Consider the following 56,557-nt stretch of genomic DNA (forward strand, 5'->3'; position numbering starts at 1 on the left):
GACCTGGTACGCCAGTCCGGCACCACCCAACTGCCGAAGGGGAAGTGGAACCTGTCGGCGGTCTACGCGGGTGACGGCGGCACCGCCGACTACACCCGGCTCGACGCCCGGGGCAAGGTCGTCGTCGTACGCCAGAACGACAACGTGAGCGGCACCGACCAGGCCGCCGCCGCGACCGCGGCCGGGGCGAAACTGATGCTGGTGGTGAACGACCACCCGTGGCGGGAGGTCCGTGACTACTCGGTGGACTTCTTCACCCCCACCCCGATCGAGGTGGCCCAGCTCAGCATGGACGAGGGGCAGGCGCTGATCGACCAGATCCGGCGCGGGACGACGAAACTCAGCGTCGCCTCCCAACCGGCCGCCGACTACGTCTACGACCTGGTCCAGATCCACCACAACACGATTCCGAGCGAGCTGACCCGGCGGGAAACCGACCGGACCCTCGCCCGGATCGACGTCGGCTTCCCCTTCCCGGCCGGCGCCACCCGGGGCGGCGAGTTCCGGTTCGACTGGCCGGCCTACTCCGACTGGGGCATCGGGGTGACGAGCAACCGGCCGCTGGCCCCGGTACGGACCGACTGGGTCTCCACCGAGGGGCCGTACCAGTGGGGGCAGGAGGCGTACGTCGAATCCGGCACGTACCAGATCGACACCCGGGACAGCTACAAGCCCGGCAGCTCCAGTGACGAACGGTTCTTCACCCCGATCGAACGCCCGTACCTGAACAACAACTTCAGGCCGCCGTTCCGCAGTGGAGACACCTTCAACCTGGACATCCCCGGTGCCGGTGGAGACGACCACGTCGGCATGACGATGAACGCCTCCACCCAGACGAACACCCTCTACCAGGGCAGCACCCAGATCGGGCAGGGCAGCGGAACGCGGGTCACCGGCATCGCGCCGAGCCCGAAGTCGCTGCCGTACCGGCTCAACGTACGGACCAGCCAGGATCCGACCGCGGGCCCGTACTCGACGACCACCGAAACCGACTGGACCTTCCGCTCCAAGGCCCCAGCCGGTGAGGAACAGGTGGTGCTGCCGCTGCTCCAGCTCCGCTACTCGGTCGACACCGACACCGCCGGGGTGGCGAAGGCGAAGACCGACCTGACCGTGGCGGCAGAGCACCTGCCGGGCGCCGCCGAGTGCGGCAAAATCGAATCGGTCAGCCTGGAGGTGTCGTACGACGACGGCGCCCACTGGCAGCGTCAGTCCCTGGACCGGTCGAGGGACGGTCAGTGGAAGGCGAGCCTGCGGGCACCGAAGGGCGCCCACTTCGCCTCGATCCGAGCCACCGCCCGCGACACCGCCGACAACTCCATCACCCAGACCGTCATCCGCGCCTTCGCCCTCCGCTGAGTTAGGAAGGGCCCCTTGTTATCGTTTTCCGTTGTACAAGGGGCCCTTCCTAACGGCTTGTCGCGTGCCTGGTGACGCCGCGAGCAGGATGTGGATGATGAAGCTTTCGTACCGTGGTACCTGGCTGCTGACCGTCCTGCGCAAGATCTCCGACTGGCCTCAGCGGATCGTCATCGAGGGCTCGACCAGTCTGGTCATCGTCGCCCAGCCGGGCACCTCGCAGTTGATCAGCGGCGACGAATGGCAGCTCCGGATCGAGCACCACGTCTCCGGGGCTTGGCGCCCGAACGCCTCCCTGATCCAGGGAACGACCACGGAGCAGGGCGGTCAGAGCTGCCACCGGGTGATGACCAAGGACCACTACTGGCAGGGTGACGCCACACCGAACGACCTGGTGGTCGAGCTGCGCAGCGTGGGTGCGGGCGTGACCGTGGTCGGGCACCTCGCGGTCGACCGTGACCTGCGACCGTACGACGGCGGCCTGCGCGGTACCACGCCGTACTTCCTCGGGGTCGACATCCGCAACACCGGGCACCGCCCGCTCGGTTACGACTCCACGCTGGAGATCACCGCCAACGGGCGGCGCAGTCTCGCCGAGTACGGCGTGCACGTGATCGACGACTGGACCGACCGGGACCTGCGTACGGTCGAACAGGAGGTCTACGGGACGGCGGTGAGTCTCCCGCCGATCCGGGCCGGGCAGCAGACCGCCGCCTACTTCCGGGTCGACGCCAGCCGGTCGACCCAGGGGTATCCGGAGGTGGAGTTCGCCCTGTCGAGCGCCGACGAGGACGGTTACTCGCCTGTCGCACGTGCCGTGTCGCACCCGATCGTGATCGGCGACGCCACGCAGCCGCAGGCAACGCCGACAGCGACTGCGACAGCGGCCGTGGACGCGGCGGCTCGGCACGAGGTACGACCGATAGCGGTGCGGCCGTACCCGGAATGGTGACCTGCGCGCAGTGCGGCGCCCCGGGGTCGGAGGCGTACTGCGACGAGCTGTTCCAGCGGCTGCTGGCGCTGGACCACTCCCGGCAACCACCGTGGGGACCGTTGCACGGTGTCGCTGTCGCCTGCTTCTTCCTCCAGCACCCGGATCACCGGCTCGCCCCTGCCGACACCGACGGTGCCCGGGAGCTGGTGCACGCGTACCTCGACGGCGGGCAGCGCGCCGTCGACGCCTTCGTCGAGCGGGCCCGGCGACGCAACTCGCACCGGGGTCAACATCGTCAGGGTGGTGACCAGCGACCGAGGCCCGTGACGGCGCCGTCGATCCTCCCCGATGCGGCACCCCGGGCCTTCGCCACCACCATCGTGGATGTCTCCGCCGGCGGTGATTTTCCGGCCCGGACGTACGAGAAGTTGGTTCTGTCCTGGGCCGAGGCGACCGTCGCGGCGAGACCCCGGACCGCGAACCGCGATCCGGGGCCCCAGCAGGTTGGCGACTAGTTGCCCAGGCCGCAGTCCTTGCCCGCGATGGGCAGCGGCGTGCAGGGCAGCTTCTTGTAGTCGGCCGGCGCGGCGCCCTCGACCTTGGCGAGGTTCTCCGGCGTACGCGGCAGCCACTCGAAGTTGATCTCGTCGGACGCCTTCGGGCCGGCGGAGGTCTTCCGAACCGGCAGGTACGTGTCGGCGTCGACCCAGATGTCCGTGGTCGAGCCCGGCACCGGAACCCACCGCAGGTGCACGGTCGCCCTGCCGTCCAGCGACTCCTCACCGACGAGCGTCAGCGTGCCGCCAGCGAGCGCGTCCTGGAGTTCCTTGGGGTCGATCAGCGGGCCGACGGCCTTTTTGCCGGTCGGCGTCTCGATCCGTTCCCCGTTCGGTCCCGTGGTGACGGTCACCTCGACGCCGGCGGGTAGCGCCGCGATCTGGTCGTTCCACCACTTCTTCTTCTGGTGGTCGATGACGATCGCGTCGTTACCGTTTCCCGTCTTGAAGACGGTGGTCCTGCTGTTGCTCGCGAGTTCCGTCTCGTCGGTACGCTCGCGCCCGGTCTTGGTGTCGACCCAGCTCTCGTTGGTCATCGTGGCCTTGCCCTTGCCGTCCTTGAAGTCGGATCGGGTGTGCCGGACGAAGTCGGAGAGGTTGCCGAGCGCGGTGGTGGTGCGCTCGCTGACAAGGTTGACGGTCAGCGTCTCGGGGGCGGTGTCACCGCCGGCGTTCGGAGTCGACTCGGTGCCCGGGGAGAGGCTCAGCGACGCGGCCAGGGCCACGGCGGCGACCACCGGCACGGCGCCGGCGATCCGAAGACCCCAGGTCCGGCGGTTGTTGCGGCGGTGCAGAGTCTCGGTGAGGCCAGATGGTGCGCTCATTCCGTGCGTCTCCTCGTGTAGCCGGTTGCTCAGCAGTTGACCCAGCTGTTCGTCATCGAGAGCTGTCATTGGAAAACCCTCATCTCGTTGGTTTCGTGAAAGTCCCCGAGCAGTTCGCGAAGTCGCGACAGGGCGCGGGAGGTGTACGACTTGACCGTTCCGGTTGAGCAGCCGACGAGTTCGGCGGTCTGCTCGACGGAGAGGTCCTCGAAGTAGCGGAGCACGATCACCTGTCGTTGCCGGATCGGCAGCTTCGCCACCGCGTCGGTGACCATCCGTCGGTCTCCGATCCCGTCCAATGCGGGATCGTTGGAGCGGAAGGCGTTCGTGTCCTCCGGCATGGCCGTTTCGCGTGGGCGGCGCAGCAGCCCCCTGATCCGGTCCCGGGACAGGTTGACCAGGACATGCCGGACGTACGACTCGGGTGCGTCGCGGGCTTTGGACCAGCGGCGCATCGTACGGAGCAGGGCGGTCTGCAGCAGGTCCTCGGCGTGCCCGCGGTCCCCGGTGAGCAGGTACGCGAGGCGCAGGAGCGCTGCCGACCTCTGCTCGACGAACGTGTCGAAGCTCGGATCAACTCTCACGCAGCTAAGAACTCCACCGGTCCGGGGAGGGTTGCCACGTACGACCGGTCGTCACAGTGGCCGTCACCGGAGCTGAACACGCTCCGCATCGGGGCTTCACAGAGTCGCCCTACGTCATCATCTAATTCCGCTGGGTGCCCAGTGGGGCCGGGTGGTCGAGAGCGAGTGCCCAATCCGGCCCTGTCGGCCAGATGGAGTCGTCCCAGGAGGCGAACCTCGCCCCCTGTCCACCCAGGTTCGGTTGGGCTGTGGCGTTCTACTGCCCCTCTAGGGGTAGCAACTCGACACAGCCCGCCTGGTAAATGGAGCACTGCTGGTCGCGGCTCGACTGCGTCTCATTCGGTCGAGCCGCAGAACTGGCAGGTCGGCGCGACAGGGCGGCCCGGGCGTGGGGGACTTTGAATTCCTGACGCCGCCACCTGGCAAGGAACTTCTAAGAGGGATTGAGGCTTCGGTGTGACCCAGACAGATTTTGTTGACTTGCGTCGATTACTTGTGGCTGCCGGCGGAGGAGGGAGTTGGTTGGTTGGCAAAGATCCGAGATCTTGGAATTCCGACGACGCGGGAACGGCGTCCTACTTCCAAGATCTCGAATCTTGGTCGGGAGGGCCGCTGCCAAGGCGATATCCATCCCGGCGGCGGCATCCACTACTTGCCCGAGTGGTCGGCGACGTACGTGCCTCGGCCGGCTCGCGCTCCGGGTCACCGTCAAGGACCTGACGGCCAACGCCGCTGACCTGTCCCGGGTGCAGGGAACGTTCTGGGAGGTGACCGCCGTCGACCCCTCGGACACCGGCAAACCGATTTTCCCGCCGTTGCACCAGAGCCTGCCCGAAGCGGTCGAGCACTGCCTGCGTCACCTGGGCTCGGCCCTGCGTGCGGGCGTACCCGCCGACCCGACCCAGCCGCTGCGAATCCCGCAGCAGCCGGCACCGGTGGACGAGCCGACGGATCCGGAACCGTCGTTGCGTCGGCTCGCCCGGAACCATCCGGGCGAGCCGATCACCATCCGGTTGTAGCTGGCCGCCGTGCTTCCAAAGGAGTACGCCGCCTGGGCGATGCGTGAGTGGCCCTGGTTCTTTACTTCGATGTCACCAATCGATCTCACAGGTGACGTGTCGGTGTCTGCCCGTAGGAGTTGGCTGTCAGATCGTCGCACTTGTTTTGACAGGAGCTGATCTACGTGACTTCCTCTCGTCGTACCTTCCTCGCCGGCGGCGCCGCCGCCGGCGTGGGTCTTGCCGTTGCCGGTGGCCTGCCGTCCCTGGCTCAGGCCCACCCGGGCCAGCCCCATTCGCCGGTCAAGGGCGGCCACGTGCCCTTCCCGCCGCTCGTGGACGACCCCGACGGCATCCTGGCCCTGCCCGAGGGCTTCAGCTACACCGTGGTCACCCGGACCGGCGTCACCCGCCTCGACCGTGGCCAGGGTTCGACCCCGGCCGACCATGACGGCATGGCGGTCTACGACGCCGGCCACGGCCGCTACAACCTGATCCAGAACCACGAGATCGACCCGGGCGCCGAGTTCGGCGTACCGCACGTCAAGGGCACTGTCTACGATCCCGGCGCGGTTGACGCCGGTGGCTGCACCGTGATCCGGACCGACCGCGCGGGTCGCAACCTGGGTGAGTTCGTCGCCCTCTCCGGCACCGTCAGCAACTGCGCGGGCGGGCCCACCCCGTGGGGGACGTGGCTGACCTGCGAGGAGACCGAGGACCGGGCCGGGGACGACTGGGAGGAGGACGGCCGGTCCGGCGTTTTCCAGAAGGATCACGGCTACGTCTTCGAGGTCTGGGCCGACGGCAGCGCGGACCCGAAGCCGATCAAGTGCCTGGGCCGCTACTCCCACGAGGCCCTGGCGGTCGACAAGGACCGCACCGCGGTCTACCTCTCCGAGGACGCTGACGGACCCAACGGCCTCTTCTACCGCTGGAGCGCGCCTCGCGGCGTCAAGCTGGGCCCGGGTGTGCTCACCCGCCTCGCCCCGAACGCCGGTGTCCTCGCGGCGATGCAGATCATCATGGACGACGGATCGGTGCTGCCGGACGTCGCCTACCTGACCTCCGCCCAGCTGGGACGGCCCTTCCCCGTACGGTGGATCGAGGTGCCTGACCGCGACGCGCGGAACAAGCCCGTACGCGAGCAGTTCACCGATGCCCAGGTCACCCGTGGACGCAAGTTCGAGGGCGTGTGGGGCACCGACGAGGGCGTGTACGTGGTCAACTCCTACGCCTGGGACGAGGGTGACCTGCCGGCGGACGCGGCCCCGCACGACGGCATGGTCTGGTTCTACAACTACAAGGCCCAGACCATCCAGCTGGTGACGTACTTCCCGCACCAGACCGCCTCGGAGGAGGGGACGCCGGTCAAGTACAACGACCTCACCTTCGACGGCCCGGACAACGTGACCGTCACCCCGTGGGGAAGCCTCGTGCTCGCCGAGGACGGCTCGGGCGCCTCCCACGTGCTCAGCACGATCCCGGGCGGCCCGACGTACGCGATCGCCCGCAACCAGCTCAACGACTCGGAGTTCTGCGGGCCGGTCTTCACCGCTGACGGCAAGGTGCTCTTCGTCAACATGCAGGACCCCGGCCTGACCCTGGCCATCACCGGCCCGTGGGAGAAGTACCTGGGCTGACCCAGCGCCAGACGGACCTGTGGGGGGTCAGGCGATCCGCCTGACCCCCCACAGCATCTGCGGGCCCCGCAGCTGGCTGGTCGTCAGCGGCGGTAGCGGTCGGCCGGGACGTTGCGGGAGAGGATGGGCGCCAGGACTCCGCGCGCCTTCTCGTACTCCTCCCAGTTGGTGGTGTCCACCAGCGAGGGGATCGTGATCGCCTCACCGGCGTCGAGTCCGGCGAGTGCGGCGTCCACGGCCACCTCGGCGGCCATGACGTTCTCGTCGGGGAATGCGGCCAGCGGGATGCCGGATCCGTCCCAGAACCTGGTGGGCATGGCGCCGGGAACAACCCCGTGCACGGTGACACCGGTGCCGGCCAGCTCCTGCTGAAGTGCCTGGGTGAAGGTCAACACGTAGCTCTTGCTGGCGCTGTAGACGGAGCTGACCGGCTGCACCCAGAACGCCATCGCGGAAGAGACGTTCACGATCGTGCCGCGAGCGCGCTGGACCAGCCCGGGGAGCACGGCCGTGGTGAGCCTGGTGGGCGCGGTGATGTTGAGCGTGATCATCTGTTCGGTGGCGGCTGGGTCGAAGCCGGGGCTCGGTGCGAAGGTGGCCGCGCCGGCCGCGTTGACGAGCACCTCGACGGACTCGTCCGTACGCAGCCGCTCCGCGACCTTCTCCAACTGCTCGGCCGCGTTCAGGTCCGCGACCAGGATCTCGGCGGTGACGCCGGTCTGCTTCGTGATGTCCTCGGCGACATCGTTGAGGCGGGTCTCGTCGCGGCCGACGAGGACCGGGGTGTATCCGCGCTCGGCGAACCTGCGGGCGTAGGCGGCGCCGAACGGGGAGGAGGCTCCGGTGATGACGGCCGTCTTCGGTGCGTTCGTGGTCATGATGTCGATTCCCATTTCGCGGTATGGATACGTACCCGAATGTGGTTTGGTTTCCAAACCATCCCTGGTGTCGGCGACGCTAGCACGGGGTGGTCTGGTTTCCAAACCGGTTCGGCGTACGCTGGGCTTATGCACCCGACACAGATCGATCCGATCACCTTGCCCGGCCGCCCCTGCGGGCTCGCCGCTGCACTGGAACTCGTCGGCGACCGCTGGGCTTTGGTCGCGCTGCGCGAGGTGTTCTTTGGCAACCACCAGTTCAGCCAGATCGCCCGCAACACCGGCGCCCCACGGGACCGCCTCGCCGCACGCCTGAAAGACCTGGTCAACGCCGGAATACTCGAACAGCGCCCGGGTGTCGACGGCTCCCGCTACCGGGGCTACCACCTCACCGAAGCCGGTCGCGACCTCGGCCCGGCCGTGCTCTCCCTGATGACCTGGGGCGACAAGTGGGCTGTCACCGAACCCACCATGCGTCAGACCCACCGCGACCACCCGCTGGTGCTCACGCCGATCTGCCAGACCTGCGGCGAGCCGGCTGACGAGAGTGAGGTCACCCGCGAGATGACCGTGCCCGACTGGGACCTGACCGGACGTCAGACCTCCGGCGCGTGACCGGGCGCCGGGCCCGGTGGGACCAGTGCCCGTAGTCCGAGTCGGAGCGCGACCTCTCCCGCCAGCCAGCTCATCCCGAAGTTGTCGGCTGCCAGTCCGGCACGGGCGACCTCGGACCAGTCGTCCCGGTCGAGCAGAGACAGATAGCCGTCGCGGATCCGTTCCCGGTCGCCGGGTGGCCAGGTGAGTTCCTCCCCGGCCCGATCCAGGTAGTCGGCGAGCCGGGCGTTGACGAAGTAACGCTCCACCGTCGCCGCCAGCGGGCGGGCATGGCCGAGGTGCGCTTCGAGTACGACCCGAGCGGGCGGATAGTGCGCGAGGGTGAGCCCCATGCCGTCGCTTTCCGCCATGGTCGCCAGCAGTCTGCCGGTGTGGTCGACCAGTTCGCTGTCGGTGTCGACCCTGGTGATCGCCTCGTGCAGGTGTGCGACCGTGGCGACCTTGCCCGCGAAGTAGCGGTTGAGGAAGTCGCCGTCGCAGGCCCGCCGCAGCAACCAGTCTCGGGCGAACGTGCCGCTGCGCGCGCAGAGGGAATCGACCACGTACACCCGGCCCCAGCCGGTGACCCGCTCGGCCAGCCACAGCAGCGCCTCGGTAGAGCCGGGCCGTCGTTCGAGCGCATGGACGGCGAGCGGCGCGAAGCCTCTCGACAACAATCCGATCGTCTGGATCAGCGGGATGTCGTCGTCTTCCCAGACGGACGCGAGCAGCGCCAGGCCGATGCTCGCCGCGTCCGGGTTGGCGGCGTGTCGGACCAGCCAGCGCCCGGTCTGCCGGACCCGCTGATGGTCGACCCGGCGGGCGACAGCGGAGATGTGGTCGTTGGGGCGGCTCGGCACGTGGACGTGGTGGAAGGCGTCGACCAGGTCGGCCGGACGTGCGGACGCGCGGGCGAAGTGCGCGTCCAGGATGGCGGCGGCTCGCGCACCCTTGCGGCGCTCGTCGGTCGACCACTCGGGATCGTCCTGCCAAAGACGGCGTCTGTCGCCCGGGTACGGTTCCCCGTTGCGGGGCAGTGGCCCGTCAGGGTGCGCGCGGTGCAGGCGCAGGGCGTGCTCGTACAGGGTGGTGGGGGGTCCGAGCTGCTCGGGCTCGGGCGTCGCGCTCACCGGCGGACGGAGGACTCGATTCTTCCGGTCATGCGCTGGATCATGGCACAGTGTCGAACGGCGCGGGGCGCCCGATGCGTGGAGTTCGTACGCGGAAATCGGGTGGCTACATGGTTTTCCATGTAGGAACTCGACGACTTGTATGGCCGCGACGGTGAAGGGTCCCGCGTCGGCTGTCTGGCCAGGCCACCCAACCACTGTTACTTATGTGTTTCGCCCACATAGCCCGTGGGTGACGTCACTCCTAGCGTGAGCCGACAAACAAGTTTCCCACTACTCCCTCACGTGGAGCCATACATGACGGTCCGGACCACCCGGCGGGCGCTTGTCGCCGCCGCGAGTTTGATGGCCGTGGCGCTCGCCGCCGCGGCATGTGGCAGCCCGCAGGAGACCGCCACCGGTGGCGGCGACTCCAACACCACCCCGGTCAAGGTCGGCCTGGTCTACTCCCAGTCCGGAGCGCTCGCCAGCTACGGCAAGCAGTACAAGGAAGGCTTCGAGGCCGGCCTCAAGTACGCGACCAAGGGCACCAACAAGATCGGCGACCGGCCGGTCGAGGTGACCGAGGTCGACGACGCCGGTGACCCGGCCAAGGCCGTCTCGGCGGCCAAGGACCTGATCGGCAAGGGCGTCAAGATCCTGGCCGGCTCGACCGCCTCCGGCGTGGCCCTCCAGGTCGCCCCGATCGCCGCCCAGAACAAGACCCTCTTCATCTCCGGCCCGGCCGCCACCGACGCGGTCACCGGAGTCAACAAGTACACGTTCCGCTCCGGGCGGCAGTCGTACCAGGACGTCGTCACCGCCAAGTCGTTCATCGGCGACGCGGCCGGCAAGAAGGTCGTCGTCTTCGCCCAGGACAGCGCGTTCGGCAAGAGCAACGAGACGGCCGTACAGGCGGTCATCGGCGGCGCCGGAGCCACCGTGAGCAGCGTGCTCGCGCCGGCCAGCGCCACCGAGTTCACCCCGTTCGCCAGCCAGATCAGCTCCGCCAAGCCCGACCTGCTCTTCGTCGCCTGGGCCGGCACCACCGCCCCGGCCATGTGGCAGACCCTCGACCAGCAGGGCGTACTCGCCTCCACCACGGTCGTCACCGGGCTCGACATCCGCGCCTCCTGGCCCACCTTCGGCGCCGCCGGCACCAAGATCTCGTTCCTGTCGCACTTCTTCGACGGTGCGGTCGACAACGACGCCACCAAGGCGCTCAAGGCCGGTGTTCCCGGCGGCGTCCTCGACCTCTTCCACCCAGACGGCTTCACCGCCGCCCAGATGGTGGTCCGGGCCGCGACCGAGGGCGGCGACGACGTCGACAAGATGGTCACCGCCCTGGAGGGGTGGAGCTTCGACGGGGTCAAGGGCAAGAACACCGTCCGCGCCGCCGACCACGCCCTGCTCCAGCCGATGTTCCAGGCCAAGCTGACCGGCACCGGTGACCAACTCAAGGCCGAACTTCAGAAGGCCCTGACCAGCGACGAGACGGCGCCGCCCGCGGTAGCCATGAAGGGCTGAGTGAAGTAGTGCTGGCCACCCGAGGCCTCAGTTGGCGAATCGGCGAAGTCGCCATCGTCGACAGCGTCACCTTCGACCTCGCGCCGGGAGAGTTCCTCGGCGTGATCGGACCGAACGGCGCGGGCAAGACGTCCCTGTTCAACCTGATTTCCGGCCTGCGGCGCCCGACCGAGGGCCAGGTGCTGCTGCACGGGCAGGACATCAGCGGGCTACCGCCACACCGGCGGGCCGGCCTCGGGCTCGGCCGTACCTTCCAGTCGTCCTCCGTCTTCGGGTCGCTGACCGTACGCGAGAACGTGCGTCTCGCCGTACAGGCGCATCGTGGCGGGTCGATGAAGCTGTGGCGGCGGGCGGCGGCCGACCGGGACGTGGCCGCCGCCGCCGACACGGCGCTCGACCGGGTCGGCCTCAGCCACCGGGGTACGGCACTCGCCGGCAACCTCGCCCACGGTGAGAAACGGAAACTCGAAATCGCGCTCCTGCTCGCCGGGGAACCGAAGGTCATGCTCCTCGACGAGCCGATGGCCGGGGTCAGCGCGGAGGACGTACCGGAACTCGTCGCGGTGATCCGGTCGCTGACCGGGGACAGCGGCCGATCGGTGCTGATGGTCGAGCACCACATGGACGTGATCCTGGAGCTCGCCGACCGGATCGCGGTCATGCACCACGGCGCGCTGCTCGCCATCGACACCCCGGACACCGTGATGGCGAACGCCACCGTGCAAGAGGCGTACCTGGGGGAGTCCCTGTGAGTACAGAACCGATTCTGACCGTCGAGGACCTGTCGGTGCGGATCGCCGGGCTGCACATCCTCCAGGGCGTCTCCTTCACCGTCGCGCCGACCGGGGTCACCGTGCTGCTCGGACGCAACGGCGTCGGCAAGACCACCACCCTGCGCGCCATCATCGGCCTCACCCCGCGCAACGGCGAGGTACGCGGCGCCATCCGTACCGGCGGGCGCAGCCTCACCGGACAGCCGACACACAAGCTGGTCCGGGGCGGGCTCGGATACGTACCCGAGGACCGGTGCGTCTTCGCCGGCCTCACCGTCGCCGAGAACCTGCGCCTCGCCGAACAGCGCGGCACCGCCCCGGCGTACGACAAGGTCTACGAACTCTTCCCGGAGCTGGACCGGCGCGGACGCCAACGGGCCGGCTCACTCTCCGGTGGCCAGCAGCAGATGCTCGCCATCGGCCGGGTCCTGCTCAACGACAACCGGCTGCTGCTGGTCGACGAGCCGACCAAGGGACTCGCCCCGAAGGTCGTCACCGAGGTCGCCGAGGTGCTCGAACGGGTCGCGGTCACCGTGCCGGTGCTGCTCGTCGAGCAGAACCTCGCCGTCGTACGCCGACTCGCCCAGGCCGCGATCGTGCTCGACGCCGGACGGGTCGCCTGGACCGGCGACGCCCGGCAACTACTGGAGGAGCCGGCGCTGACGAAGTCCCTGCTCGGAGTCGGATCGTCGGGGGTGCACGCCTGATGGGCACGATCGTGCTGTTGACGCTGACCGGGCTCGGCCTGGCCGCGTTGTACTTCCTCGTCGCCGCCGGGCTCTCCCTGGTGTTCGGCCTCGCCGACGTACTCAACTTCGCCCACGGGCTCTTCCTCTCCGTCGGCGCGTACGGCACCTGGTGGGCGGCGAACAACCTGCCCGGTGCCGGGCCGGGCGGATTCGGCTTCGTGCTCGCGGTCGCCTTCGGAGTGGCCGCCGGGGCCCTGGTCGGGGCCCTGGTCGAACTCGTGATGATCCGGCCGCTCTACTCCCGCAACATCGAACAGGTGCTGGTCACCGTCGGCCTCTCGCTCGCCGGGGTGGCCCTGCTCCAGGCATCCTGGGGAGCGGACCCGCGCGACTTTCCCCGTCCGGAGTGGAGCCGGCAGGTGAGTGTCGTGCTCGGCGCGAAGGTGCCGAACTCGATCCTGCTGCTGATCGTCGCCGCCGTCGTGGTCCTCGCCCTGCTCCTCGGTTTCCTCCGCTACACCCGCTACGGCCTGATCATCCGGGCCGGGGTGGAGAACCGGGAGATGGTCACCGCGCTCGGCATCGACGTACGCAAGGCGTTCACCCTGGTCTTCGTCATAGGTGGGGCGGTCGCCGCGCTCGCCGGGGGACTCGGCGGCGTCTACTACGGCTCGGTCTCCCCCAGCCAGGGCGGTTCGCTGCTCATCTTCGCCTTCATCGTCGTGGTGATCGGCGGAATGGGTTCGGTGGTCGGCTCCGCGTACGCGGCGGTCGTCGTCGGGCTGTTGCAGCAGTTCGTCAACTACTACGGCACCTCGGGCGCCGGTGACCTCTGCGTCGTCGCCCTGCTCGCGGCGGTGCTGCTGCTCCGCCCACAGGGCATCGCCGGAAAGGCGGTAACGGCATGACCGAGCGCAGCGAGGTCATCAACTGGCTCAGTCCCGTAAGGCATGCCGGTGACGAGCGAAGCGAGGAGACGGCATGACCGAGCTGAAGACTCCTCCAGCCGAGGCGAAAGCCGCCGACGTGCCGGCGCAGCCGGGGCGCCGGAGCTGGTACGCCGTGATCCGGCCCTGGTTGCCGCTGGTGGCGCTGCTGATCTTCGCCATCCTGCCGTACTCGACGGTGTCGCTGCCGGGGATCTTCGACGGGCCGCTCAACTCGCCCGGCACCCTGCAACTGCTCGCCATCTGCCTCGTCTTCGGCGGGCTCGCCGCCGGCTACGACCTGCTCTTCGGGCGTACCGGCATGCTCTCCTTCGGGCACGCGCTCTACTTCGCCGCCGGGGTGTACGGCACCGACATCCTGGTCACCAAGGGCGGCCTGCCACTCTGGCAGGCGGCGCTGCTGACCCTCGTCGGCGGCGCCATCCTGGCCGCCCTGCTCGGCGCGGTCGCGCTGCGTACGGCCGGGATCGCCTTCGCCATGGTGACGCTCGCCTTCGCCCAGGTCGGCGCGACCCTGGTGGCGCTGGACTTCCAGGGCCTGACCGGTGGCGAGGAAGGACTGCCGCTGGACGTGTCCGGGCTGCCGGAGAGCCTGGTCGGGGTGGCGAACACGGTCAACCTCTACTGGTTGGCGCTCGCGTACCTGGCCCTGGTCGTCTTCGTGGTCGCCCGGGTCGCCGCCTCGCCGACCGGGCGGGTGCTCGCCGGGCTCCGCGACGACGAGCGGCGGATCGGGGTGCTCGGGCTGGACCCGTACCGGTTCAAGCTGGTCGCGTTCACCCTCTCCGGCAGCCTCGCCACCGCCGGTGGGGTGATCTACTGCCTGCTCGTCGGTGGCGCGTCGCCGCACATCACCTCCTCCGAGCTGACCTTGTCGCTGCTGGTCATGGTGGTGCTCGGCGGACCCGGTACGCGGTGGGGACCGGTCCTCGGCGGCATCCTCTACATGTACCTCGACCACCGGCTCACCGACTTCGGCTCCTCGGCGGCGGTGGACTCGCTTCCCGGTGTGCTGAGTGGGCCGCTCTCCCAGCCGCTCTTCGTCCTCGGCACCGTCTTCATCCTCGCGGTCTACTTCTTCCCCGGTGGCCTGGCCAGCCTCAGCAGCCGGATCGCCCCGATCCGGCGTCTCTTCCCGGCCCGTCCGCCCAGGTGACCGGTGTGGCGGTGACGGACCCCCGTGCGTCCGTCACCGCCACACCGACCCGCCGGGATCAGCCGTTGAGGATCTCGTACGCCGCCGCCGGTGCGGAGACCGTGTCAGCCGGAACGGCCACCGCCGGCGCCTTGCCGTAGTCGCGGATGGTGACGCTGTAGTCGTACGCCTTCGTCTTGCCCACGGTGGGCACGTGGACGACAAACGAGGTGAGTCGCCTCTCCGCGTCGACGGTCGCCTCGAACGGCAGCTTCTTCGCCGCGTCCCCGATCCCGGCGATGGTCTCCTCGCTGAGTACGTCAGTCGCCGCCGGGCCGCTCAGGTCGATGGTCCCGCTGTACTTTCCGGAGCCGCCCTGCGTGATGGTCGTGTTCGCCACCACCGGCTTCAGCCCGGCCACGTCGGCGCTCTCGTACGTGGTCGGCAGGCTGTCGTCGCCGGTCAGCTTCGCCGGATCCAGCTTCATCCACTTGGTCGGCAGCTTCGGCAGGCCGGTCAGCCCCTTGGTCTCGGTGAAGGTGATCTTCGTCCAGGTCTGCTGGTCGACGGTCAGGTACGCCATGTGCATGGTGAACCCCAGCTCGGGCTCCTTGTACGACAACCGCAGGTGTACGCCCTTGGACTTCGGCGCCACCTCACCGGTGATCGTCGTCTCCCAGTCCTTGATGGTGTAACTGAAGCCGGGCCGGGTCTCGTTCGGCAGCGCCGCGAGCAGTGTCTCCTTGGGGTTCGGCGCCGCCGACGTCGCCGCGGGCGCCGCCCACTGCGCCGAGCCGGCGGTGTCCTGCCCGCAGCCGGCCAGCGTGCCGGTGATGGCGGCGAGTGCGGCAGCGGTGACGGTCGCTCGCCGGAAGGTATTGATCGTGGTGGTGCGTCGCCGCATGTCCATCTTTTCTGAAGTAGGGGTGAGAGATCGTTGTCAAACGGGAACTGCCCGATCCTTAGTGTTGATCATGAAGATACCGACGCAATCCGTCGACTGTGGATGCACCAAGTTCATGATCGACCGATGGGTCCGGGGGATCAGGGTTGGAGGCGGGGGTAGAGCTCGGCCGGGGCGGGGAGCGAGTCGGCCTGGTCCGGCACCACCACCGTCGGCGCGGTTGGCGTCAGCGGGTCTGAGATCGTCGTCACATCCTGCCGGATCACCGTTCGGTGGACGGTCGGCTCCTTCGGTCGGCCACCCATGTGGTCGGCGCGTCGGTGACGTTCCGGCGGCGGCTGGCGGCGGGATTGCCGGAAACGTCCGTCGGCGCTGGTAGAAATGCCGGGTGACGGACGATCGGATGGCGGTACGGGAACGGGCCGAGGCGGTGCTGCGCCGGCTCGCCGGTGAGCACGCCCGGCTGCGCGAGGACCAGTGGCGGGCGATCGAGGCGCTGGTGGTCGACCAGCGCCGGGTGCTCTGTGTGCAGCGCACCGGGTGGGGCAAGTCCGCGGTCTACTTCGTCGCCACCGCGCTGCTCCGCGCCGGTGGCACGGTGGAGGGCGGCGGCACGGTGGAGGGTGGCGGGGCGGGGCCGACCGTGATCGTGTCGCCGCTGTTGGCGTTGATGCGCAACCAGGTGGAAGCGGCGGCCCGGGCGGGCATCCAGGCCCGTACGATCAACTCCGCGAACCTGGACGAATGGGATGAGATTGCCGCCGAGATCCAGGCCGGTACGGTCGACGTCCTGCTGATCAGCCCGGAACGCCTGAACAACCCCGACTTCCGGGACAGCGTCCTGCCCCGGCTCGCCGCCACCACCGGGCTGCTCGTGGTCGACGAGGCGCACTGCGTCTCGGACTGGGGGCACGACTTCCGCCCCGACTACCGGCGGCTGCGTACGTTCCTCGCCGGCCTGCCCGAGCGGACCCCGGTGCTCGCCACCACCGCCACCGCCAACCAACGGGTCACCGACGACGTCGCCGAGCAGCTCAACACCGGCAACGCCCAGGGTGACGTCGGGGACGCGCTGGTGCTGCGGGGGCCGTTGGACCGGGCCTCGCTGCGGCTCGCCGTACTCGACCTGCCCAGCGCCGCGCACCGGCTCGGCTGGCTCGCCGACCACCTCGACCAACTCCCCGGCTCGGGGATCATCTACACCCTGACCGTCGCGGCGGCCGGTGAGACGGCCGAGTTCCTCCGCTCCCGGGGGTACGCCGTCGCCGCCTACACCGGCCAGTCCGACGACGCGGAGCGCCGCGCCGCCGAGCAGGACCTGCTCGACAACAAGATCAAGGCGTTGGTGGCGACGTCCGCGCTCGGCATGGGCTTCGACAAGCCGGATCTCGGCTTCGTGGCCCACCTCGGCGCGCCGCCGTCACCGATCGCCTACTACCAGCAGGTCGGCCGGGCCGGTCGCGCGGTCGAGCACGCCGAGGTGCTGCTCCTGCCCGGGGTCGAGGACCAGGCGATCTGGCGTTACTTCGCCTCGCTCGCCTTCCCGCCGGAGGACCAGGTCCGCTCGGTTCTCCGGGCGCTGCTCCCGGACCGTCCACTTTCCACACCCGCGTTGGAGCCGATCGTCGACCTGCGGCGTACCCGGCTTGAACTGATGCTCAAGGTCCTCGACGTGGACGGCGCGGTCCGTCGGGTGCGCGGTGGCTGGCTCGCCACCGGCGAACCGTGGCACTACGACGAGGCCCGGCTGCGTCGGGTGGCCCAGGCGCGGACCGCCGAGCAGGAGGCGATGCGCGAGTACGCCGCCACCGGTGACTGCCGGATGGAGTTTCTCCGCCGCTGCCTGGACGACCCCGAGGCCGTCCCCTGTGGACGGTGTGACAACTGTGCCGGCGCCCAGTACGACACCGCCGTCTCCGCTCCCGCCCTCGCCGCCGCGCAGGCGTGGCTCGGCCGTACCGGTGTCGACATCGCGCCGAAGAAGCTCTGGCCGACCGGGTTGGAGGCGGTCGGCGTACCGCTGCGCGGCAAGATCGCCCCGAGCGAGCAGGCACTGCCCGGCCGGGCCCTCGGCCGCCTCTCCGACCTCGGCTGGGGTGGTCGGCTGCGGGCCCTGGTGGCGCCGGAGGCGAGCGACGGCGTGATTCCCGACGACGTGGCCGCGGCCATGGTCGAACTGCTCCGGGACTGGTCACGTGGCGCCGACCCGTGGCCGGCCCGCCCGGTCGCGGTGGTCGCGATCGGCTCCCGGACCCGACCACGACTCGTGCACAGCCTCGCCGAGCGGATCGCCACCGTCGGCCGGCTGCCGCTGCTTGGCGAGGTGACCGCCCACGACGGTCCGTCCGGTGGCGGGCCGAGGGGCAACAGCGCCCAACGGGTACGGACGCTGCACGACGCCTTTGTCGTACCGGCTCCGTTGGCCGACGCTCTCGCCGGGCTGGCCGGCCCGGTGCTGCTGGTGGACGACGTGGTCGACTCAGGCTGGACCATGACCATGGTGTCCCGCCTGCTGCGGCGCTCCGGTGCGCCCGCCGTCCTCCCGCTGGCGCTCGCGGTCGCCGGTTGAGCCGACGGTCGGGTGTGGAGGGTCGGGGTCAGCCGGGGCGGCCGAACCCGTGGACCGGTTGGAACTCGACCCGTTCCAGTTGGACCGGCTTGCCGGCCCTCGGCGCGTGGATGATGTATCCGTCGCCGACGTAGATCCCGACGTGATGGATGTCGGCGTAGTAGAAGACCAGGTCACCTGGTTGCCGTTCGGCGCGGCTGATCCGTTTCACCGCCCGCCACTGCCGGGCGGCGTTGTGCGGCAGCTTGACCCCGGCCGTACGCCAGGCGGCGGAGGTCAGCCCGGAGCAGTCGTACCCGTCCGGGCCCTCGCCACCCCACTGGTAGCGCTTGCCCAGTTGCGCGTACGCGAACCGGACCGCCTTCGCGGCGGCGCCGTTGCCCAGGTCAGGCGGGCTGGGTGCGGTACGCGGAGCGGCGGGCTCCCGTTCACCGGCGGCGTCGCGCAGCCGGTCCAGTTGACGGATCTCCTGCTCGATGTGCTGCTTGCGGGCGGCGAGTTGGCGCTCCTGTGCGCGCTGCTGCGTGTCCAGGGTCCGTGCCGCGTCCCGGGCGGCGGCGAGCTGGTCGTGGGCGTCGGCCAGCCGTGCGATGACCCGGCGCTGGTCCCGGCTGAGTCGGTCCAGCATCAGCAGGGAGTTGAGCAGGTCGTTGGTGGTCGCGGTGAGCAGTGCGGAGACGGCGGCGAGGGGCTGCCCGCCGTGGCCCCGGTACGCCTGGGCGGCGAGCCGGGCCGCCTCCGTACGGTGGACGGCGAGCTCCTCGGCCAACGTGCCCAGTTCGCGGTCCAGTACGGCCGCCCTGGCCTGCGTCTCGCCCAGCTGCTCGCGCAGGTCATTGTACTGCTCGATGACGATTTCGAGCTGCTCGGCCGCGGCGGCGAGCTGCTGCTCGGCGGTCTTGCCGGGTGGTTCGGCACCGGCGGGTTCGGGCGCGGAGGCGAGCGCCAGCATGACGGACACCCCGGCAGCGAACGCCGCGGTGCGGCGCGGTACGACGGTTGTCGGCACGACCTGTCCAACGACCGACCATCGACGTTGGCGACGGCATCGACCGAGATGGGCATGGATACGACCGGGGGGTATCCTGCTCGTCATGACCCATCAGTCGCCGGCCGACCCCACTCCCGGCACCGCCTCGGGTGACGGCGCCGATCCTGCCGCCGTCGACGCTCCCGTCGATGCCGCCGCCGGCGCGCACTCCGGTGATAACACCGCGCATGGTCCATATTGGTATGCATCGGACAAGCAGGCGCTTCTCGGTCGGCTCCGCCGGATCGAGGGGCAGGTACGCGGCCTGCACCGGATGGTGGAGGAGGACACCTACTGCATCGACGTCCTCACCCAGATCTCGGCCGCGACCAAGGCGCTCCAGGCGGTCGCCGTCGGCCTGCTCGAAGGACACATCGCGCACTGCGTGATGGACGCCGCCCGGGACGGCGGCGACCCGGCCGCGAAGGTGAAAGAGGCGTCGGACGCCATCGCCCGACTCGTACGCTCCTAGGAGACCAGCTGATGCCCGTGACGTTTACCTACACCGTGGTCGGCATGACCTGCGAGCACTGTGTCCAGGCGGTCAGCGGTGAGCTGGCGGCGCTGCCCGGCGTGCAGGACGTGACGGTCGAACTGGCCACCGGAGCGGTGGCGGTGACCAGCGACGCCCCGCTGACCGAGGAGCAGGTCCGGGCCGCGGTCGACGAGGCGGGCTACGAACTGGCCGGCTCCGGTGCCTGAGCGCACCGGGCATTCCGCCACCGACTCCGCCCCGGCGCCCGGGTCGTCGGAGTTGTCCCTGGAACCGACCGACCCGTCCGCGGGGCTGGCAGGGGTGGACGCGCCACCCGTACCGCCACCGGGCGGAGGCAGGATGGCCCTCGTTGTCGGCGGACTGGTCCTCGCCCTGATCGGCGGCTTCGGCCTCGGCCGGTTGAACACCGACAGCGCCGGCTCGGCCAACCCGCCCGGCGTCAGCGGCGACCACACCCACGCCCCCGGCACCGCGCCGCACGAGCACGGCCCCGGTGCGACCACGACCGGCACCACCCCGGTCGGCACCGAACTGGGCGGACTCTCGCTCAGCGCCGCCGGGTTCACCCTGGTGCCGGCGAGCACCGCGTTCCAGGCCGGCCAGAGTCAGCCGTTCCAGTTCCAGGTGCTCGGCACCGACCGGAAACCGGTCACCAACTTCACGGTCGTCCACGACAAACCGCTGCACATGATCGTGGCCCGCCGCGACCTCTCCGGTTACCAGCACCTGCACCCGAGCATGGCCCCGGACGGGACCTGGAGCGTGCCGCTGACCCTGGCCACCCCCGGCATCTGGCGGGCGTACGCCGACTTCACCGCTGCGGACGCCACCGGGAAGCAGGCCGCTGTCACGCTCGGCGTCGACCTGGTGGTGAACGGCGACTACGCGCCCCGTGTGCTGCCACCGGCGGCCCGGGAGGCGACGGTCGACGAGTTCACCGTGACGTACGAGGGCACCCCGCAGGTGGGCGCCTCCGCCCCGATGATGTTCCGGGTCTTCGCCAACGGCAGCCCGGTCAACGATCTTGAGCGTTACCTGGGCGCGTACGGACACCTGGTCGCACTGCGCGGCGGCGACCTGGGGTACGTCCACGTGCACCCGGAGGAGCAACTTGTCGGCGGCGCGGTCAAGTTCTGGCTCGCCGTACCGAGCCCCGGCAACTACCGGCTCTTCTTCGACTTCCAACTCGCCGGGGTGGTCCGGACCGCCGAGTTCACCCTGACCGTTTCCTGACCACCGACGGGGTGCGCGGCGTCAGCCGGCCCGGCGTACCGGACGCTGGGCCAGATAACGCAGCAGGTCGCGGATCAGCTGTTTCTCGTCGGCCGGCACGTTCGGGTCGGCGAGCCGGCTCAGGATCACCCGGAGGTCGGCGTCGGCCTGATCGTCTGCCCGCTTCCGGGTGCCAGCGCCCCGGGCGCCGCCGGTGGGGGGCCGTCCGGCCCGCTCCGCCGGCACCGGCTCACCGTCGGGCAGGCCGAGCGCCCGGAAGGCCGCCGTCACCGGTACGTCCAGCGCGGCGCAGAAGCCCCGCACCTTCGCCAGCTCCGGATAGTCGTGCCAGTCCCCGGCCAGCCAACGGAAGACCGTCGACCTGCCAACACCCGTATGCGCGGCCAGGTCGGTGACGCTCCAACCCCGTTCGTCCTTGGCGTCGTCGATGGCTCGACGTACGAAGCGGGCGAATGCCGCCTGGGGTGAGTCCGATGCGGCACCCATTGTCAGTGGACAGCCCTCTCCTGCTGGAGCACCACCTTTGCCCCCTGAGCGTAGTGGCAAAAGACTGCTCCGCCACCCAGGCGGGATCGACTAGTCTCGTGGCCGGGACCGAATGGCGGATCCCGCCGGTCGGACTGCCAGCTGTCCTGCCGGTCCCGCCGTTTCCGCTGGTTGCCACCCTCCCGAATCGAATTCCGGGGAGAGTGGGCGGTCCGTCCGGTCGCCAACGCGACACGGATCCTCGGAGCGATCTCCCGTTGGCCGGGGGGCAGCGGGAGATCGCCCCGACCTGCTGGTCACCACTCCCGGTGATCAGTTGAATCCACTATGCTCGACCCTCGCGTGGCCCGGTCGGTCGTACCCGAACCGATCAGCCAGGGCCGACCGCACCGCGTCCATCGTCCGTGGCGCTTCCGTTTTCGAGGCGAGTGAAGAGGATCAACGTGGCTACTCCGGCCCCACCGCTTCCGCACCGACCCGGGGCGATCAGCCTGTTCTTCGTGGTCAAGGCCGCCGTCTTCGCGGCCGGTTTCTGGGCCTGGCTGCTGGTCCTCGTCGTCACCGGGACCGAGGTGGGCGGGCTGCACATCCTGGCCGCCACCGGGACGATCATCACCACTCTGGTCTCGGTGCTGCTCGGCGTCCGGATGGCCCTGCAACGCAGTGCGGCCGACCGGCACGCCGAACTCAAACGGCTGCTCGTCGACATCTCCTGGAACGCGTTCGCCGCCGCGGGCAACGCGGAACCCGAGAGCAACGGCAACGTCGTACCGTTTCCGAGCACCGCGTTCGACGCGTCCCTGTCCGGAGGTACGTCGGGTGAGAGCAACGGCGACCGCCGCCACTGACCGGGTCGCCGGTAGCCGTCAGACCGGCGAAACCGTCCGATGTGGTTCGTCCAGCAGGGTGCGCAGACGGGGGTTGACCTGCCACTGCGACACCAGGCCCGCATATTCGGCCCGCTGCTGCGCGGTCGGCTCCGCGCCGGTGCGTCGCGCCCGCAGCAACAGGTTGCGCGGCGTGTGCTGGCTGTCGACGAACTCGACCACCTCGACCCGGTAACCGTGCAGCCGCAGCAGCCCGGCGCGGAGCGCGTCGGTGAGTACGTCGGCGAACCGTTCCCGCAGGATGCCCTCGCGGGTCAGCAGGTCGTACGGCTCCGGTGCCGGTTGGCTGCGCAACTGCCGGGCCAGGTCGTGATGGCAGCACGGCGCGGCGAGCACCCAGCGGGCGTTCCAGCGCACCGCCCGGGCCAGCGCCTCGTCGGTCGCCGTGTCACAGGCGTGCAGCGCCAGCACCAGGTCCGGTGCCGGTTCGACGACCGCGTCCAGGATGGTGCCGGCGACGAACCGTACCTGGTCGGCGCAGCCCAGTTCCTCGGCCAGTTCGGTGTTCCGCCGCCGCTGGTCCTCCCGTACGTCGACGCCGACCAGTTCGACGTCCACGCCCCGTCCGGTGAGGTACCGGTAGGCGGCGAAGGTCAGGTACGCGTTGCCGCAGCCGAGATCCACCACCCGTAACGGTCCGGTCAGCTCGGCCGGCAGGGTGGCCGCCAGCGCCCGGAGGAACGCGTCCACCTGGCGCCGCTTCGCCGCGCTGCCACCGACCGAGGCGAAGAGCGGGTCACCGGGATCGAGCAGGTAGTCCTTGGCCCGGTCGTGTCCGGACGGCGGGGCCGGGGCGCGGTCGGCGGCGGCCCGGTGCACCTGGGCGTCACCCTTCTTGGTCACCCGTACCTGCACCGTGGCGGTTGCCGTTTCGACGTGCCAGTTGCCGAACGGCTCGGCCAGCAGGGCATCCACGGCCGCGTCCGACTCCGGACCGGGAGCGACGTTGCGGGTGTACGGGCGGGAGCCGTCGAACGTGGCGATCTGGAGCCGGGTGCCGGCCTTCAACGTCACCGGTCGCAGCTCGGCGCGAACGAGGGTCGGTGCCGCTCCCCGGCGACGGCCAGCCGCCACCGCCCGGGTCAGCCCGGGGTCGAGCAGGAGCGCACGCACCTCGGCGAGGGCGAGTTCGAGTTGTTCCGGCACGGCTACGTGGCCTCTTCCAGCAGGGTCACCCGGTCGCGGCGGGCGGCGCGTATCTGATCCCGGCCCCCGGCGGTCCATCCGGCGGGTGCCGGGACGGAGCTTCGGGAGCCGGGTCGGTGGAGCGTCGGTGCCGGGTCAGGCGGTGGCGGTGTCCGCGCTCGGGCCGGCGTCGGTCGTACCGGCGTCGGAGGCCGCGCCGCGCGTTCCGCGCCCGCCACGGCGGCGCCGCCGGGTACGGGTCTTACTGGTGCCCTCCGCGCTGTCGCCGTCGGCCTCAGCCGCCGGGGCAGTGCCCTCGGTGGTGACCGTGGCCGTGGTGGCGGTGGCGGTGGCATCACCGGCGACAACCTCACCGGCGCGGCGCCGACGCCGCTGCCGGGTGCTGGCCCGGACGACCTCGTCGGTCGTCTCCACCACCGGGTCGTTGTCGGCGGCGGCCGGTCGGCCCCCACCGTCGCGGCCCCCACCGTCGCGGCCCCCACCGTCGCGACGTCCACGGCTACGAGTGCCCCGGGCTCCGCTGTCGCGGCTCTCCGGGCGCCGGGCGCCCCGGGACCGGCCGCCGAGATCTTCCTCGACCTCGGCGGAGAGGCCCGCGCGGGTCCGTTCGGCGCTCGGCAACGTACCCGAGATGTCCGTCGGGATGTCCAGGTCGGTGTAGAGGTGCGCGGAGGTGTGGTACGTCTCCGGCGGCTCCGGCATCTCCAGCCCGAGGGTCTTGTCGATGATCCGCCACCGGGGCATGTCGTCCCAGTCGACGAAGGTGACCGCGACGCCGGTGGCACCGGCGCGGCCGGTACGACCGATCCGGTGCGTGTACGTGTCCTGGTCTTCCGGGCAGTCGTAGTTGATCACGTGGGTCACGCCGGTCACGTCGAGCCCGCGCGCCGCCACGTCGGTGGCGACCAGGATGTCGATCTTCCCGGTACGGAACGCGCGGAGCGCCCGCTCCCGGGCGCCCTGCCCGAGGTCGCCGTGTACGGCGGCCACGGCGAAGCCACGGAAGTCGAGGTCCTCGGCGACCCGGTCGGCGGCCCGCTTGGTACGCGTGAAGATCATCGTCAGGCCACGTCCCTCGGCCTGGAGAATCCGGGCGACGATCTCGACCTTGTTCATCGAGTGCGTGCGGTAGACCAACTGCCGGGTCAGCGGCGACGGTCCGGTCTCGGCGGTGTGTCCGGCGTGGATCGTCACCGGCTGGCGCAGGAAGCGCCGGGCCAGCGTGACGATCGGATCCGGCATGGTGGCCGAGAAGAGCATCGTCTGCCGCTTTTCCGGCAGCATCGCCAGGATCTTCTCGACGTCGTCGAGGAAGCCCAGGTCGAGCATCCGGTCGGCCTCGTCGAGGACCAGCGCGCGTACGCCGTCGAGGCGCAGGTGCTTCTGCTTCGCCAGGTCCATCAACCGGCCGGGCGTACCGACCAGGATCTCCACACCCTTGCGCAGCGCGTCCACCTGCGGCTCGTACGCGACGCCACCGTAGATCGGCAGCACCCGTACGCCACGCGTCTTGCCAGCGGCGGCGATGTCCTTCGCCACCTGCAGACCCAACTCCCGGGTCGGTACGACAACCAGTGCCTGCGGGACTCCGTCGCTGCCCTCGCCGGGCGCGGTGACCCGCTCCAACAGCGGTACGCCGAATCCGAGGGTCTTGCCGGTGCCGGTCGGCGCCTGCCCGATCAGGTCGGTGCCGCGCAGCGCGATCGGCAGTGCGTATTCCTGGATCGCGAACGCGCGGACGATACCGACAGCGGCCAGCGCGTCCACGGTCTCCTGACGTGCGCCCAGGTCCGCGAAGGTCGGGGCCTCGGGGCGCACCGGTGCGTCGGCGGCCAAAGCCTGGCCAGCCATTTCTTCTTCGATTTGATCGCTCATGTGGTTGTGGGGGTGCCCTCTCGTGGTGCGCCCCGTTAGTCCGTAGGGCGCTGTTTCGGTTTGGCGCGGGCCACACGGTTCTCGGCAGAGTGCCGGGCAGAACCGGGCCGCACGCGCGCCGTAGGAAGGAATTCGAGGCTCTCGAGACCTACGGCAACTGCTCCATGTTACCTGAGCCGGGCAAATGTCGCCCCTACTCGGACTGAACCGGGGTTGACCGGGGTGAACGGATGTGGTGTCGGTCACCCGTTTTGCTGACCCTCCGTAGCTCCCGTCATCACCGCGTACCGGTTGGAGCGGTAACCTGCCATCGTGTCTGGCTCGTCGGAAACCGTGCCACCCGTCCCCGCCGTGCCGATCCCGTACCCGCCGTCCGGTTCGGCCGCCGGCCTGACCGTCGCGCCCGTGGCGGACCTGCTCGGACTGGTCGCGTACGGCGAACTGGCCGCCTTCGACCGGATGGCCGCCGACGCCCGGCTCGCCCCGGACCTGCGCCGCCGAGCGATGTTGAGCGAGATGGCGGCACTGGAGATGGCGAACTACCGCCGGATCGCCGACCGCCTCACCGAACTCGGTGTGACACCCGGCGACGCCATGGCCCCGTACGCCGCAGCGCTGCAGGGGTACCACGACTCGACCGAACCCAGGGACTGGCTGGAAGCGGTGACCAAGGCGTACGTCGGCGACGCGATCGCCGACGACTTCCTCCGCGAGATCGCGGCGGCGCTCAGCGAACCGGACCGGCGACTCGTGCTGGAGGTGCTGCACGACTCGCGGTACGACGAGTTCGCCGGTGCCGAGATCCGGGCCGCGATAGCCGTCGACCCGAAGGTCGCCAACCGGCTCTCCATGTGGGCCCGGCGGCTGGTGGGCGAGGGGCTGTCGCAGGCCGGGCGGTTGGCCGGCGAGCGGGTCGGACTGACCACACTGATCACCGCTCGAACCGGCGGTGACGTGGGCGTACCCGGGCTCCTGCGGCGGCTGACCGCCGCGCACACCGCGCGGATGGCGGCGGTCGGACTGAACAACTGAACGGGCTTGTCGCCCCGGATCCGCCGGTGACCGGCGGGAAACCGGCCACCGGACCGACAGGCCCGCCCCGGACCGGCCGGTACGGCCGGTTTCGGGGCGTCGACCAGGTCAGCTCAGCGGGCGACGAACCCGACGGCCCGGGGGGACGCCTCGGCGATCTCCACGTAGGCGACCTTGGTCACCGGAACGATGATCCGGCGGCCCTTCTCGTCGGTCAGGGACAGGGTGCCGTCGTTGGCGATGGCGTCGGTCACGATCTGCTCGATCTCGGCCGGCGTCTGCGCGCTCTCCAGCACCAACTCGCGCGGCGCGTACTGCACGCCGATCTTGACCTCCACGGGACCTCCTCATCCAGGGCGAAACTTCGCCGTTGCGAAGGCTATCCGATGAGCGGAGGTATCTGTCAGGCCGACTCGCCCTGCGGTGGGGCCGACTCCCCCTGAAGAGGGAAGCTGGCGATGCCACGCCAGGTGAGGGCGGCGAGCAGCGCCTCCGCCTCGGACTTCGGCACCTGGCGGCCGGCGGCCAACCAGAACTGCGCCGCCGTCTCCGCCGCGCCGACCAGACCCGAGGCGAGCAGTTCGGCCCGCGCCCGGTGGACACCGGTGGTGGAGATGATCGTGTCGGTGATCGCCGCGATGCAACCCTGCTCGACCCGTTCGACCCGCTCCCGGACCGCCGGCTCGTTCCGCAGGTCCGACTCGAAGACCAGCCGGAACGCCTCGCTCTTGTGGTCGACGAAGTCGAAGTACGCCCGTACCGCCGCGCTGACCCGCTCCTTGTTGTCGGTGGTGGACGCCATCGCGTCCCGGACGCTGGCGACGATCGCGTCGGCATGCGTGTCCAGCAGCGCCAGGTAGAGCTCCAGCTTGCCCGGGAAGTGCTGGTAGAGCACCGGCTTGGAGACGCCGGCCCGCTCGGCGATGTCGTCCATTGCCGCCGAGTGGTAACCCTGCGCGACGAACACCTCCTGGGCGGCGGCAAGCAGTTGCTTGCGCCGGGCCGAGCGGGGCAGACGGGTAGGTCGGCCTGCTGTCTGCGCACCGTTCTCCGCAGCAGCGGTCATGGGTACCTCCGGGTCTCGCGTCGCACAACCATAGATCTCAATCAGAACGGATCGACGTGTCGCGTCGTACCGCTGAATTAGCCCACCGTTGTAACTTATCGCCACTGTCGCCACACGGTAGCCTCAGCGTGGGCGACCAAGGAGCGCACGGTGGACGAAACAGGGCAACCCGGGGCCGCCGCACCCGGCGAGAACGGCAACGGGGCAGGTCCGCATGGTGACCTGGCCCGGCCGGCCAATGGTTGGGCGGCGGCCGATTCCGGCTGGCCCCACACGGCCAAGCCGGTCGATGGCGGCTCCGAGTCACGGCCGCAGTGGCGCCAGCCGCCGGCCCCGCCGGCATGGGCGGGTGACCCCGAGGGGCGGTACGCCGACCCGGCGGCCGGCGGCGGCGGACCCCGCGAGTCGGGGCAGCCGACCAACGGCGCCTCGTACGGCGAGCGGCACTACCCGGACCCGGGGGCGCCGTACCGGGCGCCGGCCAGTGCGCCGCCCTACCCGTACCAGGACGAGCCAGACGACTTCTCCGCGGAGCGGATCGCCGTACCGGCGCCGCGTCCTCCGTCCGCGCCCGAGCAGCTCGGTGCCGAACGCTCGGCCGGCGCCCCGGACCGTGCGGCCAGGGGACGGGAGCGTCCTCCGGGTCGTTCCGAACGGCCGACGGCGCCTGCCACGGCCGAATCGGCGGAAGCCGCCGAAGCGGCCCGGCACGCCTTCGGCGACGCCCCCACCAGTGGTGCCGGCCCGTCCTCGGCCGGCCAGCCGACCGGCCCGGAGCCAACCGCCGACGGGGCGAGCGACGCCGAACGGGAGTCGAGGTGGCGGGAGGCGAACGCTCCGGCCTCCGCGCCGCCCGCCGGACAGCGGGCTGCCGCCGGTGGCGTACCGAACCCGGCGGAACCCGACCGCAACCTGCGCGCCGTACCGAACTACGACCTGGTGCCGCCGAAGCGGAGCATCCGCGCGCCCGGCGAGCCGAACGAGTCGGACCGGAAATCCTCGGCCGACCGTGATCACTTCGGCGGAGAGCGGGCGGACCACGGCGACCGGGTGAACCGGTCCGCCCCCGACGCCCCGCCCGCCCGGCCGGCCTGGGCCCGGTCGAGTTCCGGCGCGGAAAGTGCCTGGACCCGCGCCAACGGTCCGGCCGAGGGCAGCGGACCCGACTGGTCCGCCCGGTCGGGTGCCGGACCCGAGGCCGGCGGCTCCACCCGGTCGTCCTGGGGGCGTGCCGGCAGCGCACCGGCCGGAGGCGAACCGGCCCGTCCGGCCTGGGCCCGATCCGACGGCGGTCCGGAGGACACCGAGCAGGCTCGTCCGGCCTGGGCCCGGTCCGGCAACGACCTGCAGTCCGCCGCCGCGTCCTGGGTACGAAACGAGGCCGACGCCGAGGCCAACGCGGGCAACAGCGGACCCGGCGCGCCGAACTGGTCCCGTTCGGAGGGCGAACCACCGGCTGCCGCCGAAGGCCGGTCCGAATGGCCCCGTCCGGCGAACGAACCCGAGCCCGGAGCCGAGCAGGCGCGTCCCGGGTGGGCGTCGAGCTGGGCGCCGCCGTGGGCGACGGCGTCCCCGGAGCCCGAGGCACGCAGGGCCCGCCGGGACGACGCCGACTGGCCCGGAGAGCCGGGTCCGGGGTCCGGGTACGAATCGAACCCTGGCTACGAAGCGAACCCTGGCTACGGCCCGAACCCTGGCTACGAACCGAACCCTGGCTACGGCCCGGCGCCAGGGGCGGAGTCCCACCCGGGCTACGGCCCGCCGGGTGGAGCCGACACCCACCCGGGCTACGGCCCGGGGAGCGGGGCCGAGCCGGCCGGCTACCCCGTCCCCGGCGAACCCGGGGACCCGATCCCGGTCAGTGGAGGCCCGGGCCACGCCGGTGGTCCCGAACGGCCGTGGGCGTCGCCGTACCCGGGTCACCCGGTGGCGTCGTCGCCCCCGGGACCGGTCGACCCGGGTACGTCGATCCGCCCCGTCGACCCGGGTCCGGAGGCGCTGCCGCAGCGGGTCCCGGCCGAGCCGGACGTTCCCACCATGCCGGAACCGGTCGCCGGTGAGCCGTCGGCCGAGACGCCGGAACTCGCCCGGATCGCGACCCACCTGCGCCGGGACGACGCGCCGAGCCAGCTGCGGGATCGTCCCGAGGGCTTCGACGTCAAGGCCATCCTCGCCGCTGTCCGGGGTGTGCCCGGCGTACGCGACGCGTCCCTTCGTACCACCCCGGCGGGTGCGCACAGCCTGCGGTTGGATCTGTCCGACGGGGCCGACCCGGCCGAGGTGAGCCGTCAGGTGGCGCGGTTGCTCCAGGACCGGATGGGTCTGGCCGCGGCACCGAAGCTCCCCGGAACCCCGGTTCCCGGGGAGATGCTGCCCGGCACCCCGGTCGCTGGCGGGATGTTGCCCGGTGCCCCCGTCTCCGGCGTCCCGGTGTCGGGAATGCCGGTCTCCGGGGTGCCGACGTCCGGCCCGCCCGGCTCCGGTCAGGCCGAGGGACGCCGAGCGACCGACGAGGCGCCGGACGAGACGGCCCGCCGACGTCGCCCCGTCCACCAGGGCCGGGCCGTCGTCGACGACCGAAGTGCGGGGGCCGCTGCCAACACCGTTGGCGCCAACAGTTCCGGGGCGGCGACCGGGAGCCCGGTCACCGCCGGCGCCTCGTACTCCGGTGGTCAACCCACGACGACCGAGACGGCACCGTCCCGGCCGCTCAACCCGGGTGGTCCGCCCGGCCCCCGGGTGATCCTGGACCACGTCCAGGTCAGCACCTTCGGCCTGGAGGCGACGGTCGAGGTACGGCTCGCCGCCGGTACCCAACGGGCCAACGGGCTCTCCACCGGACCGGCGGTCGACGGTTACGTGTTGCGGCTCTGCGCGGTCGCCGCCGCGGTCGCGATCGACGAACTGCTGAACTCGTCGGCCCGGGTGACCGAGATGGGCCGGTGTTTCGTCGAACACGCGGCGGTGGTCCCGTTCGGTAGCTGCGAGGTGGCGACCGTGGTGGTGCTGCTGGTCTGCGACGGCTGGGTGGAGCAACTCGCCGGCTCGGCCCTGGTCGCCGGCGATCCACGCCAGGCGGTCGTCCGGGCCACCCTGGCGGCGGTCAACCGGCGGCTGGAGGCGCTGCTTGTCTGATCGATGGAAAGCCGTCGGGTAGCCGGGATGCGCGTCACACTTGCAGCATGAAGCGCGCGGCGCTCGGCGCTGATGAACTGCTCTGCCAGGGCGATTGCCCACCGCCCTGGCCGGGTCGGCCGGTGCTGCTCGACGGCCTGGTGACCTACGTCCGGGAAACCCCCGCCACCGGTCCGGGCGCCGAACCCGCGCTGTACGTGCACGGGCTCGGCGGCTCGGGGCAGAACTGGACCGACCTGGCCGGCCTGCTCGCCGACCGGCTCGATGGACAGGCGATCGACCTGCCCGGGTTCGGTTTCAGCGAACCGGGGCGCAGTTACACCCTGCCGGCCTTCGCCGATCGGGTGATCCGCTACCTGGAGTACGCCGACCGGGGGCCGGTGCACCTGTTCGGCAACTCGCTCGGCGGCGCGGTCTCGGTCCGGGTCGCCGGACTCCGACCCGACCTGGTGCGTACCCTCACCCTGATCTCACCGGCCATGCCCTTTCTCGATCCCCGACGATCGCTGCAGGGACGGATGCTGCCGCTGTTGGCGGTCCCGTTGGCGGAGCGGCTCGCATACCGGCGGTTGACCCAGATCGAGCCGGAGGAGATGGCGTTGCAGGTCCTGTCGGCCTGTGTCGCGGACATGTCCCGGATCAACGACCAGCGGCGGCGGGAGGCGGTCGAGGAGATCCGCGTCCGTTACACCGCCGACCACTACGCCGCCGCCTACCTGCGTACGCTGCGCGGCCTCGTCAGCAGTTTCGTGCGGGCGTACCTGCCCGGTGCCGGGTCGCTCTGGCGGATCGCCCGGCTGGTCACCGCGCCGACGTTGGTGGTCGGCGGTCGGCACGATCGGCTGGTCGACATCCGGGTGGCGCCCCAGGTGGCCCGGGTGATCCCGGACAGTCGGCTGCTGATGCTCGACGGCGTCGGTCATGTGGCGCAGCTTGAGGTTCCCCGTACGGTCGCCCGAGCTGTGACGGCGTTGTTGGATGAGACAGGGAGGCTGCGCCACCGACCGTGACATGGCAGGCTGGTCGATGATGTCCACTTCCCGCTCCCGTTCCCGGTCCAGAGCACGTGCCACCAGGGCGAATGACTCGGATCGATACCGGGGTGCGCGGCGTCGGCGACCTCCGCGTGGGCGGCTCGCGGTGGTCAGCGTGTTGCTGGTGGCCGCCAGCGGGGTCCTGATCGGGCTGGTCGCGCCGCCCCTGGTCGACCGGTTGACCTCGGCCGAGATTCCGGTGACCGCGGCCGGGACCCGGCCCCCGTCACCGAGTCTGGCGCCGCCGCCGACGGAGCCGACGGTGCAGCCCGGCACGGCGGAGCCGACGCAGCCGCCGGTGTTACGTGAGTCGGTCCAGGTTCCCGCGTCCGGTCCGAGCACGTTCGCGTACGCCTCCGGGGTCGGCAAGGTGACCGGTCACGCGGGAACGTTGCAGCGGTACCGGGTCGCCACCGAGCACGGCTCGGAGCAGGACGTCCAGGCGTTCGCGCTGGCCGTGGAGGAGACCCTGAGCGATCCGAGGAGTTGGACCGGCAGCGGCCGGCTGCGGTTGCAACGGGTTCCGAGCGGTTCGGGTTACGACTTCACCGTCTACCTCGCGACGGCCGGGACGGCGGCCCGCATGTGCGCCGCCGGTGGTACCGACATCCGCATCGACGGCGAGCCGTACACGTCCTGCCGGACCCCGGGCAAGGTGATCATCAACCTGAACCGGTGGATGTTCTCCGTCGACCACCTGGTGAAGGCGAAGGTGCCGTTGGCCGACTACCGGCTCTACGTGATCAACCACGAGACCGGCCACCAGTTGGGACACGGGCACGAGCAGTGTCCGGGCAAGGGCCGGCCGGCTCCCGTGATGCAGCAGCAGACGCTCTTCCTGAACGGGTGTACGGCCAACGCGTGGCCGTACCTGGACGGGGAGCGGTACGAGGGCCCTCCGGTCTGACCTTCCGCTGGTGACGGACCCGCCCGCCGGTGGCGGGTGTCGCGGCTATTCCCGACCCGATCACTGGGACGGGTGTTCCTGCTCATGGTCAATCCCCGGTGGGCGAGCGACAATGGCCGGGCAGCCCACTATCGATTCCGGGGAGTTCACCGTGTCGTTGCCCCCGCTCGTCGAGCCCGCCGCCGAGCTGACCGTTGACGAGATTCGTCGCTATTCCCGCCACTTGATCATTCCCGATGTCGGGGTCGAGGGCCAGAAGCGACTCAAGAACGCCCGGGTGCTCTGTGTGGGCGCCGGTGGCCTGGGGTCGCCGGCCCTGATGTACCTGGCCGCGGCCGGCGTCGGGACGCTCGGAATCGTCGACTTCGACACCGTTGACGAGTCCAACCTGCAGCGCCAGATCATCCACGGCCAGTCGGACATCGGCCGCCCCAAGGCGGAGTCCGCGGCGGCGAGCGTGCGTGAGATCAACCCGCTCGTCAAGGTGGAGATCCACAACACCGCGCTCGACCGGGACAACGTACGTGAGCTGTTCAGCCAGTACGACCTGATCCTGGACGGCACCGACAACTTCGCCACCCGGTACATGGTCAACGACGCGGCGGTCCTGCTCGGTAAGCCGTACGTCTGGGGTTCGATCTACCGGTTCGACGGCCAGGCGTCGGTCTTCTGGTCCGAGCACGGCCCCTGCTACCGCTGCCTCTACCCGGAGCCGCCGCCGCCCGGCATGGTGCCGTCGTGCGCCGAGGGTGGCGTGCTCGGTGTGCTCTGCGCCTCGATCGGTTCGATCCAGGTGACCGAGGCGATCAAGCTGCTCACCGGGATCGGGGAGCCGCTGGTCGGACGCCTGACCGTGTACGACGCCCTGGAGATGGAGTACCGCAAGATCAAGGTCCGGAAGGACCCGGCCTGCGTGCTCTGCGGGGAGAACCCGACCGTGACCGACCTGCTGGAGGACTACGAGGACTTCTGCGGCGCCGTCTCGGCCGAGGCCGAGGACGCGGTGGTCGGCTCCACCATCACCGCCAGCGAGTTGAAGGAGTGGCAGGAGACCGGGAAGGATCACTTCCTGGTCGACGTCCGGGAGCCGGCCGAGTACGAGATCGTCCGCATTCCCGGGTCGACGCTGATCCCGAAGGGCGACATCCTCTCCGGTGAGGCGCTGTCGAAGCTGCCGCAGGACCGGCAGATCGTGCTGCACTGCAAGTCGGGGGTGCGGTCGGCCGAGGCCCTCGCCGCGCTGAAGGCGGCCGGGTTCCGGGACGCCGTACACGTCCAGGGCGGGGTGCTCGCCTGGATCAAGCAGGTCGACCCGGCGCTGCCCGCGTACTGATCGTCGCGTCACACCCGCCACCACTGGTGGTGCTTGGAAGCGCACTGAACGTCAGGTGAAGGCTCCTTCCGTCCCCCGATACCGGGGCGGAAGGAGCCTTTCCTGTCGCGGCGCCCGTTTCTGATCGACCATCGGCGATGGATACCGCTGCCGACCGGGTAGTTGACCTCGGCTGACTTACCGAGGCAGGGAGTGGAGGCCGCCGGTAGCCTTCTGTCCCGTGGTGGACATGAACGGTTCTCCCCTCACGGACACGGACGGATCCGCTCCGCTGATGGGCCTCGACGGCTCCCCGATGGCGGAGACCGACCGCACCCGTACCGTCGACATGGACGGTGCGATCGGCTTTGTCGTCGCACACGGCGACGCGGTCGACCGCGCCCGCCTCTCCTGGCTGCGTACCGGCGCGGCACCCCCGGCGGAGATCCTCGCCGACGCGGAGATGGGCGGGGCCCCGGACGGTGGTTGGCCGGCGGTCTGGGGGACCGGGGTCGCCTCCATCGACGCCACCTGCTTCCGGCTGGCCGAACTCGACGACCTCGGCGCGCTCGACCGGCCCGCCGCCCGACGCGCCCTGGACTGGCTCGCCGCCGGGCAGCGACCGGACGGCACCTGGGAGGAGGACGAGGCGCTGGCCCGGGAGGCGCCGAGCTGGGCCAGGCCCGGTGACCCCGAGGCCGAACTCTTCCTCACCGCCAGCGCCGGCTTCTGGCTCACCGTGGCCGAACTGGACGCCCGCGCAGCCACCCCGCTCGACCAGCCCGACCAGCAGGGCGACCGGCCGTACGCGGCCCAGGTACGGGCCGCCGCACAGGCGATCGCCGCCCGGCTCCGACCCGACGGCACCTGGCCCTCGTTCCTGGCCGCCGGCTGGATGTCCGCCGCCGTCCTCTACCACCAGGAGATGTTCTACGAGTCGGCGCGGATCCAGGGCGTGCTCGGCGACCGGTTGGCCGAAATGTCCCCGGCGGACGTGGCCTGGATGGCCTCGGCGCTGGTCCGGGCCGGCGTCAACCCGGACGACTGGCTGCTGCTCGCCGCCCGCCGCCGCCTCGCCGAGACCCAGCGCAGCGACGGCGGCTGGCCCAGCGAGGACGGCGACACGTTCGACGTACACACCACGCTGCTGGTGATCCGCGCCTGCCGGTGAACCGGCCGGCCCGGCCGGTCAGCCGCGCAGGTGGCCGTCGCCGGTGACCACGTACTTGGTCGAGGTCAGCTCCGGCAGCCCCATCGGGCCCCGGGCGTGCAGCTTCTGGGTGGAGATGCCGATCTCCGCCCCGAAGCCGAACTCGCCACCGTCGGTGAACCGGGTCGACGCGTTGACCATCACCGCAGCCGAGTCGACCCGCGCGACGAACTCCCGCGCCGCACTCGCCGAGTCGGTCACGATCGCCTCGGTGTGCTGGGTGCCGTACCGCTGGATGTGCCCGACCGCGACGTCGAGCGAGTCGACGACGGCGGCGGAGATCTCCGCCGCCAGGTACTCCGTGCCGTAGTCCTCCTCGGTCGCCGCAACGACGGCGGCCGAGTACGCCCGGACCCGGTCGTCACCGTGCACGGTGACCCCGGCGGCGACGAAGGCGGCGAGCATCGGCGGCAGGAACACGTCCGCGATCTCCGCGTGGACCAGCAGCGACTCGGCCGTGTTGCAGGTCGACAGGCGCTGGGTCTTGGAGTTGAGCACGATGTCGATCGCCTTCGCCACGTCCGCGGCGGCGTCGACGTAGACATGGCAGTTACCGACCCCGGTCTCGATCACCGGCACGGTCGACTCCTCGACCACGGTCCGGATCAGCGACGCGCCGCCGCGCGGGATCAGCACGTCGACCAGTCCCCGGGCCCGCATCAGCTGCTTCACCGAGTCCCGCGAGGAGGCGTCGAGCAGTTGGATCGCGTCAGCCGGCAGGCCGGCGCCGGCGACCGCGTCACGCAGCACCCCGACCAGCGCCGCGTTCGAGTGGGCCGCCGAGGAGGAGCCCCGCAGCAGCGCCGCGTTGCCGGACTTGAGGCAGATGCCGGCGGCGTCGACGGTCACGTTCGGCCGGGCCTCGTAGATGATGCCCACCACCCCGAACGGCACCCGGATCTGGCGCAGCTCCAGGCCGTTCGGCAGGGTCGAGCCCCGGACCACCTCACCGACCGGGTCGGCCAGCGCGGCCATCTCGCGCAGCGCCTCGGCGATCCCGGCCACCCGCTCGGCGGTGAGCGCCAACCGGTCCAGGATCGCCGGGGAGAGGCCGGCCGCGCGGCCGGCAGCCAGGTCCGCCTCGTTCGCGGTGAGGATCTCCGGCGTACGGGCGACCAGCGCGTCGGCCATCGCGTGCAGCCCGGCGTCCTTGACCGTACGGGTGGCGGTGGCGAGCACGCCGGCCGCCGTACGGGCCCGGCGTGCCTGCTCGATAACGCTCATCTACAGCTCCTCACAGGTGTAAGGAAGGGCCCCTTCCTATCGTTTCCGGTAGAGGAAGGGGCCCTTCCTAACAGCAGAACTCACAGCAGGACAAGATCGTCGCGGTGGACGACCTCACGTTCGTACGCGGGACCCAGCGCGGCGGCGAGGTCGACGGTCGAGCGCCCGAGCAGACCGGGCAGCTCCACCGCGTCGTAGTTGACCAGTCCACGGGCGACCGGGGTGCCCATGGTGTCGACCAGGTCCACCGGGTCACCGGCGGTGAAGGTGCCGTCGACGGCGGTGATGCCCGCCGGCAGCAGCGACTTGCGTCGCCCCACCACCGCCTGGACCGCGCCCGGGTCGAGGTGCAGTCGCCCGCGTGGCGAGGTGGCGTGGGCAAGCCAGAACAGCCGGGCGGTGGGACGGTGTACCGCCCGGTGGAACAGGGTGCCGACCGGGTCACCGGCCAGCGCCTGCGCGGCCAGCGGAGCGGCGGTGAGCACCACCGGGATACCGAAACCGGTGGCGATCCGGGCCGCCTCGACCTTGGTGACCATGCCGCCGGTGCCGACACCGGAACGCCCGGCCCGGCCGATCGCCACCTCGGCCAGCTCGTCGGTGCTGTGCACCTCCTCGATCCGGCGGCTCTCCGGCCGGGCGGGGTCGCCGGTGTAGAGGGCGTCGACATCCGAGAGGAGCACCAGCAGGTCGGCCTGGACCAGGGCGGCGACGAGGGCGGCGAGCCGGTCGTTGTCGCCGAACCGGATCTCGTCGGTGGCGACCGTGTCGTTCTCGTTCACGATCGGTACGGCGCGCAGGTCGAGCAGCTTGCGCAGGGTCCGGTACGCGTTGCGGTAGTGCACCCGACGGGTCACGTCGTCGACGGTGAGCAGCACCTGCCCGACGGTGCGTCGGTGCCGGGCGAAGCTGGTCGCGTACTGGCCGATCAGCAGGCCCTGCCCGACGCTCGCGGCGGCCTGCTGGGTGGCCAGGTCACCGGGCCGGCGCGGCAGTCCCAGTGGGGCGAGGCCGGCGGCGATCGCACCGGAGGAGACCAGCACGATCTCCCGGCCGTCGTTCGCCAGGGCGGCGAGTACGTCGGTGAGGGCGTCGACCCGGTCGGTGTCGAGGCCGCCGCTGGCGGTGGTCAGCGAGGACGAGCCGACCTTGACCACGATCCGCCGTGCTGCTGTGACTGCTTCACGCACCCGCCCATTCTGCGCGGCGACCGTCGGCGGGTGGCGTTCGGCTCCCATATGCTGGCGGTTTGTGACGACGGAAGAGTACGTCGAAGAGGTGCTCGCGCTGGTCGAGCGGATTCCGCCGGGACGGGCGATGTCGTACGGTGCGATCGCGGACGCGTTGGCCGAGCGCTCCGGGCGCAACTCGGCCCGCCAGGTCGGCTCGATCATGAAGCGGCACGGTGGCGGGGTGCCCTGGTACCGGGTGGTCAACTCGGCCGGGCGGTTGCCGCCGGGGCACGAGACCCGGGCGCGGGCCCGGTTGGTGGCCGAGGGCACGCCGATGCGTGGCGAGCGGGTGGACCTGCGGACCGCGGCCTGGTCGCCGCCGGACTGACCGGACGCTCAGCCGACGGGCGTCCAGCGTCGGATCTTCGGGGGGTACGGCGAGTCGTTTCCCGCCACTAGCATTCGCCCCCATGACTCCGCCGTACCCGCAGAGCCAGGCCGCCGGTCACACCCTGCCCCGCCGGGTCCGGGCCGGTTACTCGCTCGGTTCGCTCGCCACCGGGGCGTTCGGCACCGTACCCGGGCTGGTGTTGCTGCCTTACCTGACCGACACGTTGGGTATCGCGGCCGGCGTCGCGGCGCTGCTGGTGCTGCTGCCGAAGGCGTGGGACGTCCTGGTGAACCCGGTGGTCGGCCGGATCTCCGACCGGACCCGCTCCCGGTGGGGCCCGCGTCGTCCGTACCTGCTGCTCGGCGGGGTGGCGCTGGCGGTGCTCTTCGCGGCGATGTTCGCGGGCCCGTTCGGCACCGGTACGGACGCCGGCTGGTACGTCGCGCTCGCCTTCCTGGCCACCGCCACCGCGTTTGCCTTCTTCCAGGTGCCGTACGTGGCGATGCCGGCCGAGCTGACCACCGACTACCAGGAGCGCACCCGCCTGATGACCTGGCGGATCGCGGTGCTGGCAATCGCCATCCTGGTCTCCGGTGCGGTCGCGCCGATGGTGGTCGCGGCGGGCGGTTCGGGGCTGTCCGGTCACCGCTGGATGGGGCTGTTCGTCGGGGTGTTGATTCTTGCCGGGGCGGTGGGTGCCTTCGTCGGCACCCGTGCCGTCCCGGCCGGTGCGGTCGCGGAGAGCGAGCCGACCCTGCGCGCCCAACTCGCGGTGGTGGCCGGGAACCGACCCTTCCGGTTGCTGCTGGCCTGTTTTGTGGTCCAGTCGGCGGGGATCGCCACCGTGCTCGCCGGGGTCAACTACTTCGTCGTGCAGGTGCTGGGCGACACGGGAAGCGGCACCACGTTGGCGTTCGCGGCGTTTGTCGGCCCGGCGTTGCTGGTGATGCCCGTCTGGTCCCGGGTCGGTGCCCGGGTGGGCAAGCTGCGGGCCTTCGTCTGGGCGTCGCTGATCTTCGCGGCGGGAGCGTTCGCGCTGGTCGCCTCGCCGCTGCTGCCGTACGTGCTGCCGTACCTGATGATCGTGGTGATCGGCTGCGGGTACGCCGGCCTGCAGGTGTTCGCGTTGGCCATGTTGCCGGACTGCATCGCGTACGACACCGTGCGTACCGGGCGCCGGCAGGCGGGGGTGTTCACCGGCGTGTGGACGGCGGGGGAGACCTTCGGGCTGGCTTTCGGGCCGGGGATCTACGGGCTGGTGTTGCAGCTCTTCGGTTACGTCTCGTCGGATACCGGGGTGGCGGCGGCGCAGTCGGCGAACGCCCGCCTGGGCGTGCTGCTCGGTTTCACCGTGCTGCCGGCACTGCTGGTGGGTCTGCCGCTGTTCTTCCTGCGTCGCTACCACCTCACCCCCGCCGACCTCACTCCCGCCGCCCCCGCCGACCCCGACCCCGACCCCGCCCCCGCCCCCGCCCGCCCCGTTGCGTCTCCGGCGCCGCGGCCGTAGCCGCCGCTCAGGTGTTAGGAAGGGCCCCTTCCTATACAAAATCCGATAACAAGGGGCCCTTCCTTCCACTGTTACGGTGACCGGCATGGTTGAGGGGTTGCCGGCGAGCGGGGTACCTGCGGCCGAGGTGCTGGCGGAGGTACGGCGGCTGCGGGCCGCGGACCGGCCGACGCACGGCGGGCAGTTGTTCGCCTACGTCTACGACCCGGCGGTGCCCGGCCTGGACGAGCTGGCCCACTCGGCGTACGCGTTGTCGGCCCAGGTGAACGGGCTCGACCCGACCGCCTTTCCATCCCTGCTGGCGATGGAGAACGCGCTCGTGGGTGCGGCCGCGTCAGTGCTCGGCGGTGGTCCGGGCAGCAGTGCGCCGGAGGTGGTCGGCAGCGTCACCGGGGGCGGCACCGAGTCGCTGATGCTGGCGGTGAAGACGGCCCGGGACGCGCGCGCCGACGTCGGGGCGCCCCGGCTGGTCGTGCCGGTGACCGCGCATGCGGCGTTCGCGAAGGCGGCGCACTACCTCGGTGTGGCGCTCGACCTGGTGCCGGTGTCGCCGAAGACTCTGCGTCCGGATCCGGCCGACGTCGCCGCCGCGATCGGCTCGTCAACGGTGCTGGTGGCGTGTTCCGCGCCGTCGTACGCGCACGGGGTGGTCGATCCGGTGGCCGCGATCGCGGAGATTGCCGCGGCGGCCGGGGTGCGCTGCCATGTGGACGCCTGTTTCGGTGGCTGGACCCTGCCGTACCTGCGCCGGCTCGGGGTCGAGGTGCCGCCGTTCGACTTCTCGGTTCCGGGGGTCACCTCGATCTCGGTGGACCTGCACAAGTACGCCTACACGCCGAAGGGTGTATCGGTGCTGCTGCACCGGGACGCCGGGTTGCGGCGGGCGCAGTACTTCGCCTTCGCCGAGTGGCCCGGCTACACGATGGTCAATCCGGTGATCTCCTCGACCCGTTCCGGTGGGCCGATCGCCGGGGCCTTCGCCACCCTGCGGCACATCGGGGACGCCGGTTATCTGGAGTTGGCCCGGACCACCCTGGCGGCGGTCCGAGGGCTGGCCGAGGAGGTGGCCGGCGTCGACGGGTTGCGCCTGTTGGCCGAGCCCGAGGCGACCGTGGTCTGTTTCACCAGCGAGGACCCGGCGCTCGACCTGTTTGTCCTGGTCGACGAACTCACCGTCCGTGGTTGGCACACCCAACCCCAGATGGCGTACGGCGATCTTCCGTCGAGTGTGCACCTGACGGTGACGGCGGCGGTCGCGCCACGGGTGGCGGATTTCGGGGTGGACCTGCGTGCGGCGGTGGTCGCGGCACGGGCGGCCGGCCCGGTCCGGTTGCCGGCGGAGCTGCTGGCGCTGGCGGGTGCGTTGACGCCGGAGCAGTTGACGCCGGAGTTGGTCGCCGGGATGGCCGCCGGGTTGGGGGTCGGTGGTGCCGGTGGGTCGGCGGGTGACTCGGCGGCGGCCGAGGACGGCGCTGTGTCGTCGGCGCCGTTGCCGGAACGGACGGCAATGATCAACACTTTGTTGAATGCCGCCCCGGTACGGCTGCGCGAGCGGTTGCTGGTCGAGTTCCTGAGCCTGCTGCAACGCCCCAGCTACTGAGCGTGTGCTCGGGTTGGCGGCGCCGGGAATCCTTGTCCTGACTGAGGTTCGTGGCCGTACCTGACGATCGTCGGTCGCGTACGCCCCTCGCAGACTCCTACGGTCGTGCCTGCGTTAGCGTCAACGACCGTCGCGGAACGATCAATCTGGCAACTGGTCGTTCTCCGGCCCCCATCCCGGATCCGAGAGGCGCATGTGAACATCCTGGAAGCGGTGCTGCTGGGCGCGGTGGAGGGGCTCACCGAGTTCCTGCCGGTGTCCAGCACCGGTCACCTCACCATCCTGGAGAAGTTGCTCGGCTACTCCATCGACGACCCTGACATCACTGCGTTCACCGCGATCATCCAGGTCGGCGCGGTCTTCGCGACGCTGCTCTACCTGCGTAAGGACCTGTTCCGGATCATCGCGGCCTGGTTGCGGGGCGTCTTCAGTCCGGCCGCCCGGGTGGATCCGGACTACCGGTTCGGGTGGGCGGTGATCCTCGGCTCGATCCCGATCGGTGTGATCGGATTGCTCTTCAAGGACCAGATCGAGACCACTCTGCGCAGCCTCTGGTTCGTCGGCTGTGCGTTGATCTTCTGGTCGGGGGTGATGTGGTTCGCCGACCGGGCGGCCACCCAGGTTCGCCACGAGAAGGACGTGACCTGGAAGGACACCCTGATCATCGGCACCGTCCAGTCGCTGGCACTGATTCCCGGCATCTCCCGGTCGGGCGCGACCATGTCGGCCGGGCTGCTGCGTGACCTGGATCGGGTGACGGTGACCCGGCTGTCGTTCTTCCTCTCCATTCCGGCGCTGATGGCGGCGGGTGCGCTCCAGGTCGTTGACGAGTACGAGAACATCAGCACCGGGGTCGGCTGGCCGGCGACCATCACCGCGACCCTGGTCAGTGGCATCGTCGGCTACCTGGCGGTGGCCTGGCTGTTGAAGTTCATCGCCCGGCACACGTACACGATGTTCATCGTCTACCGGCTCATCCTCGGCACGGTCGTGCTGGTCCTGGTCGGCACCGGGACCATCTCCGCGACCTAGTCGCCGCTCGGGTGCTGCGCGGCCCGGTGTCCGGCCCCGTTTCGGGGCGGGATGCCGGGCCGCTGCCGTGCGTGGGGATATAAATACATCGACAAACTTATTTCCAAGTCTTTACTGTAAATAGTGTTTACCATAAATTGTTAAGGGCGCCCTGCAGTGTCGAGTGAGGAGCCCTCCGATGCGAAGATCCGCCCTACTCTCCCTGATGTCGGCCGCCGCCGTCATCGCATCCACCCTGGTCGTCGCCACCCCGGCGCAGGCGCACGGTTACATCTCCTCCCCGCCGAGCCGGCAGGCCAACTGCGCCACCGGGCGGGTCGCCAACTGTGGACAGATCCAGTGGGAGCCGCAGAGCGTCGAGGGGCCGAAGGGGCTGCGCAACTGTCACGCCAACATCGCCCACTTCGCCGTACTGAGCGACGAGAGCCGTAACTGGCCGACCACCTCGGTCGGCAGCTCGGTCACGTTCAACTGGGTGCTCACCGCCCGGCACGCCACCAGCACCTGGGAGTACTACATCGGCAACCAGCGGGTCGCGCTCTTCAACGACAACGGCCGCCAGCCCGGAGCCACCGTCTCCCACCAGGTCAACCTCGGCGGCTTCTCCGGCCGGCAGAAACTCCTCGCCATCTGGAACATCGCCGACACCGCCAACGCCTTCTACTCCTGCGTCGACCTCCAGATCGGTGGCGGTGGCGGCAACCCGCCGCCCAACCCCACCCCGACGCCGACCCGTACCGCCACCCCGCCGCCGACGAACCCGACCACCCCGCCGCCGGCCGGGGGCACCTGGGCCGCAGGCACCGCGTACGCGGTCGGCAGCACCGTCACCTACGGCGGTGCCAGCTACCGCTGCCGCCAGGCGCACACCGCCATCGCCGGCTGGGAGCCGCCGAACGTACCGGCCCTCTGGCAGCGGCTCTGACACCGACGCCCGCCCGGCGGGTCCGTACCGGTCCACACCCGGTACGGGCCCGTACGGTCCTGACGGATCGTCGTACCACTGCCCGTTGTTCCGATCGGAGGAGACGGGACATGGCCCGTTACCGTCGTACGCTGCTCGCCCCGCTCGTCCTGCTGCTGCTCGCCGGCTGCGGCGGTGCGCCCACCTCGACCGGCGGCACACCGGCCGTACCCGGGCCGGACGCCGCTGGGTCGACGGCCCCCGCCCCGGTCCCGGCGAGCGCCGCCGCACCGGGGTCATTCAACCCGGCGGACGTGATGTTCCTGCAGATGATGGTCACCCACCACGGACAGGGCCTGGAACTGGTTCGGTTGGCCGAGAGTCGGGCCCAGCGGGCGGAGGTACGCACCCTGGCCGCGGCGATCGACGTCACCCAGACCGAGGAGCAGGAGACGATGCGCGGCTGGCTGCGGAACTGGGGCCAGTCGACCGAGGCGGACCCGGACGCGCACGCGCACGCCGACCACGGCGGACTGCCGGCGACCGGACCGGAGCAGATCGCCGCCCTGGGCCGGGCCAGCGGGGCCGAGTTCGAGTCGGCCTTCCTCAACCTGCTCATCGCACACCAGCACAACGCGGTCGAGATGGCCCGCAACGAAACCAGGTTCGGTCAGGACCCCGGGGCGAGGGCGCTGGCCGGCCGGATCGACCAGTCCCGTACCGCCCAGATCAACCAGATGCTGGCCATGCTCGGCTGACCGTGGCCCATGGCGCGAAAACGGTGGTGCCCGGCGGGGATCGCTCCCCACCGGGCACCACCGTTGCTCAGGTACCGGATCAGTGGGCCGCCACGGCGGTGACCGCGAAGGGCGCCGTGTTGTTGACCGGGTTCCGGTCCGGCACCTCGTTGTTGCCGTACGACAGGTGCAGGTTCGCGGTCCCGTTGCCCAGCGGCCCGGCGGCGATCTCGGCCGGGGCGGTCAGCAGCACGTCGAAGGTCCGACGCTCACCGGGCATGAACTCGCCGCCCGGGACGGTGCACCAGGAGAACGGGCAGGAGCCCTCGTCGGTGCCGAACACCCGGACGCCCTCCGGAACGGTCAGCTCCACCTGGGGGGTGTTGTGCGGGGCGTCGCTGAGGTACCCGACGGTCACCGGCAGACGGCCGGCGTAGCTGCCGTCGGGCTGCTGGACCAGGGTGGCGGCGCCGAGCTTCACCCAGCCGTCGGCGACGGTTTCCTGGACGTACGCCCGGGGGCTGCGCAGCGACCCAGAGGTGGAGCGGAACAGGGCCGAGACGTCGGCACCACCGCGCAGCGTCGTCCCGTCGACCGAGACGTCGACCCGTCCACCGGTCGCCACCATCGCGTACGGCCGGGCGTGGGTCAGCACCTCGAAAGCGGCCTCGACCGTACGCCGCTCGCCCGGCTTGAAGGCCGCGTCGAGCGTGCAACTGATCGTCCGCCGGGGCACGTCGGCGGAGGGGAAGCAGGCGCCGCCCGGCAGCATCCCGGTGAACGCGCCACCGACCGGCTCGGTGAGGGTGACGACGGGGTAGGCGTTGGCCTCGCTCCGGTTGACGATCGTGATCGGCAGCGTGCCGTGGTAGCCGCGGTCGGTCGGCGCCAGCACCAGCGGTCCGACCGAGACGGACGAGCCGTGCTGCGCCGGGGCGGCGGTGGCGGCCGCTGGTGCCCAGGCCCCCAGGACGGCGGCGGCACCGAGCATTCCGGCGATTACCCGGCGACGCGTCGAGACGGACATTGTTTCCTCCAGTTGGGTCCCCGTGTGCCGCGGCGCTGTCTGCCTCGGCATCGAACAAGACACGTCCCATCGGTAATTGCGGTTGCGGACGATCTTTGTCGTGGAGCCGACAGGTGTCACGGTGTTCCGGAAATGCTAAAGGCCCGTACCCGGAAATCCGGGTACGGGCCATGCTGGTGCTGCTCTGCGCGGGTGGAACTGTTGGCCGCAGAATCAGCCGAACTGGAATTCCGCCCTGTTGTTACGGTCGTTCGAGTCCGGTACGACGAACTCCTCGTTCTCCACCACCTGCCGGTTCGACAGCTCCGCCGTAGCGGTGCCGCTGTCCGGCTGGGCGGCGCTGTTGCCCAGCCCGAGGACCAGCGTCCGCTCCTCGCCGGGGCGCAGCGGGGCCAGGTCACAGAAGAGCATGTTCGCTGGTACGGAGGCCGTGTTGCTCACCTTCGTGCAGGCTGACCAGCCGTTTCCCTCGTGTCGCAGGACGCCGGTGCCGAAGTTCAGCGTGAGCCGTACGGTCTTGCTCGCGGTGCTGCCGGCGTTGCGGATCTTCACCGTCACCGAGCCGTGCCGCATCCCCCACACCGGGTCCGACGGGTTCTCGGTGAAGGTGACCCGGCTGGCGCTGACCACCCGCAGATCGGTGAAGAGCGGGTTGGGGCCGAACGACTCGGGTCCCGATGTCTGGGTGAATTCCGAACCATTCCAGCGGAAGCTGCGCCACTGCTTCTGTGACCACTCCTTCGGTACGACGCAACAGTCCGGGATATCGCCCACCTGAGCCCGTACCGCGCCGGAATCTTCGAATTGGATGCCCATGATCTGGTCGATTCCGGCGCCCGTGTTCATGACCTGGCCAAGGGTGACGATATTGCCGGCGCCGTCCCGGTCGAATACCACCACCTGCTGGGTCGACGAGCCGTCCTCGATCGGACAGGTCAGCAGCGTGACCGTCTCGTCGGCACCGTCGTCGTCCACGTCGCCGTGGAGGAGCGTGACCAGTGACGGGTGCTTCATCTTCGGGTCGTCGTCCAGCCGGACGTTCTTCGTGACGCACCACTCGGCCGCGGTCGAGCGCCAGGCCGGCAGGGTCACCCGGGCACTGAGCAGGTCCGTCTTGCTGATCTTTCCGTCCGGTGCCGCCGGAGTGCCACTCGCCGACGGGGTCGGCGACGGGGTCGGGCTGACCGACGGGGTGGGGCTGACTGTCGGCTCGCTTGTCACCGCCGGCCCCGGGGTGGGCGGCGAGGGACGGTTCAGCGCCGCGTAACCGGCCACCGGGCCGACGACGAGGACCAGGGCGAGCGCCACACCGGTGGTGGTCGCCACCCGCCTGCGGTGCCGGACCGTGCTCCGTACGGCATCCGGTCCGGGTGGGACCACGTGCTCCATCAGGCCGGTCCGGAACGCGGTGAACTCGGCGTCCAGACCGAAGTCGTCGTAGGCGAACTCGTTCTGGTCAGCCATGGCTCTGCTCCTTACGGTCGGTCAGCTCGGTGGCGAGGGCGGCACGGGCACGGTGCAGCCAGGACTTGACGGTGCCTTCGGCGACCCCCTCCTGCCGGGCGATCTCGGCGATGGACATGTCGCCGAGGTGATGCAGCACCACCGCCCGCCGATGCTTCGGCGGCAGTTGGGCCAGGGCGGCGGTGAGGGCGACCCGGTCCGGATTCGGCCCGGGAACGACCTCCTCCCGCTGTCGGCGCAGGTAGTTCTGGGCCGTACGCAGCCGTCGCCAACGGCTGGTGGCCAGGTTCCAGGCGACCCGGCGTACCCAGGCCACCGGGTCGTCGTAGCGGACCACCTTGTCCCAGCGGGCGAAGGCGCGGCAGAACGCCTCCTGCGCCAGATCCTGGGCCTGCCCCAGATCCCCCGTGTACGCGCAGAGGTGCACGGTCAGGGACCTGAAGTGGGCGTGGTAGAACGCGTCGAAGTTGATGGTCTCGGTCCGCCCCGGGCTCGATCCACCAGCGGGAACGACCGGTGGTGAAGTGTGGATGCCCGGCTCTGTCGTCACCGTCACTCTTTCCTCCCCGTCCGGGCCTGCGCCCGAGGACGCCGGTAACACGTGCTGCCCCCGGCGTCGGTTGCGCGCGATCGTGACGAGGATGCTGTGGTTCACTGTCGGGTGGCGGACCACGAGGGGGAAAGAGCATGCAACTACCGGGTGTGCTCGGCGAGCCGATCCGGTTCGTGCTCAACTGGGGTCGGCGCTACTCGCTGTGGGTCTTCAACTTCGGGCTCGCCTGCTGCGCCATCGAGTTCATCGCCACCAGCATGGGGCGGCACGACTTCATCCGGCTGGGCGTCATCCCGTTCGCCCACGGCCCGCGCCAGGCCGACCTGATGGTGGTCTCCGGCACGGTGACCGACAAGATGGCGCCCGCGATCAAGCGCCTCTACGACCAGATGCCCGAGCCGAAGTACGTCATCTCCTTCGGCGCCTGCTCCAACTGCGGCGGCCCGTACTGGGACTCGTACTCGGTGACCAAGGGAGTCGACCAGCTCATCCCGGTCGACGTGTACGTACCCGGTTGCCCGCCGCGTCCGGAGGCGTTGCTGCACGGCATCCTCCGCCTCCAGGAGAAGATCGCCGCCGAGCAGTCCGGGGTCGGCGGGGTGGCCCGCCCTGACCCGCTGGCCGCGCCGGTGGACGCCGGCACCGGGCGCAGCGTCGCCTCGCTCACCGCGCCCCCGGTACGCCCACCGACTCGCTGAGCCACCGACCGCCACAGGCGTTAGGAAGGGCCCCTTCCTCTACAAAAAGCGATAACAAGGGCCCCTTCCTTACCCGTCAGGGCGGGGGGCTGGGCTGGGCGGACTAGCCTGCCGGCATGAGCACTGATCAACGGGCGAACCAGCTGGTCGACATCCTGATCGCCGAGTTCGGCGAGTCGATGGCGCTGGACCCGGCCGCGTTCCGCCGCAAGTTCCGCAAGATGGCGGCCTCGCCCTTCGCTTTCTACCGGGGCAGCGCCTCGGTCTTCTACGCCGACCTGACCGGGGACTTCGCCGACGACCGGTTCCTCAACCCGCGTACCAGCCGGGTCTGGATCCACGGGGACCTGCACGCGGAGAACTTCGGCACCTACATGAACGGCTCCGGCCAGCTTGTCTTCAACGTCAACGACTTCGACGAGGCGTACGTCGGGCCGTTCTCCTGGGACCTGAAACGGTTCGTCGCGAGCGTGGCCCTGATCGGGTACGCCAAGGCGCTCTCCGACGATGCGATCACCGACCTGGTGAGCCGGTTCGCCGGCACGTACCTGACCGAACTGAGGGCGATCGCGGCCGGCGGCGAGGAGGCGATCGGCTCGATCACGCTCGAGAACGCCGACGGGGTGCTGCGTACGGTGCTCCAGCGGGCGCGGTTGGCCACCCGGGTCGACCTGCTCTCCGCCCAGACCACGATCGACAACTACGAGCGCCGGTTCGCGCTCGGCGACGGCGTGTTCGAGATCGACGAGGCGGCCCGGGCCGAGGTGGTCACCGCGTACGAGCGCTACCTCGGCACCCTGCCGGCCGTCGGCGGGCTGCGCCCGGTAGCGGCGCAGATCAAGGACGTGGTGCTGCGCAAGGGTGTGGGGATCGGTTCCGCCGGCCTGCCGTCGTACAACCTGCTGCTGGAGGGGCACACCCAGGCGCTGGAGAACGACGTGGTGATCTACGTGAAGCAGGCGCAGGTGCCGGCGGTGGCGCGGTACATCGACGACGAGGGCGTCCGGGGCTACTTCCAGCACCAGGGACACCGGACCGCCGAGTCGCAGCGCGCGTTGCAGGCGCACGCCGACCCGTGGCTGGGCTTCACCGAGCTGGGCGGGGTCGGCCAGTTGGTCGCCGAGGTCTCCCCGTACGCGGCCGACCTGGACTGGTCCGACGTCAACGAGCCGGCCGAGCTGGCCGGGGTGATCGGCGACCTGGGCCGGGCGGTGGCCCGGATGCACTCGGTGGCCGACGACGAGTCCAGCCACGACCTGGTCGACTTCTCCACCGAGGAGGAGATCGTCGCGGTGGTGGAGAAGGACGAGAGCGGGTTCGTGGCGCACCTGGTGGAGTTCGCGCACGCCTACGGGGTGCGGGCCCGCCGGGACCACCAGATCTTCGTCGACCTGTTCCGCAACGGGCGCCTGCCGGGGCTCTGACCCCCGGTCGCCCTGGCCGGGTCGGCGGCACCGGTCAGGCGAAGTCGAGCACGGTCTTGATCTCGTCGGGTGCGGGGGTGTACGCCTCGGTGTACGCCTCCACCGGCACCCGGCGGCTGATCAGCGAGGTCAGCCACTCCGGGTCCGCCCTCGCCAGTGCGTCGGCGGCACTGTCCCAGTGCCGTCGGTTGGCGTTGACCGAGCCGAAGACCACGTTGTTCTCCAGCACCAGTTCCCGGTTGAGCGCCCCGGCGTCGAAGTCGATCAGACGGCCGCCGGTGGAGACGCCGGTGAGGCAGACGATGCCGTTCGGCGCGGCCTGGCACATCACGTCCAGCACGACGGACGGGGCACCGGTGCATTCGAGCACCACGTCGGGTGCGAAACCCAGCGCGGCCATCCCGGTGCTGTGGTACTGCGCGCCGATGGCCCGGACCAGTTCCGGCTTCGGGCCGGTGGTGGCCAGGTCCAGTACGTGCACGGTCAGCCCTCGTTGGCATGCCAGCAGCGCGGCCAGCAGCCCGATCGGCCCGGCGCCGGTGACCAGGACGGTCTCGGGCAGCCAGACCGACCGGCTGCCGATCCGTTCGATGTGTTCCCACGCCTTCGCCACCACGCTCGTCGGTTCGAGCAGCATGCCGACGTCGGCCAGGGCCGGTTCCAGCCGTACGGCGAACTCGGGGTCCACCCGCCAGCGTTGCCGGGCGAACCCGGCCAGCCCCTTGATGCCGTGCTCGGTGTACTGCCCGTTGCGGCACATGTCCCACTCGCCGACGGCGCAGTTGGGGCAGGGCATTGGGTCGGGGTGTCGAACCACTCCGGCGACCAGGTCGCCGGGGCGCAGCGAGCCGGTGGGGTCCTCCAGTACCCGGCCGAGCGACTCGTGGCCGATGACGAGTTCGGTGGCGCCGGGTGGCGCCTCGCCGTAGTGCCCGTCGATGATCTCCCGGTCGGTTCCGCAGATCCCCACCGAGATCGCCTCGACCAGTACCGCGCCCTCGTCGATCGGCGGTTCGGGGTAGTCGTCGGCGAGGCGCAGTGAGTTCGGAACTCCGGGGGTGACCGTCACGGCGCGCACTCGTCCATTCTCCCGTGCCCGCCACGGTTTCCGCAGCCAAAGGCGGGGTGCGGGGGTGACGGCGAAGGCCGGGCGCGCGAGCGGACGGCGGTGGGACGGGTGGTCGCTTAGCTCGTGGGCTGAGGTGAACGGCGGCCCGGGGTCATAGGATCGCGGGCATGACCCCGGAGGAGATCGGTACGCGGCTGGGCTCGCTGCTCGGCGGGGCGCCGGCCACCGTCGGGCTGTCCGGTGGGCAGGCGTACGCGCGCGCCACCGTCGACGTACCGCCGGGGAACTGGCGGGACGCGCTCCGGACCGCCCGCGACGACGCCGACCTGGCCTGCGACTTCTTCGACTGGCTCTCGGCCGTGGACGAGCTGGCCGACGGGTTCGACGTGGTCGCCCACCTCTGGTCGACGCGACACCGGCACGGGGTGCTGCTGCGTACCCGGGTGCCCCGGGCGGCGGCGGAGGTGCCGTCGGTGGTGGACCTCTTTCCCGGCGCGGCGTGGCACGAGCGTGAGACGTACGAGATGTTCGGCATCGGGTTCACCGGGCACGAGAACATCCAGCCGCTGCTGCTGCCACCGGAGTTCGAGGGGCATCCGCTGCGCAAGGAGTTCGTGCTCGCCTCCCGGGTCGCCAAACCGTGGCCAGGGGCGAAGGAACCGGGCGAGTCGGAGGCGGGGGTGGCACGCCGGCAGCCGATGCGCCCGCCGGGCGTGCCGGCCCCGGGTGAATGGGGCGACCGCTGATGCCGCTCTGGTTGGAACTGCTGATCCGGGTGGTCGCGGTGGTGGCGGCCTTCCTCACCCTGCCGCTGGTTGTCGGGCAGCTCGAACACAAGGTGATGGCGCACATGCAGGGCCGGCTCGGCCCGATGTACGCGGGCGGGTTCCACGGTTGGGCCCAGTTGATCGCCGACGGGATCAAGTTCGTGCAGAAGGAGGACGTGACTCCCCGTAACGCCGACCGGGCGGTGTTCCGGCTGGCCCCGGTGGTGGCGCTGGTGCCGTACCTCCTGGCCCTGCTGGTCATCCCGCTCGGACCGGGTGATCTGGTCGGGCAGCCGCTGGACATCGGCCTCTTCTTCGTTCTTGCCGTGATCGGCGTCGGGGTGGTCGCGGTGCTCATGTCGGCCTGGGCCTCGGCGAACAAGTACAGCCTGCTGGGCGGGTTGCGGGGAGCGGCCCAGCTGCTCGGGTACGAACTGCCGCTGGTGCTCTCGGCGGCGAGTGTGGCGATGGCCGCCGGCACGCTGAGCCTGCCGGGCATCGTCGAGGCGTGGCAGCCCTGGTGGCTGGTCTGGCAGGCGCCGGCGATGCTGGTCTTCTTCGTCGCCGGGCTGGCCGAGATCCGCCGTCCGCCGTTCGACATGCCGATCGCCGACTCCGAACTGGTCTTCGGCTACCTGACCGAGTACACCGGGCTGCGGTTCGCGTTCTTCCTGCTCGCCGAGTACGTCGGCATCGTGGTGATCGCGGCGCTGACCACGGTGCTCTTCCTCGGTGGCTGGCAGGGCCCGTTCGGTGACGAGTACCTGGGTTGGCTCTGGACCCTGATCAAGATCTTCCTGGTGTCGTTCGTGGTGATCTGGTTCCGGGTCGCCTACCCGAGGCTGCGCGAGGACCAGCTCCAGCGGCTCTGTTGGCTGGTCCTGGTGCCGGTGGCGCTGGGCCAACTGGTCCTTACCGCCGCCGTCCGCGTCGCGATGTGAGCAAGAGATGTAAGGAAGGGCCCCTTCTTATCGTTTTTGGTAGAGGAAGGGCCCCTTCCTAACGTCGGGTGGAGCCGGTGCGAGGTCTAGGCTGACCGACCGTGGTCGACATCGACAGTGCGGTACGACGGTTCGTGACGGACGTCTGGCACGACTCCCGGGCGGAGACGGCGTACGAGTTGGTCGCCGAGGAGTGCCCTGGCCTCGGCGGTTCCGGGCCGGAGGCGGTGTTGGCCTGGCACCGGGAACGCCGGTCGGCCTTTCCGGACCTCCGCTACAAGATCGTGGACCTGATCGTCTCCGGTGAACGGGCCGCCCTGCACTGGCGGGCCGCCGGCACGCAGCGTGGCCAGTTCGGCGCGGTGCCGCCGACCGGGCAGGTGGTGAGCTACTCGGGCGCCACGTTCCTGCGGTTCGACCCCACCGGCAAGATCATCGACGTGTGGAGTGTGAACGAGCTGTTCCAGCTCCTGCAGCAGCTCGGGGTCGAGGTGCTGCCGCCGCTCGCGGGTGCCGGCGGACCCGCCGACTGATCAGCACGCGAGTGCCGGCGGACCCGCCGACTGATCGGCTCGCGGGTGCCGGCGGACCCGCCGACCGATCGGCAGTCCCCGGCACCGGTACGGCGCGAAGTGCCGGGTGGTGGTCGCGTACCGGCGGGCGACAGTGCAGGATGGGCGGCATGAGCGCGCGAAGTGGGCCAGTCGCATGAAGGTGCCCGGAGAGGGTCTCGCGAAGGGACTGGCGGTCACCCTCAAGACGATGGTCGGCCACTCGCACACCCAGCAGTACCCGGACGTCGAGCCGGAGCTGCCGCCGCGCTCGCGCGGGGTGATCGCCCTGGCCGAGGAGAACTGCACCGTCTGCATGCTCTGCGCGCGGGAGTGCCCGGACTGGTGCATCTACATCGACTCGCACAAGGAAGAGGTCCAGGTACCGGGTGCGGCCCGACCCCGGCAGCGCAACGTACTGGACAAGTTCGACATCGATTTCTCGCTCTGCATGTACTGCGGGATCTGCATCGAGGTCTGCCCGTTCGACGCGCTCTACTGGTCCCCTGAGTTCGAGTACGCCGAGTACGACATCCGCGACCTGCTGCACGACAAGGACCACCTGGGGCAGTGGATGGCGACCGTGCCGCCGCCGCCCGCGCACGACCCGAACGGCGAGCCGGCGAAGGAGGAGACCGCCGCCGCGCGCAAGGCCACGACACCGCCGGGCGCCGCCGCCGCGACCACCCCACCGGTACGCCCGCCGCGTCCCGCCGGTCCGCCACCGACCTCGGCGGCGCCGTGACCGGGGCGGATGTGCTGCTGCTCGCCCTCGGGGCGGTGGCGGTCGGCTCGGGTGCGCTGGTGGTGACCACCCGGCACCTGGTCCGCGCCGGCCTCTACCTGGTGGTCTGCCTCGGCGCGATCGCCGGGCTCTACCTGGTGCTCACCGCCGAACTGCTCGCCTGGGTGCAGGTGTTGGTCTACGTCGGCGCGGTGGTGGTGCTGCTGCTCTTCGCGGTGATGCTCACCCGGGCCCCGATCGGCGCCTCCACCGACCTGGACCGGCCGGGCTGGCCGGCCGCCCTGATCGGCGGCGGCACCGGCGCCGGACTGACCGTCCTGCTGATCGACGCCTTCCGCTGGTCCAGGGTGGAGTTGCCGGAACCCGGCACCGCCGAACGGCTCGGCGCGGAGATCTTCGGCCGCTGGGTGCTCCCGTTCGAGGTGCTCTCCGTGCTCCTGCTCGGGGCGCTGGTGGGTGCGATCGCGATCAGCGTACGGATTCCGGGGCGGCGCTGATGAGACCCGTGATCCCGTACGTCACCGCGGCACTCCTGTTCGGTCTGGGCGTCTACGGCGTACTCCGGCGGCGCAACGCGGTGCTGGTGCTGATGGCGGTCGAGCTGATGCTCAACGCGGTCAACCTGCTGTTGATCACCGCTGACAGCACCACCCGGGCGGCACTGCCGCACGGCGGGCAGGTCTTCGCGCTCTTCGTCATCGTGATCGCCGCCGCCGAGGTGGGTGTCGGGCTGGCCATCGTGCTCCAGCTCTACCGGCTGCGCGGCAGCGTCGCGCTGGACGAGGTACGCCTGCACGAGCACCCGCCGGACGCCGGTCCCGAACCGGCGGTGGACGTGGACGGATCAACCGCGTCCACCGGTCCGGCCACCTCCGGGGCGGCGCCGCGATGACCGCCGCGATCGTGCTCGGCTGGCTGCTGCCGGCCGTACCGTTCGGGGTCGCCCTGGTCGGTCTCCTGCTGCCGCCACGGTCCCGGGCCCGCTCCGCCGGTCTCGGCATTGCCGGCGCCGCCGCGACGCTGGTCGTGGCGGTGCTGCTGCTCGTCACCCTGGACGGCCGCGCCGCCGAGGGCTCCGCGCTCTGGGTCGAGTTCGGCGGCCTGGAGGTGACCGCCGGGGTACGGCTCGACCCGACCGCCGCCCTGGTCGCGCTCGCCGTGGCGGTGGTGGCGCTGGCGGTGCAGGTCTACTCGGTCGGCTACCTAGCCGACGACGACCGGTACGGTCCGTACGCCGCTCAGATCAGTCTCTTCACCGCCGCGATGCTGCTGGTGGTGGTCTCCGGCGACCTGCTCCTGCTGCTGGTCGGCTGGGAGGTGATGGGCATCTGCTCGTACCTCCTGATCGCCCACGACCGCCGGCTGCCCGAGGCGCCGGCCGCCGCGGTGAAGGCGTTCCTGGTCACCCGGGTCGGCGACGTCGGTTTCCTGATCGGCATCGCGCTGCTCGGCTTCACCGCCGGCAGCTTCCGGATCGCCGACGTCCTCGCACACGACTTCCACCCGGCCACGCTCACCGCCGCCTGCCTGCTCCTGCTCGCCGGGGTGGCCGGCAAGAGTGCGCAGTTCCCGCTGCACACCTGGCTCCCGGACGCGATGGCCGGCCCGACTCCCATCTCGGCGCTGATCCACGCCGCCACCATGGTCGCGGCCGGGATCTACGCGGTGACCCGGCTGTACCCGCTCTTCACCCGGTCCCCGGCGGCGTTGACCGTGCTCGGGGTGATGGCGGCGGTGACCCTGCTGCTCGGCGCTCTCGCCGCGACCGCGCAGGACGACATCAAACGGGTGCTGGCCTGGTCCACGGTTTCCCAGATCGGCTACATGGCCGGCGCGCTCGCCGTCGGCTCGCCCGCCGCCGCCCTGTTCCACCTGCTCAGCCACGCCGCTTTCAAGGCACTGCTCTTCCTCGCCGTCGGCGCGGTCATCCACGCCACCGGCACCAACTCGATGACGGCGATGGGTGGGCTGCGGCAGCGGATGCCGGTCACCTTCTGGTGCACGGTGATCGGCCTCGGCGCGCTGGCCGGGGTGCCGCCCCTGGCCGGTTTCTGGAGCAAGGACGGCATCCTCGCGGTCGCCGAGCGGGCCGCCCTCGACGGGGCGGGCCCGGCCGGGGCACCGGTCGGCTGGCTGGTCTGGATCACCGGCCTGATCGGCGTCGCGGTCACCGCCTGGTACGCCACCCGCCTGCTCCTGCGCGCCTTCCTCGGTACGTACCGGGGCAGTGCCGCGCCGCACGACCCGCCGGCGCTGCTGCGCTGGCCGGTGCTGGTGCTGGCGGTGCCGAGTGCCCTGTTCGGGGCGGTCGCGTTCGCCGGGCCGTTCGCCGGTTGGCTCCGCCCACCCGGCATCACCGAACATCCGTCGAACCTGATGCCGCTCGACGACGAGCTGATCCACTTCGGTCCGCAACTGGTCTACCCGGTGGCGCTGCTGCTGATCGGAGCCGGGCTGGCCTGGTGGCGCTGGCGGCGCGACCCGGCCACCGATCCGGCGTTGGCGCTGGGTCCGCTGCGGCCGGCGTTCGACCGCGCGTTCTGGCTCGACGAGGTCCAGCACACCCTGGTCGTACGACCGGTGGTGGCGCTCGCCCGACTCGCCCGTGGCGGTGACGAGCTGCTGGTCGACGGTGCCGTCGAGGGAATCGGGCGCGGTGGCGGGGTGCTCGGCGACCGGATCGGCGTGGTGCACCGGGCCGGACTGCCCCGGGCGGCGACCGCCGTACTCGCCGGTGCGTTGCTGATCGGGCTCGCCGCCGTGCTGATCGGAGTCAGCGGATGACCGCCGGACAGGTGGGACTTGTCGCCACACTCGGCCTGCCCGCGCTCGGCGCGGTGCTCGTCGCGGTGCTGCCGGAGCGGGCGGACCGGCTGGGCCGCGCGGTCGCCACCGGCTTCGCCGCCGCGACGCTGGTGGTCAGTGTGCTGCTCTTCTTCGGTGTCGGCGGGGGCGGCTTCGTCCACCGGGTGCCGGAGCAGGGACCAGCCGGGGTGCACCCCTGGCACCAACTGGACCTGCCCTGGGTGCCCGGACTGGACCTGCGGTTCCATCTCGGTGTCGACGGGCTCTCCTACCCACTGGTCGTCCTGACCACCCTGCTCACCCTGCTCTGCTGCGCGTACACCTGGTGGCGGGCCCCGGCGCCCGGTCGGGGGCGCGTCCTGGCCGCCCTGCTGCTGGTCATCGAGGTCGGCATCCTCGGCACCTTCCTCGCCCTCGACCTGGTGCTGTTCTTCGTCTTCTTCGAGGTCGTCCTGCTTCCGATGTACGCGGTGATCGCCGTCTGGGGCGGGGATCGCAGGCGGCACGCGGCCCGGAAGTTCGCCCTCTACACGCTCTTCGGTTCGGTCCTGCTGCTGGTCGGCGTCTTCGTCGTGGTCGCCGCCGCCGACACCGCCGACGTGGTCGCGTTGACCGGTGGCGGCGAGCTGACCCGGACCACCCAACTGGTGGCGTTCACCCTGTTCGCGCTCGCCTTCGCGGTGAAGAGTCCACTCTGGCCGCTGCACAGCTGGTTGCCGGACGCGCACGGCCAGGCACCGACCGTCGGCAGCGTCATCCTCGCCGGGGTGCTGCTGAAGATGGGCACGTACGGCCTGATCCGGATCGGGGTGGGAGTCGCTCCGGAGGGTGCCCGGTGGGCCGCCCCGGTGCTCGGTGTGCTCGCCGTCGCGGCGATCATCGTCGGTGCCCTGGTCTGTCTCGCGCAGACCGAACTGAAACGGCTGATCGCGTACTCCAGCGTCGGCCACATGGGCTTCGTGGTGTTGGGCATCGCCACCGTGACCACCACCGGCATCCAGGCCGCGCTGATCGGCAACATCGCCCACGGGGTCATCACCAGCCTGCTCTTCTTCGTCGCCGGTGCGATCAAGGAC

General features: G+C 70.8%; 54 protein-coding genes and 1 pseudogene (2 of these 55 cut by a window edge). 38 read left to right on the top strand and 17 right to left on the bottom strand.

Going from position 1 to position 56,557, the window contains the following annotated elements:
- The 3 genes from BDK92_RS21550 to BDK92_RS21560 form a co-directional block, all read left to right on the top strand.
- Positions 1-1,359, top strand: partial view of a S8 family serine peptidase gene (locus BDK92_RS21550; protein ID WP_170208649.1) — the 3' portion only. Its footprint begins 2,409 nt before the window's first position; the window shows 1,359 of its 3,768 coding nt (coding positions 2,410-3,768); the start codon falls outside the window, past its left edge; its stop codon occupies positions 1,357-1,359.
- A gap of 97 nt (positions 1,360-1,456) precedes the next feature.
- Positions 1,457-2,311, top strand: coding sequence for a hypothetical protein (locus BDK92_RS21555; protein ID WP_147457083.1), 855 nt, complete (start codon positions 1,457-1,459; stop codon positions 2,309-2,311).
- Positions 2,305-2,808, top strand: coding sequence for a DUF5946 family protein (locus BDK92_RS21560; protein WP_121158344.1), 504 nt, complete (start codon positions 2,305-2,307; stop codon positions 2,806-2,808). Before BDK92_RS21555 ends, BDK92_RS21560 begins: the two co-directional genes overlap by 7 nt.
- Here the strand turns inward: BDK92_RS21560 and BDK92_RS21565 are convergent.
- Together BDK92_RS21565 and BDK92_RS21570 are read right to left on the bottom strand one after the other, a co-directional pair.
- A complete protein-coding gene (locus BDK92_RS21565) occupies positions 2,805-3,743 on the bottom strand; it encodes a hypothetical protein (RefSeq protein ID WP_121158345.1) in 939 nt (312 codons plus the stop codon). The genes BDK92_RS21560 and BDK92_RS21565 overlap by 4 nt on opposite strands.
- Positions 3,740-4,258 carry a SigE family RNA polymerase sigma factor gene (locus BDK92_RS21570; RefSeq protein WP_121158346.1) on the bottom strand — a complete coding sequence of 173 codons (519 nt, stop codon included), beginning with the start codon at positions 4,256-4,258 and terminating at the stop codon, positions 3,740-3,742. Before BDK92_RS21570 ends, BDK92_RS21565 begins: the two co-directional genes overlap by 4 nt.
- A gap of 596 nt (positions 4,259-4,854) precedes the next feature.
- Here BDK92_RS21570 and BDK92_RS38520 point away from each other — a divergent pair.
- Together BDK92_RS38520 and BDK92_RS21580 are read left to right on the top strand one after the other, a co-directional pair.
- Positions 4,855-5,277, top strand: coding sequence for a hypothetical protein (locus tag BDK92_RS38520; RefSeq protein WP_147457084.1), 423 nt, complete (start codon positions 4,855-4,857; stop codon positions 5,275-5,277).
- A gap of 164 nt (positions 5,278-5,441) precedes the next feature.
- Positions 5,442-6,896, top strand: a complete 1,455-nt coding sequence (locus BDK92_RS21580) for an alkaline phosphatase PhoX (protein WP_121158348.1) — start codon at positions 5,442-5,444, stop codon at positions 6,894-6,896.
- 83 nt (positions 6,897-6,979) lie between these two features.
- On the opposite strand, the gene BDK92_RS21585 is transcribed toward BDK92_RS21580, so the two are convergent.
- The gene (locus BDK92_RS21585) at positions 6,980-7,774 is read right to left on the bottom strand and encodes an SDR family NAD(P)-dependent oxidoreductase (RefSeq protein ID WP_170208650.1); all 795 of its coding nucleotides are present in this window, start codon (positions 7,772-7,774) and stop codon (positions 6,980-6,982) included.
- 129 nt (positions 7,775-7,903) lie between these two features.
- Between BDK92_RS21585 and BDK92_RS21590 the strand changes: the two genes are divergently transcribed.
- Positions 7,904-8,389, top strand: coding sequence for a winged helix-turn-helix transcriptional regulator (locus BDK92_RS21590; protein WP_121158350.1), 486 nt, complete (start codon positions 7,904-7,906; stop codon positions 8,387-8,389).
- Here the strand turns inward: BDK92_RS21590 and BDK92_RS21595 are convergent.
- Positions 8,371-9,498 carry a hypothetical protein gene (locus tag BDK92_RS21595; RefSeq protein ID WP_211349325.1) on the bottom strand — a complete coding sequence of 376 codons (1,128 nt, stop codon included), beginning with the start codon at positions 9,496-9,498 and terminating at the stop codon, positions 8,371-8,373. The two genes, BDK92_RS21590 and BDK92_RS21595, sit on opposite strands and share 19 nt — an antisense overlap.
- A gap of 297 nt (positions 9,499-9,795) precedes the next feature.
- Between BDK92_RS21595 and BDK92_RS21600 the strand changes: the two genes are divergently transcribed.
- From BDK92_RS21600 to BDK92_RS21620, 5 genes are all read left to right on the top strand, one after another.
- A complete protein-coding gene (locus BDK92_RS21600; RefSeq protein WP_121162461.1) occupies positions 9,796-11,004 on the top strand; it encodes a substrate-binding domain-containing protein in 1,209 nt (402 codons plus the stop codon).
- 8 nt (positions 11,005-11,012) lie between these two features.
- Positions 11,013-11,756: an ABC transporter ATP-binding protein gene (locus tag BDK92_RS21605; protein ID WP_121158351.1), complete on the top strand. Its 744-nt coding sequence runs from the start codon at positions 11,013-11,015 to the stop codon at positions 11,754-11,756.
- Positions 11,753-12,484 (top strand): ABC transporter ATP-binding protein, encoded by a 732-nt coding sequence (locus BDK92_RS21610; RefSeq protein WP_121158352.1) that lies wholly within the window; start codon positions 11,753-11,755, stop codon positions 12,482-12,484. The genes BDK92_RS21605 and BDK92_RS21610 overlap by 4 nt, the downstream gene beginning before the upstream one ends.
- Entirely contained in the window at positions 12,484-13,374 is an 891-nt protein-coding gene (locus BDK92_RS21615; protein WP_121158353.1) for a branched-chain amino acid ABC transporter permease, read from the top strand. The genes BDK92_RS21610 and BDK92_RS21615 overlap by 1 nt, the downstream gene beginning before the upstream one ends.
- Positions 13,375-13,447: 73 nt before the next feature.
- Entirely contained in the window at positions 13,448-14,569 is a 1,122-nt protein-coding gene (locus tag BDK92_RS21620; protein ID WP_121158354.1) for a branched-chain amino acid ABC transporter permease, read from the top strand.
- A gap of 58 nt (positions 14,570-14,627) precedes the next feature.
- Here BDK92_RS21620 and BDK92_RS21625 read toward each other — a convergent pair whose 3' ends face one another.
- Positions 14,628-15,452 carry a hypothetical protein gene (locus BDK92_RS21625; RefSeq protein WP_147457085.1) on the bottom strand — a complete coding sequence of 275 codons (825 nt, stop codon included), beginning with the start codon at positions 15,450-15,452 and terminating at the stop codon, positions 14,628-14,630.
- 388 nt (positions 15,453-15,840) lie between these two features.
- Here BDK92_RS21625 and BDK92_RS21630 point away from each other — a divergent pair, with 388 nt between their 5' ends.
- Positions 15,841-18,021, top strand: a complete 2,181-nt coding sequence (locus BDK92_RS21630) for a RecQ family ATP-dependent DNA helicase (RefSeq protein WP_170208651.1) — start codon at positions 15,841-15,843, stop codon at positions 18,019-18,021.
- A 28-nt stretch (positions 18,022-18,049) separates the two neighbouring features.
- Here BDK92_RS21630 and BDK92_RS21635 read toward each other — a convergent pair whose 3' ends face one another.
- Positions 18,050-19,030, bottom strand: coding sequence for a C40 family peptidase (locus BDK92_RS21635; protein ID WP_121158356.1), 981 nt, complete (start codon positions 19,028-19,030; stop codon positions 18,050-18,052).
- A 223-nt stretch (positions 19,031-19,253) separates the two neighbouring features.
- Here BDK92_RS21635 and BDK92_RS40415 point away from each other — a divergent pair.
- The 3 genes and pseudogenes from BDK92_RS40415 to BDK92_RS21650 form a co-directional block, all read left to right on the top strand.
- Positions 19,254-19,523 (top strand): annotated as a pseudogene (locus tag BDK92_RS40415) (metal-sensitive transcriptional regulator); the annotation flags it as partial.
- An 11-nt stretch (positions 19,524-19,534) separates the two neighbouring features.
- On the top strand, positions 19,535-19,753 hold the full coding sequence (locus BDK92_RS21645) for a heavy-metal-associated domain-containing protein (protein ID WP_121158358.1): 219 nt from the start codon (positions 19,535-19,537) through the stop codon (positions 19,751-19,753).
- Positions 19,746-20,780, top strand: coding sequence for a hypothetical protein (locus tag BDK92_RS21650; RefSeq protein ID WP_246017175.1), 1,035 nt, complete (start codon positions 19,746-19,748; stop codon positions 20,778-20,780). Before BDK92_RS21645 ends, BDK92_RS21650 begins: the two co-directional genes overlap by 8 nt.
- A 21-nt stretch (positions 20,781-20,801) precedes the next feature.
- Here the strand turns inward: BDK92_RS21650 and BDK92_RS21655 are convergent, their stop codons facing one another.
- On the bottom strand, positions 20,802-21,266 hold the full coding sequence (locus tag BDK92_RS21655) for a helix-turn-helix domain-containing protein (RefSeq protein WP_121158359.1): 465 nt from the start codon (positions 21,264-21,266) through the stop codon (positions 20,802-20,804).
- Positions 21,267-21,709: 443 nt separating this feature from the next.
- Here BDK92_RS21655 and BDK92_RS21660 point away from each other — a divergent pair, with 443 nt between their 5' ends.
- On the top strand, positions 21,710-22,114 hold the full coding sequence (locus tag BDK92_RS21660; protein ID WP_246017177.1) for a hypothetical protein: 405 nt from the start codon (positions 21,710-21,712) through the stop codon (positions 22,112-22,114).
- Positions 22,115-22,132: 18 nt separating this feature from the next.
- On the opposite strand, the gene BDK92_RS21665 is transcribed toward BDK92_RS21660, so the two are convergent.
- Positions 22,133-23,299 (bottom strand): class I SAM-dependent methyltransferase, encoded by a 1,167-nt coding sequence (locus BDK92_RS21665; RefSeq protein WP_121158360.1) that lies wholly within the window; start codon positions 23,297-23,299, stop codon positions 22,133-22,135.
- Between the two features lie 135 nt (positions 23,300-23,434).
- Positions 23,435-25,174: a DEAD/DEAH box helicase gene (locus tag BDK92_RS21670; protein ID WP_121158361.1), complete on the bottom strand. Its 1,740-nt coding sequence runs from the start codon at positions 25,172-25,174 to the stop codon at positions 23,435-23,437.
- 312 nt (positions 25,175-25,486) lie between these two features.
- Here BDK92_RS21670 and BDK92_RS21675 point away from each other — a divergent pair, with 312 nt between their 5' ends.
- Positions 25,487-26,206: a ferritin-like fold-containing protein gene (locus tag BDK92_RS21675; RefSeq protein ID WP_246017178.1), complete on the top strand. Its 720-nt coding sequence runs from the start codon at positions 25,487-25,489 to the stop codon at positions 26,204-26,206.
- A gap of 113 nt (positions 26,207-26,319) precedes the next feature.
- Here the strand turns inward: BDK92_RS21675 and BDK92_RS21680 are convergent, their stop codons facing one another.
- Both BDK92_RS21680 and BDK92_RS21685 read right to left on the bottom strand, forming a co-directional pair.
- Positions 26,320-26,544: a DUF3107 domain-containing protein gene (locus BDK92_RS21680; RefSeq protein WP_121158362.1), complete on the bottom strand. Its 225-nt coding sequence runs from the start codon at positions 26,542-26,544 to the stop codon at positions 26,320-26,322.
- A gap of 65 nt (positions 26,545-26,609) precedes the next feature.
- Entirely contained in the window at positions 26,610-27,272 is a 663-nt protein-coding gene (locus BDK92_RS21685; protein WP_121158363.1) for a TetR/AcrR family transcriptional regulator, read from the bottom strand.
- Between the two features lie 150 nt (positions 27,273-27,422).
- Here BDK92_RS21685 and BDK92_RS21690 point away from each other — a divergent pair, with 150 nt between their 5' ends.
- The 5 genes from BDK92_RS21690 (at position 27,423) to BDK92_RS21710 (ending at position 34,831) form a co-directional block, all read left to right on the top strand.
- Complete coding sequence (locus BDK92_RS21690) at positions 27,423-30,407, top strand: hypothetical protein (protein ID WP_246017179.1); 2,985 nt, start codon at positions 27,423-27,425, stop codon at positions 30,405-30,407.
- Between the two features lie 47 nt (positions 30,408-30,454).
- The gene (locus tag BDK92_RS21695; protein ID WP_121158364.1) at positions 30,455-31,417 is read left to right on the top strand and encodes an alpha/beta fold hydrolase; all 963 of its coding nucleotides are present in this window, start codon (positions 30,455-30,457) and stop codon (positions 31,415-31,417) included.
- A 139-nt stretch (positions 31,418-31,556) separates the two neighbouring features.
- Positions 31,557-32,348 (top strand): DUF3152 domain-containing protein, encoded by a 792-nt coding sequence (locus BDK92_RS21700; RefSeq protein WP_246017180.1) that lies wholly within the window; start codon positions 31,557-31,559, stop codon positions 32,346-32,348.
- A gap of 112 nt (positions 32,349-32,460) precedes the next feature.
- Positions 32,461-33,681: an adenylyltransferase/sulfurtransferase MoeZ gene (moeZ, locus tag BDK92_RS21705; protein WP_211349326.1), complete on the top strand. Its 1,221-nt coding sequence runs from the start codon at positions 32,461-32,463 to the stop codon at positions 33,679-33,681.
- Positions 33,682-33,955: 274 nt separating this feature from the next.
- The gene (locus BDK92_RS21710) at positions 33,956-34,831 is read left to right on the top strand and encodes a prenyltransferase/squalene oxidase repeat-containing protein (protein WP_121162466.1); all 876 of its coding nucleotides are present in this window, start codon (positions 33,956-33,958) and stop codon (positions 34,829-34,831) included.
- Positions 34,832-34,849: 18 nt separating this feature from the next.
- Here the strand turns inward: BDK92_RS21710 and BDK92_RS21715 are convergent, their stop codons facing one another.
- Entirely contained in the window at positions 34,850-36,094 is a 1,245-nt protein-coding gene (locus BDK92_RS21715; RefSeq protein WP_121158366.1) for a glutamate-5-semialdehyde dehydrogenase, read from the bottom strand.
- An 80-nt stretch (positions 36,095-36,174) separates the two neighbouring features.
- Positions 36,175-37,284 carry a glutamate 5-kinase gene (gene proB, locus BDK92_RS21720; protein WP_211349327.1) on the bottom strand — a complete coding sequence of 370 codons (1,110 nt, stop codon included), beginning with the start codon at positions 37,282-37,284 and terminating at the stop codon, positions 36,175-36,177.
- A gap of 61 nt (positions 37,285-37,345) precedes the next feature.
- Here proB and BDK92_RS21725 point away from each other — a divergent pair, with 61 nt between their 5' ends.
- The 6 genes from BDK92_RS21725 (at position 37,346) to BDK92_RS21750 (ending at position 43,458) form a co-directional block, all read left to right on the top strand.
- On the top strand, positions 37,346-37,654 hold the full coding sequence (locus tag BDK92_RS21725; protein WP_121158368.1) for an MGMT family protein: 309 nt from the start codon (positions 37,346-37,348) through the stop codon (positions 37,652-37,654).
- 82 nt (positions 37,655-37,736) lie between these two features.
- Entirely contained in the window at positions 37,737-39,164 is a 1,428-nt protein-coding gene (locus tag BDK92_RS21730; RefSeq protein WP_121158369.1) for an MFS transporter, read from the top strand.
- An 85-nt stretch (positions 39,165-39,249) separates the two neighbouring features.
- Positions 39,250-40,764 (top strand): pyridoxal phosphate-dependent decarboxylase family protein, encoded by a 1,515-nt coding sequence (locus tag BDK92_RS21735; RefSeq protein WP_121162467.1) that lies wholly within the window; start codon positions 39,250-39,252, stop codon positions 40,762-40,764.
- 195 nt (positions 40,765-40,959) lie between these two features.
- Positions 40,960-41,796: an undecaprenyl-diphosphate phosphatase gene (locus BDK92_RS21740; protein WP_121158370.1), complete on the top strand. Its 837-nt coding sequence runs from the start codon at positions 40,960-40,962 to the stop codon at positions 41,794-41,796.
- Positions 41,797-41,974: 178 nt separating this feature from the next.
- A complete protein-coding gene (locus tag BDK92_RS21745) occupies positions 41,975-42,721 on the top strand; it encodes a lytic polysaccharide monooxygenase (protein WP_121158371.1) in 747 nt (248 codons plus the stop codon).
- Between the two features lie 110 nt (positions 42,722-42,831).
- Positions 42,832-43,458: a DUF305 domain-containing protein gene (locus tag BDK92_RS21750; protein WP_121158372.1), complete on the top strand. Its 627-nt coding sequence runs from the start codon at positions 42,832-42,834 to the stop codon at positions 43,456-43,458.
- Between the two features lie 79 nt (positions 43,459-43,537).
- On the opposite strand, the gene BDK92_RS21755 is transcribed toward BDK92_RS21750, so the two are convergent.
- The 3 genes from BDK92_RS21755 to BDK92_RS21765 all read right to left on the bottom strand — a co-directional run bounded on the left by BDK92_RS21755 (position 43,538) and on the right by BDK92_RS21765 (position 46,400).
- Positions 43,538-44,464, bottom strand: coding sequence for a hypothetical protein (locus tag BDK92_RS21755; protein ID WP_147457086.1), 927 nt, complete (start codon positions 44,462-44,464; stop codon positions 43,538-43,540).
- A gap of 213 nt (positions 44,465-44,677) precedes the next feature.
- Complete coding sequence (locus BDK92_RS21760) at positions 44,678-45,928, bottom strand: hypothetical protein (protein WP_170208652.1); 1,251 nt, start codon at positions 45,926-45,928, stop codon at positions 44,678-44,680.
- Positions 45,921-46,400, bottom strand: a complete 480-nt coding sequence (locus tag BDK92_RS21765; RefSeq protein ID WP_121162468.1) for a SigE family RNA polymerase sigma factor — start codon at positions 46,398-46,400, stop codon at positions 45,921-45,923. The genes BDK92_RS21760 and BDK92_RS21765 overlap by 8 nt, the downstream gene beginning before the upstream one ends.
- 215 nt (positions 46,401-46,615) lie before the next feature.
- Here BDK92_RS21765 and BDK92_RS21770 point away from each other — a divergent pair, with 215 nt between their 5' ends.
- Positions 46,616-47,179, top strand: a complete 564-nt coding sequence (locus BDK92_RS21770; RefSeq protein ID WP_121158375.1) for an NADH-quinone oxidoreductase subunit B — start codon at positions 46,616-46,618, stop codon at positions 47,177-47,179.
- Positions 47,180-47,295: 116 nt separating this feature from the next.
- Positions 47,296-48,603, top strand: coding sequence for a DUF2252 domain-containing protein (locus tag BDK92_RS21775; protein WP_121158376.1), 1,308 nt, complete (start codon positions 47,296-47,298; stop codon positions 48,601-48,603).
- A gap of 34 nt (positions 48,604-48,637) precedes the next feature.
- Here the strand turns inward: BDK92_RS21775 and BDK92_RS21780 are convergent, their stop codons facing one another.
- Positions 48,638-49,681, bottom strand: a complete 1,044-nt coding sequence (locus BDK92_RS21780) for a glucose 1-dehydrogenase (RefSeq protein WP_121158377.1) — start codon at positions 49,679-49,681, stop codon at positions 48,638-48,640.
- A 158-nt stretch (positions 49,682-49,839) separates the two neighbouring features.
- On the opposite strand from BDK92_RS21780, the gene BDK92_RS21785 reads away from it, so the two are divergent.
- The 8 genes from BDK92_RS21785 to BDK92_RS21820 form a co-directional block, all read left to right on the top strand.
- Positions 49,840-50,418, top strand: coding sequence for an NADH-quinone oxidoreductase subunit C (locus BDK92_RS21785; protein ID WP_121158378.1), 579 nt, complete (start codon positions 49,840-49,842; stop codon positions 50,416-50,418).
- Positions 50,418-51,380 carry a complex I subunit 1/NuoH family protein gene (locus BDK92_RS21790; RefSeq protein WP_121162469.1) on the top strand — a complete coding sequence of 321 codons (963 nt, stop codon included), beginning with the start codon at positions 50,418-50,420 and terminating at the stop codon, positions 51,378-51,380. The genes BDK92_RS21785 and BDK92_RS21790 overlap by 1 nt, the downstream gene beginning before the upstream one ends.
- Positions 51,381-51,481: 101 nt before the next feature.
- Positions 51,482-51,913 (top strand): ester cyclase, encoded by a 432-nt coding sequence (locus BDK92_RS21795; protein WP_121158379.1) that lies wholly within the window; start codon positions 51,482-51,484, stop codon positions 51,911-51,913.
- 175 nt (positions 51,914-52,088) lie between these two features.
- Complete coding sequence (locus BDK92_RS21800; RefSeq protein ID WP_121162470.1) at positions 52,089-52,676, top strand: NuoI/complex I 23 kDa subunit family protein; 588 nt, start codon at positions 52,089-52,091, stop codon at positions 52,674-52,676.
- Positions 52,673-53,173 carry an NADH-quinone oxidoreductase subunit J family protein gene (locus tag BDK92_RS21805; protein ID WP_121158380.1) on the top strand — a complete coding sequence of 167 codons (501 nt, stop codon included), beginning with the start codon at positions 52,673-52,675 and terminating at the stop codon, positions 53,171-53,173. Before BDK92_RS21800 ends, BDK92_RS21805 begins: the two co-directional genes overlap by 4 nt.
- Positions 53,173-53,568, top strand: a complete 396-nt coding sequence (gene nuoK, locus BDK92_RS21810; protein ID WP_121158381.1) for an NADH-quinone oxidoreductase subunit NuoK — start codon at positions 53,173-53,175, stop codon at positions 53,566-53,568. Before BDK92_RS21805 ends, nuoK begins: the two co-directional genes overlap by 1 nt.
- Positions 53,565-55,460 (top strand): NADH-quinone oxidoreductase subunit 5 family protein, encoded by a 1,896-nt coding sequence (locus BDK92_RS21815; protein WP_121158382.1) that lies wholly within the window; start codon positions 53,565-53,567, stop codon positions 55,458-55,460. The genes nuoK and BDK92_RS21815 overlap by 4 nt, the downstream gene beginning before the upstream one ends.
- A protein-coding gene (locus tag BDK92_RS21820; RefSeq protein WP_121158383.1) for a complex I subunit 4 family protein crosses the window boundary here: on the top strand, positions 55,457-56,557 show its 5' portion. The gene runs 423 nt beyond the window's last position; 1,101 of the gene's 1,524 nt are visible here — the first part of the coding sequence; it begins with the start codon at positions 55,457-55,459; its stop codon lies beyond the right edge, outside the window. Before BDK92_RS21815 ends, BDK92_RS21820 begins: the two co-directional genes overlap by 4 nt.

Source organism: Micromonospora pisi, assembly GCF_003633685.1.
Lineage (GTDB): Bacteria > Actinomycetota > Actinomycetes > Mycobacteriales > Micromonosporaceae > Micromonospora_G > Micromonospora_G pisi.

Excerpts from the sequence above, each read along its gene's own strand:
- BDK92_RS21555 (WP_147457083.1), top strand. The coding sequence starts at position 1,457 with ATGAAGCTTTCGTACCGTGGTACCTGGCTGCTGACCGTCCTGCGCAAG.
- BDK92_RS21560 (WP_121158344.1), top strand. The coding sequence starts at position 2,305 with ATGGTGACCTGCGCGCAGTGCGGCGCCCCGGGGTCGGAGGCGTACTGC.
- BDK92_RS21565 (WP_121158345.1), bottom strand. The coding sequence starts at position 3,743 with ATGACAGCTCTCGATGACGAACAGCTGGGTCAACTGCTGAGCAACCGG.
- BDK92_RS21585 (WP_170208650.1), bottom strand. The coding sequence starts at position 7,774 with ATGACCACGAACGCACCGAAGACGGCCGTCATCACCGGAGCCTCCTCC.
- BDK92_RS21590 (WP_121158350.1), top strand. The coding sequence starts at position 7,904 with ATGCACCCGACACAGATCGATCCGATCACCTTGCCCGGCCGCCCCTGC.
- BDK92_RS21600 (WP_121162461.1), top strand. The coding sequence starts at position 9,796 with ATGACGGTCCGGACCACCCGGCGGGCGCTTGTCGCCGCCGCGAGTTTG.
- BDK92_RS21615 (WP_121158353.1), top strand. The coding sequence starts at position 12,484 with ATGGGCACGATCGTGCTGTTGACGCTGACCGGGCTCGGCCTGGCCGCG.
- BDK92_RS21620 (WP_121158354.1), top strand. The coding sequence starts at position 13,448 with ATGACCGAGCTGAAGACTCCTCCAGCCGAGGCGAAAGCCGCCGACGTG.
- BDK92_RS21625 (WP_147457085.1), bottom strand. The coding sequence starts at position 15,452 with ATGCGGCGACGCACCACCACGATCAATACCTTCCGGCGAGCGACCGTC.
- BDK92_RS21645 (WP_121158358.1), top strand. The coding sequence starts at position 19,535 with ATGCCCGTGACGTTTACCTACACCGTGGTCGGCATGACCTGCGAGCAC.
- BDK92_RS21655 (WP_121158359.1), bottom strand. The coding sequence starts at position 21,266 with ATGGGTGCCGCATCGGACTCACCCCAGGCGGCATTCGCCCGCTTCGTA.
- BDK92_RS21670 (WP_121158361.1), bottom strand. The coding sequence starts at position 25,174 with ATGAGCGATCAAATCGAAGAAGAAATGGCTGGCCAGGCTTTGGCCGCC.
- BDK92_RS21685 (WP_121158363.1), bottom strand. The coding sequence starts at position 27,272 with ATGACCGCTGCTGCGGAGAACGGTGCGCAGACAGCAGGCCGACCTACC.
- BDK92_RS21695 (WP_121158364.1), top strand. The coding sequence starts at position 30,455 with ATGAAGCGCGCGGCGCTCGGCGCTGATGAACTGCTCTGCCAGGGCGAT.
- moeZ (WP_211349326.1), top strand. The coding sequence starts at position 32,461 with ATGGCCGGGCAGCCCACTATCGATTCCGGGGAGTTCACCGTGTCGTTG.
- BDK92_RS21710 (WP_121162466.1), top strand. The coding sequence starts at position 33,956 with ATGGGCCTCGACGGCTCCCCGATGGCGGAGACCGACCGCACCCGTACC.
- BDK92_RS21715 (WP_121158366.1), bottom strand. The coding sequence starts at position 36,094 with ATGAGCGTTATCGAGCAGGCACGCCGGGCCCGTACGGCGGCCGGCGTG.
- BDK92_RS21730 (WP_121158369.1), top strand. The coding sequence starts at position 37,737 with ATGACTCCGCCGTACCCGCAGAGCCAGGCCGCCGGTCACACCCTGCCC.
- BDK92_RS21735 (WP_121162467.1), top strand. The coding sequence starts at position 39,250 with ATGGTTGAGGGGTTGCCGGCGAGCGGGGTACCTGCGGCCGAGGTGCTG.
- BDK92_RS21745 (WP_121158371.1), top strand. The coding sequence starts at position 41,975 with ATGCGAAGATCCGCCCTACTCTCCCTGATGTCGGCCGCCGCCGTCATC.
- BDK92_RS21750 (WP_121158372.1), top strand. The coding sequence starts at position 42,832 with ATGGCCCGTTACCGTCGTACGCTGCTCGCCCCGCTCGTCCTGCTGCTG.
- BDK92_RS21755 (WP_147457086.1), bottom strand. The coding sequence starts at position 44,464 with ATGTCCGTCTCGACGCGTCGCCGGGTAATCGCCGGAATGCTCGGTGCC.
- BDK92_RS21760 (WP_170208652.1), bottom strand. The coding sequence starts at position 45,928 with ATGGCTGACCAGAACGAGTTCGCCTACGACGACTTCGGTCTGGACGCC.
- BDK92_RS21770 (WP_121158375.1), top strand. The coding sequence starts at position 46,616 with ATGCAACTACCGGGTGTGCTCGGCGAGCCGATCCGGTTCGTGCTCAAC.
- BDK92_RS21775 (WP_121158376.1), top strand. The coding sequence starts at position 47,296 with ATGAGCACTGATCAACGGGCGAACCAGCTGGTCGACATCCTGATCGCC.
- BDK92_RS21785 (WP_121158378.1), top strand. The coding sequence starts at position 49,840 with ATGACCCCGGAGGAGATCGGTACGCGGCTGGGCTCGCTGCTCGGCGGG.
- BDK92_RS21790 (WP_121162469.1), top strand. The coding sequence starts at position 50,418 with ATGCCGCTCTGGTTGGAACTGCTGATCCGGGTGGTCGCGGTGGTGGCG.
- BDK92_RS21800 (WP_121162470.1), top strand. The coding sequence starts at position 52,089 with ATGAAGGTGCCCGGAGAGGGTCTCGCGAAGGGACTGGCGGTCACCCTC.
- nuoK (WP_121158381.1), top strand. The coding sequence starts at position 53,173 with ATGAGACCCGTGATCCCGTACGTCACCGCGGCACTCCTGTTCGGTCTG.
- BDK92_RS21815 (WP_121158382.1), top strand. The coding sequence starts at position 53,565 with ATGACCGCCGCGATCGTGCTCGGCTGGCTGCTGCCGGCCGTACCGTTC.